The 56,084-nt window shown below is 60.0% G+C and carries 55 protein-coding genes (1 of these 55 running past the window's edge); 25 read left to right on the forward strand and 30 right to left on the reverse strand.

Annotation, left to right across the window (positions count from 1 at the left end):
• Positions 1-219: GntR family transcriptional regulator (locus ACIQ47_RS00795; RefSeq protein ID WP_396436429.1), on the reverse strand; the 219-nt coding region annotated here is incomplete at its 3' end.
• Between the two features lie 254 nt (positions 220-473).
• Between ACIQ47_RS00795 and ACIQ47_RS00800 the strand changes: the two genes are divergently transcribed.
• The 4 genes from ACIQ47_RS00800 (at position 474) to ACIQ47_RS00815 (ending at position 4,554) form a co-directional block, all read left to right on the forward strand.
• On the forward strand, positions 474-1,667 hold the full coding sequence (locus ACIQ47_RS00800) for an FAD-dependent oxidoreductase (RefSeq protein ID WP_396436365.1): 1,194 nt from the start codon (positions 474-476) through the stop codon (positions 1,665-1,667).
• Entirely contained in the window at positions 1,664-2,575 is a 912-nt protein-coding gene (locus ACIQ47_RS00805; RefSeq protein WP_396436366.1) for an oxaloacetate decarboxylase, read from the forward strand. Before ACIQ47_RS00800 ends, ACIQ47_RS00805 begins: the two co-directional genes overlap by 4 nt.
• A gap of 186 nt (positions 2,576-2,761) precedes the next feature.
• Positions 2,762-3,502, forward strand: coding sequence for a hypothetical protein (locus ACIQ47_RS00810; protein WP_396436367.1), 741 nt, complete (start codon positions 2,762-2,764; stop codon positions 3,500-3,502).
• Between the two features lie 74 nt (positions 3,503-3,576).
• Entirely contained in the window at positions 3,577-4,554 is a 978-nt protein-coding gene (locus ACIQ47_RS00815) for a Bug family tripartite tricarboxylate transporter substrate binding protein (RefSeq protein WP_396436368.1), read from the forward strand.
• 115 nt (positions 4,555-4,669) lie between these two features.
• Here the strand turns inward: ACIQ47_RS00815 and ACIQ47_RS00820 are convergent, their stop codons facing one another.
• The 9 genes from ACIQ47_RS00820 to ACIQ47_RS00860 all read right to left on the reverse strand — a co-directional run bounded on the left by ACIQ47_RS00820 (position 4,670) and on the right by ACIQ47_RS00860 (position 14,048).
• Positions 4,670-5,854 (reverse strand): CaiB/BaiF CoA transferase family protein, encoded by a 1,185-nt coding sequence (locus tag ACIQ47_RS00820; RefSeq protein ID WP_396436369.1) that lies wholly within the window; start codon positions 5,852-5,854, stop codon positions 4,670-4,672.
• A complete protein-coding gene (locus ACIQ47_RS00825) occupies positions 5,851-7,059 on the reverse strand; it encodes a CaiB/BaiF CoA transferase family protein (protein WP_396436370.1) in 1,209 nt (402 codons plus the stop codon). Before ACIQ47_RS00825 ends, ACIQ47_RS00820 begins: the two co-directional genes overlap by 4 nt.
• Positions 7,060-7,062: 3 nt before the next feature.
• Entirely contained in the window at positions 7,063-8,229 is a 1,167-nt protein-coding gene (locus ACIQ47_RS00830) for an acyl-CoA dehydrogenase family protein (protein ID WP_396436371.1), read from the reverse strand.
• Between the two features lie 30 nt (positions 8,230-8,259).
• Positions 8,260-8,778, reverse strand: a complete 519-nt coding sequence (locus ACIQ47_RS00835) for a MaoC family dehydratase (RefSeq protein WP_396436372.1) — start codon at positions 8,776-8,778, stop codon at positions 8,260-8,262.
• A gap of 25 nt (positions 8,779-8,803) precedes the next feature.
• Entirely contained in the window at positions 8,804-9,646 is an 843-nt protein-coding gene (locus ACIQ47_RS00840) for an HpcH/HpaI aldolase/citrate lyase family protein (protein ID WP_396436373.1), read from the reverse strand.
• Between the two features lie 579 nt (positions 9,647-10,225).
• A complete protein-coding gene (locus tag ACIQ47_RS00845) occupies positions 10,226-11,521 on the reverse strand; it encodes a TRAP transporter large permease (protein ID WP_396436374.1) in 1,296 nt (431 codons plus the stop codon).
• 4 nt (positions 11,522-11,525) lie between these two features.
• Positions 11,526-12,050, reverse strand: a complete 525-nt coding sequence (locus tag ACIQ47_RS00850) for a TRAP transporter small permease (protein ID WP_396436375.1) — start codon at positions 12,048-12,050, stop codon at positions 11,526-11,528.
• Positions 12,051-12,072: 22 nt separating this feature from the next.
• The gene (locus ACIQ47_RS00855; protein ID WP_396436376.1) at positions 12,073-13,026 is read right to left on the reverse strand and encodes a TRAP transporter substrate-binding protein; all 954 of its coding nucleotides are present in this window, start codon (positions 13,024-13,026) and stop codon (positions 12,073-12,075) included.
• A 293-nt stretch (positions 13,027-13,319) separates the two neighbouring features.
• Complete coding sequence (locus tag ACIQ47_RS00860) at positions 13,320-14,048, reverse strand: GntR family transcriptional regulator (RefSeq protein WP_396436377.1); 729 nt, start codon at positions 14,046-14,048, stop codon at positions 13,320-13,322.
• Positions 14,049-14,055: 7 nt separating this feature from the next.
• Between ACIQ47_RS00860 and ACIQ47_RS00865 the strand changes: the two genes are divergently transcribed.
• The 3 genes from ACIQ47_RS00865 to ACIQ47_RS00875 are packed head-to-tail and all read left to right on the forward strand — an operon-like array spanning position 14,056 to position 17,443.
• Positions 14,056-15,540, forward strand: a complete 1,485-nt coding sequence (locus tag ACIQ47_RS00865; RefSeq protein ID WP_396436378.1) for a phenylacetate--CoA ligase family protein — start codon at positions 14,056-14,058, stop codon at positions 15,538-15,540.
• A gap of 5 nt (positions 15,541-15,545) precedes the next feature.
• Entirely contained in the window at positions 15,546-16,853 is a 1,308-nt protein-coding gene (locus ACIQ47_RS00870; protein ID WP_396436379.1) for an amidase, read from the forward strand.
• 29 nt (positions 16,854-16,882) lie between these two features.
• Complete coding sequence (locus ACIQ47_RS00875; RefSeq protein ID WP_396436380.1) at positions 16,883-17,443, forward strand: carboxymuconolactone decarboxylase family protein; 561 nt, start codon at positions 16,883-16,885, stop codon at positions 17,441-17,443.
• Positions 17,444-17,574: 131 nt separating this feature from the next.
• Here ACIQ47_RS00875 and ACIQ47_RS00880 read toward each other — a convergent pair whose 3' ends face one another.
• Genes ACIQ47_RS00880 through ACIQ47_RS00890 form a run of 3 tightly spaced genes read right to left on the reverse strand, consistent with a single transcriptional unit; the run spans position 17,575 to position 20,605 of the window.
• Positions 17,575-18,411 carry an alpha/beta fold hydrolase gene (locus tag ACIQ47_RS00880; protein WP_396436381.1) on the reverse strand — a complete coding sequence of 279 codons (837 nt, stop codon included), beginning with the start codon at positions 18,409-18,411 and terminating at the stop codon, positions 17,575-17,577.
• Between the two features lie 36 nt (positions 18,412-18,447).
• The gene (locus ACIQ47_RS00885; protein ID WP_396436382.1) at positions 18,448-19,716 is read right to left on the reverse strand and encodes an acetyl-CoA hydrolase/transferase family protein; all 1,269 of its coding nucleotides are present in this window, start codon (positions 19,714-19,716) and stop codon (positions 18,448-18,450) included.
• 1 nt (position 19,717) lies between these two features.
• Positions 19,718-20,605 (reverse strand): polysaccharide deacetylase family protein, encoded by an 888-nt coding sequence (locus ACIQ47_RS00890; protein WP_396436383.1) that lies wholly within the window; start codon positions 20,603-20,605, stop codon positions 19,718-19,720.
• A gap of 148 nt (positions 20,606-20,753) precedes the next feature.
• Here ACIQ47_RS00890 and ACIQ47_RS00895 point away from each other — a divergent pair, with 148 nt between their 5' ends.
• A complete protein-coding gene (locus tag ACIQ47_RS00895; protein ID WP_396436384.1) occupies positions 20,754-21,551 on the forward strand; it encodes an enoyl-CoA hydratase/isomerase family protein in 798 nt (265 codons plus the stop codon).
• Positions 21,548-22,966 carry an MmgE/PrpD family protein gene (locus ACIQ47_RS00900; protein WP_396436385.1) on the forward strand — a complete coding sequence of 473 codons (1,419 nt, stop codon included), beginning with the start codon at positions 21,548-21,550 and terminating at the stop codon, positions 22,964-22,966. The genes ACIQ47_RS00895 and ACIQ47_RS00900 overlap by 4 nt, the downstream gene beginning before the upstream one ends.
• Positions 22,967-22,991: 25 nt before the next feature.
• Here the strand turns inward: ACIQ47_RS00900 and ACIQ47_RS00905 are convergent, their stop codons facing one another.
• The 6 genes from ACIQ47_RS00905 to ACIQ47_RS00930 are packed head-to-tail and all read right to left on the reverse strand — an operon-like array spanning position 22,992 to position 28,140.
• On the reverse strand, positions 22,992-23,906 hold the full coding sequence (locus ACIQ47_RS00905) for a DMT family transporter (protein WP_396436386.1): 915 nt from the start codon (positions 23,904-23,906) through the stop codon (positions 22,992-22,994).
• A complete protein-coding gene (locus ACIQ47_RS00910) occupies positions 23,907-24,962 on the reverse strand; it encodes a TRAP transporter substrate-binding protein (RefSeq protein ID WP_396436387.1) in 1,056 nt (351 codons plus the stop codon).
• Between the two features lie 33 nt (positions 24,963-24,995).
• Positions 24,996-26,291 (reverse strand): TRAP transporter large permease, encoded by a 1,296-nt coding sequence (locus tag ACIQ47_RS00915; RefSeq protein WP_396436388.1) that lies wholly within the window; start codon positions 26,289-26,291, stop codon positions 24,996-24,998.
• Positions 26,291-26,863: a TRAP transporter small permease subunit gene (locus ACIQ47_RS00920; protein WP_396436389.1), complete on the reverse strand. Its 573-nt coding sequence runs from the start codon at positions 26,861-26,863 to the stop codon at positions 26,291-26,293. The genes ACIQ47_RS00915 and ACIQ47_RS00920 overlap by 1 nt, the downstream gene beginning before the upstream one ends.
• 53 nt (positions 26,864-26,916) lie before the next feature.
• Positions 26,917-27,699, reverse strand: coding sequence for a hypothetical protein (locus ACIQ47_RS00925; protein ID WP_396436390.1), 783 nt, complete (start codon positions 27,697-27,699; stop codon positions 26,917-26,919).
• 48 nt (positions 27,700-27,747) lie between these two features.
• A complete protein-coding gene (locus ACIQ47_RS00930) occupies positions 27,748-28,140 on the reverse strand; it encodes a cupin domain-containing protein (RefSeq protein ID WP_396436391.1) in 393 nt (130 codons plus the stop codon).
• Positions 28,141-28,369: 229 nt separating this feature from the next.
• Here ACIQ47_RS00930 and ACIQ47_RS00935 point away from each other — a divergent pair, with 229 nt between their 5' ends.
• From ACIQ47_RS00935 to ACIQ47_RS00960, 6 genes are all read left to right on the forward strand, one after another.
• On the forward strand, positions 28,370-29,113 hold the full coding sequence (locus ACIQ47_RS00935) for a hypothetical protein (RefSeq protein ID WP_396436392.1): 744 nt from the start codon (positions 28,370-28,372) through the stop codon (positions 29,111-29,113).
• 21 nt (positions 29,114-29,134) lie between these two features.
• A complete protein-coding gene (locus ACIQ47_RS00940) occupies positions 29,135-29,788 on the forward strand; it encodes a GntR family transcriptional regulator (protein ID WP_396436393.1) in 654 nt (217 codons plus the stop codon).
• Positions 29,775-30,410 carry an isochorismatase family protein gene (locus ACIQ47_RS00945; RefSeq protein ID WP_396436394.1) on the forward strand — a complete coding sequence of 212 codons (636 nt, stop codon included), beginning with the start codon at positions 29,775-29,777 and terminating at the stop codon, positions 30,408-30,410. Before ACIQ47_RS00940 ends, ACIQ47_RS00945 begins: the two co-directional genes overlap by 14 nt.
• Positions 30,411-30,856: 446 nt before the next feature.
• Positions 30,857-32,014: a saccharopine dehydrogenase family protein gene (locus tag ACIQ47_RS00950; RefSeq protein ID WP_396436395.1), complete on the forward strand. Its 1,158-nt coding sequence runs from the start codon at positions 30,857-30,859 to the stop codon at positions 32,012-32,014.
• A gap of 9 nt (positions 32,015-32,023) precedes the next feature.
• Complete coding sequence (locus ACIQ47_RS00955) at positions 32,024-32,773, forward strand: SDR family oxidoreductase (RefSeq protein WP_396436396.1); 750 nt, start codon at positions 32,024-32,026, stop codon at positions 32,771-32,773.
• A 17-nt stretch (positions 32,774-32,790) separates the two neighbouring features.
• Positions 32,791-33,381 (forward strand): 2-hydroxychromene-2-carboxylate isomerase, encoded by a 591-nt coding sequence (locus ACIQ47_RS00960; RefSeq protein ID WP_396436397.1) that lies wholly within the window; start codon positions 32,791-32,793, stop codon positions 33,379-33,381.
• Between the two features lie 239 nt (positions 33,382-33,620).
• Here the strand turns inward: ACIQ47_RS00960 and ACIQ47_RS00965 are convergent, their stop codons facing one another.
• The 6 genes from ACIQ47_RS00965 to ACIQ47_RS00990 all read right to left on the reverse strand — a co-directional run bounded on the left by ACIQ47_RS00965 (position 33,621) and on the right by ACIQ47_RS00990 (position 41,012).
• Complete coding sequence (locus ACIQ47_RS00965) at positions 33,621-33,965, reverse strand: hypothetical protein (protein WP_396436398.1); 345 nt, start codon at positions 33,963-33,965, stop codon at positions 33,621-33,623.
• Positions 33,966-34,002: 37 nt separating this feature from the next.
• On the reverse strand, positions 34,003-35,262 hold the full coding sequence (locus ACIQ47_RS00970) for an ATP-binding protein (protein WP_396436399.1): 1,260 nt from the start codon (positions 35,260-35,262) through the stop codon (positions 34,003-34,005).
• Positions 35,263-35,504: 242 nt separating this feature from the next.
• Positions 35,505-38,096 (reverse strand): bifunctional aconitate hydratase 2/2-methylisocitrate dehydratase, encoded by a 2,592-nt coding sequence (gene acnB, locus ACIQ47_RS00975; protein ID WP_396436400.1) that lies wholly within the window; start codon positions 38,094-38,096, stop codon positions 35,505-35,507.
• A gap of 24 nt (positions 38,097-38,120) precedes the next feature.
• The gene (locus ACIQ47_RS00980) at positions 38,121-38,960 is read right to left on the reverse strand and encodes a hypothetical protein (RefSeq protein ID WP_396436401.1); all 840 of its coding nucleotides are present in this window, start codon (positions 38,958-38,960) and stop codon (positions 38,121-38,123) included.
• 26 nt (positions 38,961-38,986) lie between these two features.
• On the reverse strand, positions 38,987-39,916 hold the full coding sequence (locus ACIQ47_RS00985; protein WP_396436430.1) for an HpcH/HpaI aldolase/citrate lyase family protein: 930 nt from the start codon (positions 39,914-39,916) through the stop codon (positions 38,987-38,989).
• A gap of 109 nt (positions 39,917-40,025) precedes the next feature.
• Positions 40,026-41,012: a malate dehydrogenase gene (locus tag ACIQ47_RS00990; protein WP_396436402.1), complete on the reverse strand. Its 987-nt coding sequence runs from the start codon at positions 41,010-41,012 to the stop codon at positions 40,026-40,028.
• A gap of 239 nt (positions 41,013-41,251) precedes the next feature.
• Between ACIQ47_RS00990 and ACIQ47_RS00995 the strand changes: the two genes are divergently transcribed.
• The 7 genes from ACIQ47_RS00995 to ACIQ47_RS01025 all read left to right on the forward strand — a co-directional run bounded on the left by ACIQ47_RS00995 (position 41,252) and on the right by ACIQ47_RS01025 (position 47,279).
• Positions 41,252-42,034, forward strand: coding sequence for a GntR family transcriptional regulator (locus ACIQ47_RS00995; protein ID WP_396436403.1), 783 nt, complete (start codon positions 41,252-41,254; stop codon positions 42,032-42,034).
• A gap of 128 nt (positions 42,035-42,162) precedes the next feature.
• On the forward strand, positions 42,163-42,594 hold the full coding sequence (gene sdhC / locus ACIQ47_RS01000; protein ID WP_396436404.1) for a succinate dehydrogenase, cytochrome b556 subunit: 432 nt from the start codon (positions 42,163-42,165) through the stop codon (positions 42,592-42,594).
• Positions 42,595-42,634: 40 nt separating this feature from the next.
• Entirely contained in the window at positions 42,635-43,003 is a 369-nt protein-coding gene (sdhD, locus tag ACIQ47_RS01005) for a succinate dehydrogenase, hydrophobic membrane anchor protein (RefSeq protein WP_296291289.1), read from the forward strand.
• Positions 43,004-43,056: 53 nt separating this feature from the next.
• Positions 43,057-44,862 carry a succinate dehydrogenase flavoprotein subunit gene (sdhA, locus tag ACIQ47_RS01010; protein ID WP_396436405.1) on the forward strand — a complete coding sequence of 602 codons (1,806 nt, stop codon included), beginning with the start codon at positions 43,057-43,059 and terminating at the stop codon, positions 44,860-44,862.
• Positions 44,863-44,925: 63 nt separating this feature from the next.
• Positions 44,926-45,630: a succinate dehydrogenase iron-sulfur subunit gene (locus ACIQ47_RS01015; RefSeq protein ID WP_396428967.1), complete on the forward strand. Its 705-nt coding sequence runs from the start codon at positions 44,926-44,928 to the stop codon at positions 45,628-45,630.
• Positions 45,630-45,938: a succinate dehydrogenase assembly factor 2 gene (locus ACIQ47_RS01020; protein WP_396436406.1), complete on the forward strand. Its 309-nt coding sequence runs from the start codon at positions 45,630-45,632 to the stop codon at positions 45,936-45,938. Before ACIQ47_RS01015 ends, ACIQ47_RS01020 begins: the two co-directional genes overlap by 1 nt.
• A gap of 42 nt (positions 45,939-45,980) precedes the next feature.
• The gene (locus ACIQ47_RS01025) at positions 45,981-47,279 is read left to right on the forward strand and encodes a citrate synthase (RefSeq protein ID WP_396436407.1); all 1,299 of its coding nucleotides are present in this window, start codon (positions 45,981-45,983) and stop codon (positions 47,277-47,279) included.
• A 71-nt stretch (positions 47,280-47,350) separates the two neighbouring features.
• On the opposite strand, the gene ACIQ47_RS01030 is transcribed toward ACIQ47_RS01025, so the two are convergent.
• From ACIQ47_RS01030 to ACIQ47_RS01045, 4 genes are read right to left on the reverse strand one after another with little or no spacing between them, the layout of a single operon-like run.
• A complete protein-coding gene (locus ACIQ47_RS01030) occupies positions 47,351-48,451 on the reverse strand; it encodes a VWA domain-containing protein (RefSeq protein ID WP_396436408.1) in 1,101 nt (366 codons plus the stop codon).
• A complete protein-coding gene (locus ACIQ47_RS01035; protein ID WP_396436409.1) occupies positions 48,444-49,517 on the reverse strand; it encodes a DUF58 domain-containing protein in 1,074 nt (357 codons plus the stop codon). Before ACIQ47_RS01035 ends, ACIQ47_RS01030 begins: the two co-directional genes overlap by 8 nt.
• Positions 49,486-50,535 carry an AAA family ATPase gene (locus tag ACIQ47_RS01040; protein ID WP_396436410.1) on the reverse strand — a complete coding sequence of 350 codons (1,050 nt, stop codon included), beginning with the start codon at positions 50,533-50,535 and terminating at the stop codon, positions 49,486-49,488. The genes ACIQ47_RS01035 and ACIQ47_RS01040 overlap by 32 nt, the downstream gene beginning before the upstream one ends.
• Positions 50,536-50,572: 37 nt before the next feature.
• On the reverse strand, positions 50,573-51,496 hold the full coding sequence (locus tag ACIQ47_RS01045) for a S1C family serine protease (protein WP_396436411.1): 924 nt from the start codon (positions 51,494-51,496) through the stop codon (positions 50,573-50,575).
• Positions 51,497-51,551: 55 nt separating this feature from the next.
• Here ACIQ47_RS01045 and ACIQ47_RS01050 point away from each other — a divergent pair, with 55 nt between their 5' ends.
• The 3 genes from ACIQ47_RS01050 to ACIQ47_RS01060 all read left to right on the forward strand — a co-directional run bounded on the left by ACIQ47_RS01050 (position 51,552) and on the right by ACIQ47_RS01060 (position 54,508).
• Positions 51,552-52,625 (forward strand): VWA domain-containing protein, encoded by a 1,074-nt coding sequence (locus ACIQ47_RS01050; RefSeq protein ID WP_396436412.1) that lies wholly within the window; start codon positions 51,552-51,554, stop codon positions 52,623-52,625.
• Between the two features lie 138 nt (positions 52,626-52,763).
• On the forward strand, positions 52,764-53,651 hold the full coding sequence (locus ACIQ47_RS01055; protein ID WP_396436413.1) for an HpcH/HpaI aldolase/citrate lyase family protein: 888 nt from the start codon (positions 52,764-52,766) through the stop codon (positions 53,649-53,651).
• 47 nt (positions 53,652-53,698) lie between these two features.
• Positions 53,699-54,508, forward strand: a complete 810-nt coding sequence (locus ACIQ47_RS01060) for an SDR family NAD(P)-dependent oxidoreductase (RefSeq protein ID WP_396436414.1) — start codon at positions 53,699-53,701, stop codon at positions 54,506-54,508.
• A gap of 334 nt (positions 54,509-54,842) precedes the next feature.
• Here the strand turns inward: ACIQ47_RS01060 and ACIQ47_RS01065 are convergent, their stop codons facing one another.
• Positions 54,843-56,084, reverse strand: the 3' portion of a protein-coding gene (locus tag ACIQ47_RS01065; RefSeq protein WP_396436416.1) for a spermidine synthase. Its footprint extends 948 nt past the window's final position; only the last 1,242 of its 2,190 coding nucleotides appear in the window; its start codon lies off the right edge, out of view — the gene reads right to left on this strand; its stop codon occupies positions 54,843-54,845.

Here is a 56,084-nt window from a genome sequence, read left to right on the forward strand (position 1 = left end):
AGGACTGTGCACGCTTTGCACCGGTGTAAGGCAACAGCCATGCAAAAGCCTCCAGAAAGTTATTGGCGACCGCCACCCATAAAAGGGGTGTGAATGCATCAACGCATGCGGCTTGATCGAGCGTCGCAACGAGTCACGAATCGATGTGCGAGATACACCAATGCGTTGCGCCAGTTCCTCCTCAAGCAAGCGATCCTCAGGCAGAAAACTCCCATTCATGATGAGATCACGACTATTGTTATGGGCAAGGCTTGCTGGCACGCGTCATGGCATCAATTGAATAGGCTTCATGGAATTTGTATACATTGATAAGTTGCAAACAAGTTGAAAGCAGTTTTATCCAGAAATTTCATGGCATTACCCGCAAATTACGCGTTTTTTATAAGTGGTTTCCCTTGTTCTTCCCATTTCCCCCACCTGCGGCTCAATTGATTGTGTACATTGAACAGAAGTTGTTCTCATCAAGGAAGTCAATGAGTGCCCATGTTTTGATTGCTGGTGCTGGTCCTGTGGGTTTGATCAGTGCTTTGGTTTTGGGCCAAGCGGGTGTTTCAGTGACTGTGGTGGAGGCGGCTGATGACCTCAATAGGGATATGCGAGCTTCTACATTTCATCCACCCACGTTGGACATGCTGGCCCGGTTTGGGTTGACACCCAAACTGGTTGAACAAGGTCTTGTGGCCCGCTACACACAGCAACGTGATCGCCAAGATGGTGTGATTGCCGAATTTGATTTATCTCTCCTCAAGGGACACACCGATCACCCTTTCCGCCTCCAATGTGAACAATGGAAATTGGCGGATCTGCTGAAGCAGGAGTTGGACCGCCTGCCCCACGTCAAACTGCTTTTCTCAACCCGAATGGAGTCGGTGACACAAAACTCTGGCAAGGTGACTGCCACAGTTTTGACCGAGGGCCAAAGCCACCCATTAAAGGCCGACTACATGATTGGCGCTGACGGCGCTTGGAGCGCTACCCGCCGGGCGCTCGGGATTGATTTTGAAGGCTTGACGTACCCGGAACGTTTTTTGGTCATCTCCACTGACTTTGAATACGCCGATCACATGACTCGTCTTTGCTATGTCAATTACTGTTCCGACCCCCAAGAGTGGTGTGTTTTGTTGCGCGTTCCCAGCCTTTGGCGGGTGCTTTTCCCAACCAAAGCAAGCGAATCCGATGAGGAGGTCATAACGGATCAGGCCGTCCAAGCCAGGTTGCAAAAATTGCTGCCCCAGCCACAGGTTTACAACACTGTGCACCGCACGCTGTACAAAGTTCACCAGCGCGTGGCCAAATCGTTTTTACAGGGGCGCATTTTTTTGGCGGGTGACGCAGCCCACATCAACAACCCACTGGGGGGAATGGGCATGAATGGGGGTGTTCACGATGCCATGAACCTGACCCAAAAACTGTTGCAGGTCATTCAGCATGGTGCATCTTTGGACTTGATGGACCGCTACGAGCGCCAGCGCCGCACCATCGCCATCGATTACATCAATGCCAGCACCGCACGCAACAAACGGGAAATTGAAGAGCGCGACCCGGTGGTTCGAAAACAAGTGCAAGCCGAGTTGCACGCCACGTGTGTGGACCCCATCAAAGCCTTAGATTATTTGCGCAAGTCATCCATGATCGAAGCTCTTGAACGTGCCCAGGCCATCGCATGATGCACAACGGTCTGTCTCAAATCAGTCAAGCATCGCGCCGCAGCCTGTTGGCAGCACGCTTGCGTCAAGGTGAGCTTGTAATTGCGCCGGGCGTATTCGAAATGATTTCCGCCAAGATGGCCGATCGCATGGGCTTTGATGCCCTATACATGACCGGTTACGGTACTGTCGCGTCTTATCTGGGTTTGCCTGACGCAGGTTTGGCCAGCTATACCGACATGCTCAACCGCGTGCAGCAGTTTGCGGCCATCACCACCACGCCAATGATTTGTGACGGCGACACGGGTTATGGGGGGCTGCTCAATGTCATGCACACCGTGCGAGGGTATGAACGCGCTGGAGCTTGCGCTATCCAATTAGAAGATCAGGAGTTCCCCAAAAAATGCGGACACGTGCTGGGACGCCGGGTTGTTCCTGCACAGCAAATGGTCGAAAAAATTCGCGTGGCAGTCGAAGCTCGAAGTGATCCCGATTTTCTGATCATCGCCCGAACCGATGCCCGCACCACGCTGGGTTTGGATGAGGCTTTGCGCCGGGCTGAAATGTACGCCAGAGCTGGGGCGGATTTGCTGTTTGTGGAGAGTCCAGAATCATTAGAGGAAATGCATATCATATGTCGAACTTTCGATTTACCCATGGTGGCCAATATGGTTGAAGGCGGTCGCACGCCTGTCCTGAGTCGGGCGCAATTGGAAGAGGTGGGGTTTGGCCTGGCCATATTTCCTGCGACCGCTTTTTTGGCAGCAGGCGCAGCTTTTGAGTCGGTTTATCAAAACCTCAAGCAAACCGGTTCTTCTAAAAGCGGCGCAACACCCTTGCACGAATTCGTTGCGTTTTCCAAGCTGATGGGTTTTGATTGGGTGCAGGCTTTCGACCAGCGCCATGCAGAAAAAGATGAAAAAGATTGAGCCACCGATTGACAAAAATGCCATCGTCCGACCCCAAGGCTTGGGTGGCATCTGTGGCATTGGGGCCAAGTGCGCCTAGATCTTATTTGCTGAATGTTTTTGATAATCAACAAAAAACACGCCGACGTGATGACGCGCGATGAGTTCACCACACAACACCAGGCCATCATGGCTTGCATCTGATTCATGGACCACCTCGGATATCGCAAAAAATTAGGCACCTTGGGCCCATCGACCAACACCATTGTCCAACCCGACTTTGATGATCTGCGGCCCGTTGGGGTGACCAACCATTACAGCCGCATCGCCATTCCAAACGATCCGGTGACCGACGATGCCGGCTTTCTGAAATTGGTCAACAGCATCAATGAAGCCACGCTGGATGCCGTTGATGTGCTTCGCTCCTGTGAGATGGACTACTTGGTCATGGGCATGTCGGCGGCGACTTTCTGGAATGGACGAAAGGGTGCCAACGATTACCTCAATATGATGCAAGACAGGTCACAGGTTGGCGTGTCTTGTGGCTCCTTTGCGACGGAGGCGGCACTGAATGTTTATCAAGCCAAGCGCATCGCCTTCATGTCACCTTACTTCGAAGTGGCCAATGCTCAAGTCAGGCGGTTTTATGAGGACTGTGGCTTTACCGTGGTGCGCGACCTGTGTTTGCGTCGCCCCAGTCCGGTTCAGATCGCCCACTCCAAAGACGACATATGTCGTCAAGCCATCTTGCAGCTTGACGGTGACGATGTGGATGCGATTGTCCAGGTGGGCACCAATTTGTCCATGATCCGAATGGCTGCGGCCGCTGAACTTTTTCTGGGCAAACCGGTCATCGCCATCAATACCGCCACTTATTGGCATGCATTGAGGGCCCTGGGCTTGCAGGACAAAAAAGCGGGATTTGGCACTTTGATGGAATTCCATTGACTGGCTAATGCACCGCTTTTGTCAATCCTTTTGTTCGTTGATTTTGTTCGTTGAATTAGAAAATGAGGTCACTTATGCGCCGTCGCGAAATTCTTGCCTCTGCCGCTGGCCTTGGACTTGCGTGTTCTGGTTTGCCTGCCTTGGCACAAAGCCCCGCTTATCCATCCAAAACGGTGCGCATCGTTGTGCCCGCCTTGGTGGGCAGTGCGGATGTTTTTGCCCGCGCCATGGCCCAGCGACTGACCCCGGTGTTGGGCCAGACCGTCATGGTGGAGCAAAAGCCCGGCGCGGGCACCAACATTGGCAATGACTTTGTCGCCAAAGCAGCGCCCGATGGCCACACCCTGCTGATCAATGGTTTGCCGCTGGTGACCAACCAGGCGCTGTACGCCTCATTGCCCTACAACACCATGCGCGACTTGGTGCCCGTGATTGAGGTGGCAGAAGTCGCCAACGTAGTCACGGTGCATCCCGGATTGGGCATCAACTCTTTGAGTGAATTGGTACAACAAGCCAAGAGTGACCCGAATAAATTCAACCACGGCACACCCGGCGCGGGCAGTTCCGGTCACTTGGCGGCAGAGTTGCTGGCCGTCAAGACCGGTGCCAAATTCACACACGTACCTTACCAAGGCAACGCCCAAGCCACCAATGACCACTTGGGCGGCATTTTGCAGATGGGTTTTGTGAATTTACCGGTCGCCCTGCAGTTCATCAAGACAGGGCGCTTGAAAGCCTTGGCGGTCACCAGCGCGCGACGTTCCGCCTTGTTGCCCGATGTGCCCACCGTGAACGAGGTTCTTGGCTTGAGCGACTACGAGTTGGTCGGTTGGTTTGGTATTTTGGCACCGGCCAAAACCCCGCAAGAAGTCATCCTTCGATTGAACACAGAGATCAACAAATTGATGCGCGACCCGAGTTTTGTGGAAGTGATTCGGGCTGCCGGTGGTGACCCCCTGGGCGGCACCCCTGCCCAATTTGAATCGCGCATGCGCCGTGATGAAGCAAGGTTGAGCGAAGTGATTCGAATTTCGGGAGCCAAAGCGAATTGATCTCAACGGCGCACACTGTGCGCCGTTCACACACTGGCCGGTTATCTTGGCTGGTGTGGAGGGTCACTGGGTCTTGGTTTTCGCCCATCGTTGCCCGTTATGCCAACATGGCGCATCACGGCACCGCCTTGGGCGCAAGACCACTGGCCTGCACCACCTCTTCTGTCGACAGGCCCAGTGCGCCCAGCACTTCGTGGGTGTGTTCACCCAGTTGGGGAATTTCTGGATCAACCTGCCCCGGCTCAAGCTTGAACTGTATGGGAATACCCAGCTCGGTCACCATTCCACCACCAAAACCAGACTGCTCGACCTCGATGCGCATGTTGCGAGCGCGTACCTGGTCCCGTTGCAAAGCCTCGTGCAGGCCGCGTACCGGTGCCCAGCAGACGTCGATGGGGGAAAGAAACACTTCCCAGTGCGCCAGCGGCTGCAATAAAAATGTCTGGCGCAGGAAATCTCTTACAGGCACCTGCCCAGGGCCGGGCGGCAGGCGGCACAAGGCAATCAGATCAGTACGATCCAGCGCGGTCAGCAAATTGATGGCGAACTTGATCTCGCTGCCACCCAGGGTGAGGAACTGGCCGTCAGCGCATTCGTAGATGTTGTAAAAGGCGTTGCCGCCAAAACCTCGCTCGTTGGCCAGCACCAGGTCGCGGTCTTCGGCAAACACCGGCCCGACCACGTTGACCAGCCAGCTCTGCAGGCAATCTTGCATCGAGATGTCCAGATAATCTCCAAGACCTGTGCTTGCCCGGCGCAGCAGCGCCATCAGCACGCCGTTCATCGCCATCAACGATCCGGCCATATCGGCCGCTGGGATATTGGGCAAGGCTGGACGCCCGTCGCTGCCACGGTTCAAACTGACAAGGCCACTTTCCGCTTGAATGCTGAGGTCGTGCGCCGGGCGCAGAGCCATCGGCCCGGTCTGGCCGTAGGCCGCAATCGATGCATACACGATGCCCGGGTGCAGCGCGCTGACCTGGCTGTAACCAATGCCTAGCCGCTCGACCACCCCGGGGCGGAAAGACTCGACGATGACGTCGGCCGATGCCGCCAAGCGAAGGAAGGCGGCCACGCCCTCCTTGCGCTTGAGATCGAGCACGACGCTTTTCTTGCCCCGATGGGTGTTGCGAAACCACACGCTGGCATTGCCCTGGCGCGCGCCGATCTCCCGCGTGGGCTCTCCTGCGGATGATTCGACACGGATCACCTCGGCACCATGGTCGGCCATCATCATGGTGAAGTGGGGACCCGGCAAGAACTGCGAAAGGTCAACCACGCGTATGCCTTCTAGCTTCATACCACGCCCTGCCCACGGAGTTGATCGATCTCGACATCGGAATAACCCACTGCAGCGAGCAATGCCCGACTGTCAGCGCCCAGCATCGAGCACACGCGCCCAGGCAGCCGCTGGCCGTCCACACGCACAGGATTGGCCAGCACGCGCTGGTTCGGTGCCTGCGGGTGCGGCAAGTCTTGCACCATGCCCACCCGCTGGGCAAAAGGATTGTCCAGCGCCTGCGGTACGTCCAGCACCGGTGCAAGCGGCAACCGACCCGCCAGCTGCGCCATCCAGTGCGCGCTGGTCTGGCCACCCATGGCTGCGTCGAGCAAGGCACTGAGCGCCTCGCGGTGCTCACGGCGGGTGACCGCAGTGGCAAAGCGCGGATCGGTCAACCACTCGGGGCAGCCCACGCCATGCGCCAGCGCCTCCCAAAATTTTGGGGTCATACACATCACGAACAACCAGCCGTCAGCGCTACGCACCAGCTGGCACGGCACGGCTGATGGATGGGCCGAACGCGGCATGCGCTGCACCACATGGCCGGTATTCAGGTACCAGGTAGCGGGGTATGTGAGCTGCGCCAGCGCGACGTCAAAAAGGCTGATATCCAAGTCGCAGCCTCGACCGCTACGCGAAGCGCCCACCACACCTGCCAGCAGAGCCATGGCCGTGGTCAGGCCGGTCATGTAATCGACCATGCTCAACCCCATGCGAGCGGGCGGGCCGTCAGGCTCGCCGGTCAGGTGCAGAAAACCCGCCTCGGCCTGCATCAAATAATCATAACCAGGCCAGCCCGAGCGCTCGTTGTCGCGTCCATAGGCCGAAAGATGGACACACACCAGTTCCGGTCTGTGCTTGCCAAGCGCAGCATAGGTCAATCCTAGTTTGTCGGGCTGGTCGCCGCGCAAATTGTTCATCACCGCATCGCAGGTCGGCACCAGGCGGTGCAGCACGGCCTGGCCTGCGGCACTCTTGAGGTCCAGTGTGAGGCTTTTTTTGTTGCGGTTAAAGCTCTGGAAGAACTGGCTGTCTGGTGAGGCCGGGTCGGTGCCAAGCAGGAAAGGGCCAGTCAGGCGCGAGACATCTCCGCCATCGTGGGGGTTCTCGATCTTGATGACCTCGGCACCGAGGTCGGCCAGCATCATGGAACCGTAGGGACCGGCACCATATTGTTCGGCACTCAGTATGCGCAGACCTTGCAGGGGGAGGCGGGGGTCCATGGCTCAGATGCGGTGACGCTCAATGAGCTGCTTGGCGATCACAGTGCGCAGTATCTCGTTGCTGCCCTCTCCGATGCACATCAGCATGCTGTCGCGGTAGTAACGCTCAATTTCGTACTCGACCGAATAACTGTAGCCGCCGAAAATGCGCATCGCCTCCTGGGCGCAAAAGACACCTGCCTCGGAGCCCGCCAGCTTGGCCACGGCCGCCTCAAGATCGCAGCGCTCGCCGGCATCGTATTTCCGCGCAGCCTTTTCAATCAGGTGCTTGGCACCCTCAACTTGGGTCACCATGTCGGCCAGCTTGAGTTGCACCGCTTGGTGGTTCCAAATCGGCTTGCCAAACGCACTGCGCTCTTGGGCGTAACGCAGCGCATGCTTGAGCGCCCCTTCGGCAATCCCGGCGCCGCGTGCGGCCACGTTGATGCGGCCCAGCTCCAAGCCGCCAGCGGTGTGGACAAAGCCCTTGCCCTCAACGCCGCCGAGCAGGCGGTCAGCGGGCACTTGGTAGTCTTGAAATGACAACTCGCAGCTGTCGATAGAGCGGTAACCCATTTTCTTGAGCTTGCCGGTGACCACGAAGCCTGGGCCCTTTTCGGCGATCAACAGGCTCATGCCCTTGTGCCGGGGCTCGGCCTGCGTGTCGGTCTTGACCAGCAACAAGGTGCCGTGGCCGTGCAGGCTGTTGGTGATCCAGGTCTTGCTGCCGTTGACCACGAAGTGGTCGCCATCGCGCCGAGCCACGGTACGTATGGCCTGCAGGTCGGAGCCAGCATTGGGCTCGGTTAGTCCCAGGCTGCCTCGGAACGCACCGGATGCCATGCGCGGCAGGTAGGCGCTTTTTTGCGCCTCGGTGCCGTTGCGCTCGATGGCCGCGGCCATGATCAGGTGCGAATTGAAGATGCCGCAGGGGGCCATCCATATCGAGGACACCTTGGTCACAATCTGGGCATAAGTCCAGGCCGACAGTCCCAGCCCTCCGTAAGCCTCACTGATGGTGGCACCAAAAAGGCCCAGTTCCTTCATCTGCTCGACGATGTCTTCGGGGTACTCGTCGGCCAAGTCGAACTTGCGCGCCACGGGGCGCAATTCTTTTTCTGCCCAGACTTCGATGGCGTCAATCAGGGCCTGGTCGTCATCGCTGATTGTTGGGGTATTGTTAGTGGTCATGTCGGTTACTCGTTGGGTGGGTAGCTGGGTTCAATAACCCGCTTTGTCTTCAACACTGTGGCCCTGTTTGGCCACCAGGATGGTGCGCTCGAAAGTACACACCACCTCACCCCGTTGGTTGCTGCCGGCGGTGCGCACAGTGACCAGCCCAGCCGTGGGACGGGAGCTGGATTCGCGCTTGGACAACACCTCGGTCTCGGCATAAAGCGTGTCTCCGGCAAACACGGGGTGGGTCATCTTGATGTCGGTCCAGCCCAAGTTGGCGATCGCCTTCTGACTGACATCGCTGACACTCATGCCCACCAGCACGGCGAGGGTGAATGGGCTGGCCACAATGCACTGACCAAACTCGCTGTGTTTGGCGTATTCCTCGTCGAAGTGCATGGGATGCTTGTTCATGGTCAGCAGCGTGAACCAGATGTTCTCGGTCTGCGTCAGGGTCCGCCCTGGCCGGTGTTCATAAACATCTCCGACCATGAAGTCTTCGTAGTAGCGACCGAAGGATTCACGGTAGCGGTTTTCGGCGATCTGCTTGGACAGTTGGACCATGGACGTCTCCTAATAAGGGTGCGCGTCAATTTGCGCGTTGAAGAATGCGCTCAGCGCGCCTGAGCAGGGGTGTATCCACCATCCTGCCCTCGTATAAAAATGCACCGTGACCACCTACTGCAGCGGCGCACACGCCTTTTGCCCACAAGATCTCGACTTGCGAGGGCTGAAAAACGCCATGCATGGGTGCAATCTGGTTTGGGTGTATGGCCGCCTTACAGTCGAAGCCCATATCGAGCACACGGCGCGTCTCCTGCACCAAGCCAGGCTCATCGGCAATGGCAATAAACGGCACATCCCAAGCCTGCAGGCCCCACGCCCGCGCCGCATTCACCAAGCGGCCACGCGCGCTGAGCAGGCCATCCCAGTCAAAGCGTGCACCCAACTCCATGGACAGGTCGGCACCGCCCAACATCAACGCCGACAGGCGGGGGGCGGCATGCCGGGCGGCGGCTGCGATCTCGGTGGCGCGCTCAACGCCCAACGGCGTCTCCACCAATGCCACCAACTCGGTAAACGCCTGTGGCAACCACGCATGCATGGCCTCTAACTCATGCGACGATTCGGCCTTGGGAACCAGCAACACATCCATGTGAACACCGGCCTCAGCAATGGCCATCACATCGCGCAGACCGACCAGGGTCTTGCTGGTGTTGATGCGCAGGCCCAAGCGCGACCCGCCGCCATTCCCCTTGGCGCGCCCAAGCAGGTAGGCCATGGCAGCGTTGCGCGCCGCGTCCTTGCGGTCGGGATGGACCGCATCTTCTAAGTCGATACAAACTACATCAGCGCCACTGGCCATGGCCTTGTCGAAACGTTCCGGCCGTTCGGCCGATACAAAAAGCAGTGTGCGAGGAAGTGTTGGCATTGAAGTGCACTGTATCTGAAATATGTCCGGACAAGTATAGGATCTCTAGACGCGTGCCGTCAAGCTAGGGGCTTTGTCTTGAGGGGCTTTTTCATCACGCGCTTTGTCTTTGCTTTTTTGTCTGATGTTGACATGATGGTGACACCAACAGCGGCGAAGAATGAAAAAAATGTCCGAACAAACAACTTCGCATGTCCGCATGCTTGCTGGGCCCAGGCCTGTCGTTTAGCGGGCGTCTGTTGACCCTCAACCAGCATCCGGACTACCCACACCTGCAATCGTGCCGCATTGCATTGGCTCGAGTGGATGGACTATGTGGCGTACGGCTCACGCGTACCGGCAGCACCCACGAAGCGCGGGCAGCCGACTCATTAGGCGACGTCGGGAGACCGATGGACAAATTGCAGATGCAGCAAAAAGCTCGTCAGCTGAAGGGTGGTAGCAGTGCGGTGCTTGGACGCATCACAGCCTTGCTGGACGTCTCCCTTGGCCTGCAGGCATAGGAAAATGAGGATGAATGCACGCCCATCCCACGAGCCCTGTTCACTCCGATTAACCCACTTCGCCACACAAATACGACTATTTGCCCATCATGTACTGGGGCAGCCAGGTGGCGATCTGGGGGAATACCACCACCAAGACGGTGGCTACGAGCATGATCAGGAAAAACGGGATGGCAGCACGGGCAATGGTCAAGATGCTCTGTCCGCTCATGCCCTGCAACACAAACAAATTGAAACCCACTGGAGGACTGATCTGGGCCAACTCGATCATGATCACGATGTATATGCCAAACCAGATCGGATCGAAACCCGCGGCCTGCACCATGGGCAGCACCACGGCCGTGGTCAGCACGATCATCGACACGCCATCGAGCGCGCAGCCCATTAACAGATAGACCACGGTCAGAGCTGCAATCAGCGCGTAAGGCGTCAGGTTCAGCGCCACCACCCATTCGGACAAGGCTTTGGGTATTCCGGTGAAACCCATCGCCACGGTCAGGAAACTCGATGCACCGAGAATGAACATGATCATGCAGCTCATGCGCAAAGAGCCCGACAGACTTTCGACGAAGGACTTTCGGTTAAGTGTGCCTCCGAAAGCTGCAATGCACAGCGCGCCCAGCACACCAAATGCAGAGGCTTCGTTCGCCGTGGCCACACCGGAGACCATGGACAGAAACACAAAGATGACCAGCAGCAACACCGGGATCAACTGACCCGAGGCCTTGATGCGCTGGCCCAATGTCATTTGCACCGATGCCTTGGGTGTCTTAGTTGGATTGAGCAAGGCCCATACGATGATGTAACCCGAGAACATGCACAACAGCATGATGCCGGGAACGATGCCCGCAAGAAACATCCGGATGATGGACACGTCGGCTGCCACCGCGTACACGATCATTGCGATCGACGGAGGGATTAGGATGCCCAAGGTGCCCGCGCCACATAAAGAGCCCAACATCATTTGCCGGTCATAACCACGGCGTTCTAACTCGGGCAGGGCGATCTTGGCAATGGTGGCGCAGGTGGCCGCAGACGACCCAGACACTGCACCGAAAATGCCACAGCCCAGCACGTTGACGTGCAGCAGGCGGCCTGGCAGTTTGTCTAACCATGGCGCAAGGCCAGCGAACATCTGCTCGGCCAGACGGGTACGAAACAAGATCTCACCCATCCAGATGAACATGGGCAGCGAAGCGAGTGACAACGACGAATAGGTGTTCCAGTAGGAGGTCACCAGGTTGATGTCGGGCCGCGTATTCGAAAAGAAGGCGACCCCGGCCCACGCCACAATGCCCAAGGTGATTGAGATCCAGATGCCGCCTGCCAACAACAGAAGCAAAAGGGCGATAAGCAAAGTAGAGGTGGCCATGGATTCAGTGCTTGGAAGCATCCTCAAGCGTGAGCGGGCGTTCTGCGTGCAGGCTTTCAGCCGGGGCCCCCAGCGTGGTCACCAACTCGTCGACGATGGCGACCCAAAGCAGGGTCACGCCCAACAAGAAACTGGACTGCGGTATCCAGACTGCGATTTCAATCATGCCTTGCGAGGTCTCCTCGGAACGCCAACCAGACCACAGGTAACCCGTTACCGAGTACACCATGTAACTCACGAACACCAGTGCCACCAGCAGGCAGCCAATCAGGACCGGCTTGCGAACCAAAGCAGGCATGCGGTCCACGATGAAACCGACCCGCACCATGTCGCCGCGCTTGAACGTGGCAGGAAGCGCGAGGAAGCCGGCCGCCGCACAAAACCAACCCACAAGTTCGTTGGCGCCGGTGATGTAACTCCCCAGCTTGCGGAAGGCCGATTCACCGATCATCAGCAGGAAAATACCGATGATGAAAAAGGCCGCCAGCACCAGGCTAGCGTTGTAAATGTGGTTGAGCAGTCGGCGCATGGCTTGGGTGGGTCATTGCGGCTTATTTGCCGATTTCCTTCCGGTAAGCTGCCAAGGCGGCAACGGCTTCGTCACCCATAGGCTTGGCGTAGACCTCCCACAGCGGGTTGGTGCGCTTGACCATTTCGTCGACCATAACCTTGGGTGCTGTGGCAATGTTCATGCCGTTGGCCTTGAGTTCTGCCACCTTCTTCTCATGGTCTTGCTTGCTGTTTTCCCAGAATGTGGGCTCCAGCTCTTTGGCCACTCGCTCCAGGATTGCCTGTTGCGCCGGCGTGAGCTTCTTCCATGTATCCAAATTGATGGACATGACGTTGGAGGCCCAAATGTGGTTGGTCATGTAGCCAAACTTCATGAAGTCCCAGTATTTTTGCGCCACTGCCGTGCCTGCCGAGGTGGGAATGCCATCGAGCATGCCCGAGCCCAGTGCTTGCAAAATCTCCAGATTGTTCATTTGCACCGGCGTCATGCCCAGTCGGTTGATCCAGTCAGTGGTAAGTCTGTCCAGGCTGCGCATCTTCATGCCCTTGAGGTCGTCCACGGTGTTCACCGGCTTCTTGACAAAGAAAAACTGATTGGGCCAAGGCACGATGTACAGCGCTTTTTGGTTGTTCTTGGCCAAGATGCCTTCCCAAACCGGGCGGAAGTACTTGTGCATGGCCTTGAGCTGGTCGTAGTCACCCACCAAGAAGGGCAGGGTCTCGACGGCCATCACGGCACCCCTACTGGCATTTTGAAACAAGGCAAAGTCGCCCATGGGCACCACGCCCTCACCGATCGAACGCAGCGACTCATTGGCCTTAACGCCCAGCGAGCCTCCCGGATGGGTGGTCATGACGACTTCGCCCTTGGTCTCTTGCTTCACGCGCTCGGCAAACCGAGCCGCGTTGAGCGAGTGGAACTCATTGGGGCCCCAAGGCACCGAAATGTCCAACTTGAGCTGGGCGCTGGCACTCAAAGAGGCCAGAGCTAACATGCCCGTGGCCAAAACAGGACGGAGCCACCGCCCGAAGGAAAAAAGTTGACGCATGTAAACCCCCACAACACGATCGTTAAACCCACGGGGTTGGAATACGCAGCAACGCACCCACCCCACCCTTTTAGGTGTACAGGCGGGAGCCGAAACAGACCCGCACTGGACCCAAACTACTCTGTATCGAAACGCAACTTCATGTTAACAATATGTCCGTACAACTGTAAATGGATATTTGTAAGTACTTACCCGATTTAGATCAAAAACCATAACCCGGCAGGGCCAGCCAAGTCAGCTCAGCCGTGACGCCTCAGGGTAGATGCGTAGGTAAACAACTGGCCCTGATAGAGAGAATGCGCCACCACGACCAACCGGCCACTGAGGTCGAAATAGTTACGGGTGGTTTGGAAGGCTGCATCAGCGCTCGCGACATGCAGCAGTTTGGCCGAGTGTTCGTCCAGGTTGATGGCATTAAAGGCCTGCTCGATGCGGTCCAGACGTGAGGGATCGACCGTGGCCACAATTTCCTGCGCAGCACTGTCCGGGCCCAGCAGTCTGCGCGCCTGCGCCTTGGTACGCACCGCCACGTAAACATCCACCAGCGCCAGTGGACGCACATCGTTGCGCAGGTAACGTATAGACCGCACCCGGATACATGGCAATTTAGCCATCAGGGTGATCTGACTGGCGAACTGGTTGGCGTTGGCCGCCATTTCCTCCCCGCCCAGCACCTGCAGCCGACTGGCGCTGCCCTGCTGCATCAGGTCGTCAATGCTCTGAATGCTCTGCTCGTAGTGCACCGGTGGCGTGCGGGCAACAACCGTCGAGCCCGAACCTTGGCGGCGTTTGATCAGCCCACGCTGCTCGAGCTGGCGCAGCGCCTCGCGTGCCGTGTGGCGACTGACGCCAAAGCTCTCGCACAATTCGCGCTCAGTGGGCAAGCTGGTGCCCACGGCATAACGCGCATCCTTGATTTTTTCGGCAAGCGCGTGGTACATCTGACGGTAAAAAGGTTCACTGGTCATGGTGTCGGTGAGTGGTGTCAAGGATGAAAAAAGGGACAACGGCCAGCTTGATTTTTGCACAAGCTGGGATCACAATATGTACGGACAAGCAACTTTATCCTCTATGCACCACGCCACATACCACGAAGTCGTCGACACGAAAGCGCTGATGCAGGCATTTCCGGTCGGCGACGCCTTTATGGCCAAATTCAAGGGCATGGGTGTCGACGAACTGCGCGCGCACCAAAATAACCTTTTCACGCGCCAGCTTCAGCGCGCCTGGCAACTCCCCTTTTATCAGCGTCTATGGGGTCGGGCCGGCTTACAGCAAGGCGACATCGTCAGCGTCGATGACATTGCTCAACTACCCAGCTTTGGCAAAGACGAGGTGATGGAGGCCATTGAGCGCCACCCGCCGCTGGGCGACCACCACGGGCGAGACATCCCCATTGACGGCAAGATCCACCCCATGATCCTGCACGCCACCAGCGGCACCACCGGACGACCGCAGCCGCTACTGTTCAGCCCGCGCACCCGGGAAGTGCATGCCTTGATGCTGGCACGCGCCTACCAAATGCAGGGTTTGCGGCCCACCGACATGGTGCACTCCGTCTACGGACACGGGCCCGTCAATGGCGGGCACTATGTGCGCGAGGCGGTCATCCACCATACCGCAGCCATGTTCTTTGCAGCAGGGACCGGTGTTGAGACGCCCTCAATCAAGCAGGTCGAATTTATGCGCGACCTGGGCGCCACCGTTATCGTGGGTTTTGCCGACTACATCAAGCGCCTGGCCGATGTGGCGCGCGAACAGGGCTTGGAGCCTGGCCGCGACATTCCTGTGCGCATGATCTCCGGCCATCTGGCCAAGGATGCGCGCCAGGCCCTGTCTGAGGCATGGGGTGGGGCCGAACTGTTTGATTGGTATGGGGTGGGTGACACGGGGCTGATCGCCGCCGAGGGAACCGACCACGACGGCATGCATGTGATGGAAGACGCGCACTGGATCGAAATATGCGACATCGAGACGGGATCCGCGATGCCGCACGGCGAGGTCGGTGACCTGGTGGTCACTTGCCTGTTCACAGAAGACATTTTTCCCATCATCCGCTTCAACACCCACGACCTGACCCGCCTTTTGCCTGGCGCATCGCAGCTGGGACTACCTTTTCGACGCATGGAGGGATTCTTGGGGCGCAGCGACAGCATGGTGAAGCTGCGCGGCATCAATGTGTTTCCGCAGGCCCTGTCTTCCATACTGGCCGACATGCCGGGATTTCGTGGCGAATACCTGTGCGAACTTTCGCGCGATGCCAATGGACGCGAGGACCTCATGGTCAAGATCGAATGCTCGTTGCCGGCAACTGAGGCCCTGTCGCAGCAGTACCACGAACGGTTGAAGCACCGACTCGGGGTCGACGTGCAGGTGCAGTTGTGCCCGCTCCAGTCGCTGTCGGAGCTGACAGGCGTTGAGACGCGGCAAAAACCGGTGCGCTTGCGCAAGCTCGTTTGAGCCCAGTGGCGACACACCCCCTGCTGCTCGCCAGTGCCAGTGAGCAGGCACGCGCGGTGTTGTCAGGCCACATCAGCGCCGAAGACCTGCTGCAGTTGCAGCTGCAAGCGATTGACCACTGGCAACCAGCTCTCAACAGCTACATCGCCCGCACACCGGCAACTACCCCGGAGAAGGGATTTTCCCTGCTGGCGGGCAGCAGCTTCGCGGCCAAGGACAACTTCGATGTTGCTGGCCTGCCCAGCGCCTCGGGCCTGCGGGCCTTGTCGCGCATGCCAACGCGCGATGCCACGGTGGTGGCGCGCCTGCGTGCGGCGGGCCTTTCGTGCTTGGGGAAACTCAACATGCACCCTATGGCCCTGGGTGCCAGCAACCACAATCCCGACTTCGGCAACTGCTTCAATCCGGTGGGCGCAAGCTTGACGCCCGGCGGCTCCAGCGGCGGTTCGGGTGCGGCCGTGGCTGCGGGTCTGTGTGGCATTGCACTGGGCAGCGACACCATGGGTTCGGTGCGCATTCCTGCCGCTTACTGCGGTGTGGTCGGCTTCAAACCCAGTCACGAAACCCTGGGCCTAGACGGCATCGACACCTTGTGCCGTTGGTTGGACCATGTCGGCCTGCTGGCCCGCAGCGTGGAAGACATCACAGCCGCGATGCTCATCACCGCGCCGCAGCTGCCACCGGCGCATTCGCCCGTGGCAAGACGCTGGCGTGTCGGCGTGGTGCAGGACCTGCCCGCACTCGGTGCCAGCGAGGCAGTCTGTTTGGCTTTTGGTACCGCCATCGGGCAACTGCAACAGAGCTTACCGATGGACGTGGTGCCGCTGCACTTGGCTGCCAGCCAGCTTGGCGCCAGCCGCCGCGCCGGCCTGCTGCTGTGCGAGGCCGAACTGCACCACCGCCTGGTCCCGCTGCTGCGCGATCGCCCCGATGCACTGCCCACCGACCTGCTGAACATGATGCACTACATCGAACGCAAGTCGGCGCTGGACTTGGGTCAGGCCCTGGCGCAAGTGGCGCGCACCGGTGAACAGCTGGACACCCTCTTACGAGGGCTTGACGCAGTGCTGATGCCCACCGCACCGCAGGTGGCCTTCGCGATGGACATGCCCCCGCCGCCAAACCAGGCCGACTTCACCGCCATGGCCAATATGAATGGTGCGCCCGCCATCAGCCTGCCCTTGCCCGTAGCCCCAGGGGCCTTGCCGGTCGGTCTGCAGGCCGTGGGTCAGCGTGGCCACGATTTGGCGCTGTTGCAACTGGCCGTCTTGCTTGAACACGCTCTGAAACCCACTCCGACGCGCAGCCCCTGAGCGCACCCCACACCCGCAGAAAGAACTTCATGCCCCATCCTGTATTGCGCCGTGTGCCCCGTGCCGAAATGACGCCCCGCCTGCAAAGCGAATACGACGCCGCCATCACGCTGCGCGACGACGCCACCATGCAGGAAGTGGGTGCCAATGCGCCCGAGTTAATGGCTTGGTACCGGGACGAGTTTTACGGCAAACTTTTCTACAGTGGCCGGGTCGACATCCGCAGCAAGGAGTTGCTGCGCTACCGCTTGTCCATGATGCATGGCTGCGCTTTTTGCAACAAGGGCAACCGGGTGGCTGCCAACCAGGCCGAGGTGAGTGCGGAGCAGTTGGCACACATCTTGGACGAGAACCACGCATGCTTTTCCCCCCGCGACCGCGCCGTGCTGCGGGTGGCGGACCAGATCGTCATGACCAACATGCATGGCCAACTCGACGCTGCGCTGCACGCTGAACTCAAGCCCTTCTTCGACGACGCCCAAATATTCGAACTTGGCATGGTCGCCGGCATCCTGACCGGCATGGCTAAATTTATCTTCGTCTACGACTTGGTCGAGAAAGAAGCCAACTGCCCGATCGTGCCGCTGTAAAACAACGGCTTGGCCCTCAAGCCGCCTGCGTGGCCTATGCCAAGGGCTGTGGTGTCACGCTGCAGACGCTCAGGATGGGCAAACGCTGATTGGCAACACGCCAGCGCTTTGCCCATGCAAACCAGACGCCATCAGAGCGACGCTATGAAGCCATCGATCAGCGCCGCCAGCGCGCGAGGGTTGTCCTGGCTCACGCGGTGGTCGGCATCAACCTCGGCATACTGCGAGCCGGGGATCAGTGCGCACAGGCGCGCCATTTTGTCCGTCGCAAACACCGCAGAATGCGAACCCCGCAACACCAAGGTGGGGCAGCGCACATGGATGCGGTCCCAGATCGGCTCCTCCAACAGGTGCTCGGTCTCGACGACACCGGGCGGGTAATAGCGCCACTCGACCACGCCGTCAACCGAGGCACGAAACGAATGCTGGCTGTAATGCGCCTTCATGGCATCGCTCCAGCGGTCTGAAAAGGGCATGCGGTCGCGGGCTTCAGCCAGCGAGGCAAAGCGGAACTCGCGCAGCATCTGGGCGCGCACATTGGCACTGATCTGCGGGTCCAGCGACAGGCCGGGGTCAACCACGGTCAGGCTGGCCACGCGCTGCGGGTTTTCGGAGGCCAGCAGCAAAGCCAGATTGCCGCCGGTGGCCGCACCCACCACATGCACGCGGGGCACCTGCAGCGCATCGAGCAAAGCACACAGGTCGTCCAGATAATCTTTGTAGCCGTAGCCGTTCGCCGGATAGTCCGACAAGCCATGGCCACGCGCATCTGGCGCGATAAATCGGTTGGGCAGTGTGGTGTGCTCGACCACGAAATCCCACACCCGGGCATTGGTGCGGTTAGGGTGCAGAAGCAGTACCGGCACCCCCGAACCCGACCAATCGAGGCAGTGCAGCGATAACTGGGCCAGCGGCACTTGGCGTGACAAAGCGGGGCGCTGAAAAGGGACGAAAAGTTCGGATGGCATGGATGGTTTCCTCAAGGGCAGTCCGCAAGCTTGGTCTTACACCAGACCCAGACCGTGCGCAGCCTTAGCCAGCGCATTGCGGTCTTGCGGATGGGCGATGGCCAGCATGCCTCGCACACGCTGGTCAAGACTGGCGTGGCGCAGGCGGGCCACGCCGTACTCAGTGCAGATCATGTCGGCGTCGCTGGCCGCCACGGTGCAGGGGCCGCTCAGACGCGCCACGATGCGCGGCTGCTGGGCCGCCGAGCGCGACGGCAAGGCCATCACGGACTGCCCGCGATTGGCGCACTGGGCCGCACGAACGAAATCAGGCAGGCCGCCGACGCCCCCCACGTGGCGCCACCGACCATCCTGTCCAAGCACGGCCTCGGCATTGACATTGCCCAAGAGATCGACCTCGATAGCGCTGTTGAGGCTGAAGAAATCGTCGATGCCGGCAATGACTGCCGCATCGTGGGTGACGTCCGGGCTGCGCAGGCAGATACCGGGATGCTGGTTCACGCTGCGGTACAGCGAAGGGCTGCCCAGCACGCAACCCACCACCGCCACACCAGGATCGCGGGTTTTGCGGGAATGGTCCACCGCGCCAGCGTCGACCAGTGCCTGCAGGTCGTCGGTGTACATGCCGCTGTGCACGCCCAAGTGCCGGTGCGACGACAGGGCGGCCAACATCACCGAAGGCAAGGCCCCGATGCCCACCTGCAGGCAGGCGCCATCGGGCACCAGCGCTGCCACATGGCCTGCAATGGCTTGCTCAACCTCGCTGGGTGCTGACTTGCTCAGCGGCGCGGGTGCGTGGTCGACCTCCAATACAGCGGCCAGCTCAATGTCGTCGGGCCAACGCGCACCAACAACACAGGGCGCCTGCGCGTTGACTTCGGCGATGACATGGCGGGCCCTGCGCGCGGCAGCCAGTGCCGGCCCGTGCGAGGCCCCCAGATACAGGTCGCCGTCGGCGTTTCGCGCCAGACTCACAAGCGCCACATCGACTGGCCACAAGCCCTGCTGGTAGACATGCGCACAAAGGCCGTATCGCAAGGGGCTCAGGTGCACAGGCCGCGCCTGCGCAAGACGAGCGGCGCTGCCCATGCCGCCATAGACGGTGATTTCACAGCTCGAAGGCAGGGCTTGAGCGGCATCCGAAAAAGGCACACCCAGCATCAAGTGCAGGGGCAAGGGCCGTGCCGATGACGCCAGCGATTCGGTCAGCGATTGGGCCAGCGATTGCAGCAAAGCCACCGGCTCGCTGGACATGTGCGAGCAGACCAAGTGGTCACCCGCCCGCAGCCAACGCGCCCAGTCCATCTCAGGCCTGCCAAGGCACTTGCTGTGCAAAGTGCCTTGCGATCTCCTCGCGGGTGGCGATCCACACCCCGCCAGGCCGCGCGGCCCGCTCGGCAGCATAGGACAGGAATTGCTCCAAAGCCCAGATGCGGCCGGGCCGCCCGATGATGCGCAGGTGCAGCCCGATGGACATCATATTGATCTCGTGTTCCCCCTCGGCCAGCGCCCAGTCAAGGTTATCCTTCGCATACTTGAGCCATTGGTCAGGGGTGTAAGAACCCTCGGACCACATTTTCATGTCGTTGTTGTCCAGCTGGTAGGGCAGCACCACGATGGGCTTTCCCGCGTGCGAGTCCCAAAACGGCGCATCATCGGAAAAATCGTCCATGTGGTACAGAAAACCCTCCTCGATCAGCAGACGGCGCGTGTTGTCGGTGGTGAGGTAGCGAGACAACCATCCCTGTGGACGTCGACCAGTGCTCTGGGTGATTGAGTCCACGGCCTTGCGGATGTAGGCCCTCTCTTCGTCTTCGCTCATTGAGAACTGATGCGCCCAGCGGTAGCCGTGCGAGGTGACTTCGTGTCCTTGACGCACGATCTCGCGCGTCAGCTCTGGTGCTCGCTCCAGCGCCAACGCGCAGCCAGTGATGGTGGTGCGTATGCCGTACTTGGCCAGCAGGCGCATGACGCGGGGCGCGCCACGGTTGATGCCATAGCGGTAGTTGGACTCGTTGCCATGGTTGCGCATAGTCCTCTTGAGGGCGATCCCCATTTCGTCCACCGGCTCAGGGTACTTGTCGCCATCCAGGATGTTGGCCTCGGCCCCCTCCTCGACGTTGACGACCACCGACAGGGCCAACCGGGCACCGCCGGGCCAGGCATAGGATTTGGGACCGATCTGGTAACGCATGAAAAACCTCTCCACAGACGAACGAGCTGCATGCGGACTGCAGTCGCAGCAACAACCACATGCAGGACTTGCAAAGTTGTACGGACATATTATCATTGCTTGCAAACACAACGCAACCGCTGCCCACCCGCAGACACCGGCAAAAAACATGGAACTGCTTCAGCTGCACCAAAGCGGCCCGATCGCCCGCATCGTGATCAACCACCCCGCGCGCAAGAACGCGTTTTCGCGGGCCATGTGGCGCACCCTGCCCAGTCTGGTGGCCGCTGCTACAAGTGAGCCGCAGACCCGGCTGCTTACCCTTGTGGGGGTGCAACCAGGCCTGTTCGCGGCCGGTGCAGACATCAGCGAGTTCGAGCACACCTACATCACCCCCGGCGAAGGCGCCGTGGCATCCCGCGAGATTCAAGTTGCGGTCGACGCGCTGGAGAACTGCCCTTTGCCTGTGGTGGCGCTGATCGACGGCCCCTGCGTCGGCGGCGGCGTCGCGCTGGCCGTGGCCTGCGACCTGCGCATCGCCAGCGCGCAGGCGCGCTTTGCAGTCACACCGACACGACTAGGCCTGTCATACCACCCCGATGACCTGCGCCGCCTTGTGCGCGCCTGCGGCCTGGCCGCGGCCAGCGAGCTGCTCATGGGTGGGCAGTTGTGGCCAGCCGAGCGCGCCCTGCGCTGCGGGCTGGTCAACCAGGTTTGGCCATCGGCAGTGTTTGCCGAGCAGTCCCAGGCCTTGCTGCATGCCATCGCAGCCAACTCGCTGGATGGCACACGCGCCATCAAGCAGGGCCTTCGCGCCGTGATGGCCAACGACTCAATCGGCCTAACCCAGGCCGCCCATACCTTTCTCGACCTGTTCCAGGGTCGGGACTTCACCGAAGGCCGTGACGCCTTTTTGCAAAAGCGTCCGGCTAACTTTCCATCCCACCACAAGGGCGCCGCAATATGACCGACAGCCAATATCACGATCCGATTGAACGCATACTCGACCTGATCGAACAGACCCGCTTTGACGACTTACCCAGCGATGCGGTGAGCGCGGCAAAGGTGTTTTTTCTGGACACCGTGGGCGTTGCCTGCTCCGGAAAACTCGCCCCAAAAATGGACGCGCTCATGGCCGCATCGGCACGCTGGGGTACACCGAGCGAGGCCTCTGCATCGGTCTGGAACACCGGTCTGCAAGCACCAGGCCCGGTGGCCGCTTTGATCAATGGTTACCAGTGCCATGCGCTCGAATACGACTGCGTCTTTGAACCCGGCGTGATCTTGCCGACACCGCCGATCTTCGCCGCCCTGATGGCCAAGGTGGACGAGTTGACAGCCCAAGGCCGCCCACCCAGTGGCCGCGACCTGCTGCGCGCCTTCACTGTTGGGCTAGAAGTCTCCTGCACACTGGCTGGTGCAACCCGCAACGCAATGTTCTTTTTCCGCCCTGCAACCACGGGGGTGTTCTCGGCGCTGGCCGCCCTGGCCTGCCTGGACCCACTGCCGCGCGAGCAGCTGCGCTATGCCTTTGGCATTGGCTACTCCCAGATGTGCGGCCCTATGCAGGCACACGAGGAAGGCTCGATGATGCTGGCCATGCAAATGGGGTTTGCGGCGCGCAACGCACTGCAAGCGCACGACATGGCACGTATGGGCATCACCGCGCCGGTCGAACTGCTGAGTGGACGCTTTGGTTTTTTCAACAACTTTGAGCACGAGCACGAACTGTCTGCAGCGCTGGACGCAATGGGCGCACCCTGGAAGGTGACGCAGCTTTCGCACAAGCCCTTTCCCAGCGGACGCGTCACACATGGCGCGATCCATGCGATGCGTGGGCTGCGGCAAGAGCTGGGCCTGACGGCGACCAACGCCCTCGAGCGCATCCACGGCATTCACGTGACGCTGCCCCCGTTGGGCATGCGTCTGGTAGGTCGGCCGATGGTGCACCAGCCGCCGCCTAACTATGCGCGCCTGTGCATACCTTTCGTTTCTGCGGCCGAAGTCGTGTTTGGCGGTGTCGACCCCACCACCTTCGTGCCCGAATGCTTAGGCAACCCAGTGGTGGAAGCACTGGCGATGCGCGTGACCACCGAAGAAAAACCGCATCCCAATGCAAACGCTTTCTACCCACAGACGTTGACGCTGACGCTCACCAACGGCGATCGGATCACGCGCGAGATTCCATATGCCTGGGGCCACCCGCTGCTGCCATTGAGCGCGCAGGAGCGGGAGGACAAATTCCGCCTGTGTTGGCACCTGACACGCGAGGGCAATGCCGCGCAGAACCAGCAGATGGAAGCCATGATCGCATGGCTAAATCGCTTGCCCGAGGCCCTCGACGCCGCCCCTCTGGTGGCGCTGCTGGCCGCTGCCACCTGAAGACCAAGGTCCCGAGCGCCGCAGCCTACAAAGGCGCGATGCGCGGTGCCGTGCCCAGCCTTGTGCCGGCAATCACCAGCACCAAGCCGACCAGGTGCCACCAACCCAGTGGTTCGCCCAGCATCAGTGCCGAGGACAGCACGCCGAAGATCGGCAGCAAGTAGAGAAAGGGGCTGGCCCGGCTCTGCCCGATGCGGCCGATCGCAAAGTACCAGGCCAGATTGGCCAGCGCCGTACCCACCACACCCGAATACATCAAATACCCCCACACCATGGGTGTATCGAGGGCGGCTCGTGCCTGCACCCAGCCACCATCGAGCATGGCGTGTGCGAGCAGCATCAGCGACCCCATGCCATAGGTCGACCAGCCAACCACAAGCACATCAATGTCTTGCGCCACGCGCTGTATCAGCAAACCTCCGCCGACGAAGGCCAACAAGCCCAGCACAAGCAACACCTCCCCCAGTCCGGTGATGCCTAACTGTGCGCCTGGCGCCATGACCACAACCAGCGTCACACCTGCAAAACCCAGCGCAATACCGAGCATGGCCCGCTGGTGCACCCGCTCTCGCATCAACAAGGCACCCGCCGCCACAGACAGCGGAGGAATCAAGGCCATGACCAGTGACGCACTGGTGGCTGTGGTCAGGCCCATACCATGGGTGAACATCACCTGGTTGAGATAAATAATCAGAAAGGAAGTGCCCCCCAAATAGCCCCACTTGGCCAGTGACAGGCGAGGCAAGCGACGATCGCGCAACCACAGACCCAACGTGAGCACCAGCGTGGCCACCAGCATACGCAGCGCAGCAAGCCACATCACGTCCAAGACCCCGGTCAGGGCCTTGATGGCCGGGATGTTGGCACCCCAAGCCACCATGACCAAGATCAGCAACACGGGCATGCCGCGGTTGGTGCCAGTGTCGCTGAAAATGGCCAATCAGTTGGCCTTAGCCGTCAGGTTGACCACCTTGCCAGCTGTGGCGTTCCAGTTATTGACGCACTCTGCGCCGCAGCGGGCAGCCCATCGCGGCAGCACCTGCTCAATCAGCGCCTTGCGGCGCAATTCGACATCGCCGGCTGCAGGATTGACCAAGACCATCTTGCCAGCAGGGCCTTCAGAGCAGGCCCCACCGGTGTTGCAGGCCAGGCCAACGTCGTTTTCACGCACGTTCTGGTCGAAGATGGCCTTTTCCAAGCGCGCGTATTCGCTCGTGATGGTCTTCTGGGTGGCCGCGTCGAGCTTTCGCCAGCTGTTGAGGTTGAAAGCCGCCATGCCGGAGCCCCAGTTGATGGGCAGCGCATACAGGTACTTGGCGCCGTCGTACCACTTTGCTTTGTAGCCTCCCAAGGTGCCGGTGATGGCACAGTCGATGACACCGTTTTGCAGCGACTGCTGCACCTCGCCAAAAGCCATGTTCACGCCAGAGCCACCGAAATAGCTGATGAAGTCGGCCTGCGAGGCGCCCGAGGTACGCACTTTGCGGCCCTTGAGGTCGGCCAGACTCTTGATCTCTGCGCGGCAAAAGAGCACCTGCGCCTGGAAGGAATACATGGCCATGACCTTGACCTTCAGCTGCTGCTCATAGTAACGCTCGAGTTGCGGACGGAAAGCATTGGTCACTTCCCTGAAAGTCTGTATGGTGGGCGAGACGCCTGCCAGGTCGGTGGCATCATTGATCGCGTTGTCACCCGCAACAAAGCCCAGCTGTGTGGTGCCGACGTCGAACACACCTTGACTCAGCAGCTTGAAGACCTCGGGGCCTTTGAGGCCCATCTCATTCCAGGGCTTGATGCTGGCCGTGACTGCGCCACCCGTGGCTGCCGGAATGTCCTTGATCCAGAACGGTGCCTCCAGGTCCTTGTATTGGGTGGTGATGCCCAAGTTGCCCACCACCTGCAGGCTGACTTTGGGGGACGACTGCGCTTGCACCGCACTGGCGAGGCACAGACCGAGCGCCGCAGCGCTCCAGACAAAACGACGTACAAGTTTCATTGACTTCTCCTCAGGTTGAAATAACAGGCCGTGTCACCCACGGCTTGCAGCGAAAACGGATGGCAGCCAGAGCGCGAGCTCAGGGAAGGCAATCAGGCCGATGATCAGCAGGAGCATCAGCACCACATAGGGCAGCGACCCCATCACCACGTCGCGGAACGCCCCCCCCTTGCGCACCGACTGCACCACAAAAAGGTTCATGCCAATGGGTGGGGTGATCAGCGCGGTCTCGATCAGAATCACAAACACTACGCCAAACCAGACGGGGCTATAACCCAGTTGAGTGATGATTGGCACCACGATGGGAGTGGTGGCGATCATCAGTGTGAGCGACTCGACAAAGCAGCCCAGAAAGATGTAGAGCACGATGATGGACAGCATCACCGCCAGTGGTGTCCATCCCAACTCAGCAACCCACTTGACGGCGGCATCGGTCAGGCCCAGCGTGGACAACACGAAGTTGAGAAAATAGGCTGCGATCACGATGGCCATCACCATGGCGGTGGTGCGTACCGTGCCCTCAAATGAGCGCAGCAGCAACGCCAGCGTCAACCGCCGGCGTGTGACCACCAGCGCCAGCGCCCCCATCACGCCCAGCGCCGAGGCCTCGGTGGCCGTGGCCAGGCCGGCATAGATGGAGCCCACCACCAGCAGGAACAGCATGACAGGCGGCAGCAGGTGCACCAAGGCCTGAAAGCGCAGGCCCCAGCTGGAAACCTTGCCGCGCGGCGCCAGCGAGGGGTTGATGATGCAGCGCACATAGACGTAGACCGAGAAGATACTCGCCAACATCAGTCCGGGTATGAGCGCTGCGAGGTAGAGATCTCCGACGGCCGTATCGGACATGGCGCCGTACAGCACCATGTTGATGCTCGGCGGGATCAGTATGCCCAGCGTGCCACCCGCGGCGATCGTGCCAAGGAACATGCCACGGTCGTAGCCGTAGCGGTCCATGTTGGGGATCGAGACGGTGCCGATGGTGGCCGCCGTGGCGATGCTGGAGCCCGAGGTGGCTGCGAACACCGCCGACGCTGCGATGTTGGTGTGCATCAGCCCACCGGGGATGTGGCCCACCCAGCGGTCCAGCGCCTCGTACATGGCATCGGTCACCCCCGAACGCAGCAGCAATTCACCCATGAGGATGAACATCGGAACTGCAACCAAAATGAAGTCGGCGCTGGAACTCCAGGCGACTTCACCCAGACCGCGTATCAGCGGGAATGGCGAAAAGAACGTACCCAGCGAATAACCGAGCACCCCCAGCACTGCCGCCACAAACAGGCTGCTGCCGGCCAGAACCAGCAACAGGATCAAAGTCAAACTTAACATCAGCGTTGCTCCTGGCCGGTGCCGGCCTCAATTTCTTCCTGCAGCGACGCCATGCCGAGCATCCGGTTGGTGTCGCTCGTGCGCCCGCGAAGGCTGCTGGCGAGTCCGTACACCGCGTACAAGGTGGACAACACCGCCAGCCAGGCCAGGCCCAGCAGCCAGATGCCTTGCGGCCAGACCAGCGGGATGGACAGCGACGAGTTGGAGCGTGCACCGCTTTGAAAGTTGCTCAACACGGTCTGCGCGCACCAGTAAACCAGCACCACGCTCACCACCGAAAGCCCGGCATAGGACCACACGTCCAGCCAGGCGCGCCATTTTTCGGGCAGCGTAACGTACAGCAGTTCGATGCGTATATGGGCTCTGGTGACCAGCGCGTAGGACATTCCCATGGCCGTGGCGATCGCAAAAGCGTAGGTCGAGAACTCGAAGCTCTCGAAGTAGGTCACCTTCCACAAGGCCCGAAACACCACGTCGAGCGAGATCAGGCCGGCACTCAGCAGCAAAGCGGCTCCGCCCAGCCACGCCAGCCAGCGCGAAACACCTGAACACCATTGAAGTAAGTTCGTCATGGTCATTTCCATAGAAAAAACGGGATGGATCGCCAGGCTCACGGACATACCGCCTAAGCCCATAACACCAGGCTGCCGTCGGGCTTACGCCCGGCGAAGGAGCCAATCGAGACGCGACTGCCTGAGGGACTGGCATTACCCGGCGCAACCTCGTGGGGGTTGCGCGTGTTGAAAATCACCAGGTCGCCAACGGTTGCTTGGTAGGTGAACGACGGCACGCCCTCGGTCAGGCTGCGCGGCAGACCATAGCTCTGGGGAATCTCCCCTGGCTGCAGCACGGGGTACCAAGGGTTGTTGTAAACGGTGGTGTGGCCGCCCGAGAGGAGTTCCTCGGCGAAGAAATTCCAGCCCACCTGACCATCGATGGCCGCAATGCTGTACCCGGGCGCGTTTACCGGCGCCCAATCCACATGCAAGTCAATCCTCTCACTGGTCGAGCGGATGATGCCGGCGAAATAGTGCCGAGCGTCCTCACGCGCCACATCCACGGGCGCGTCCCAATTCGCCCGCAAGAGGGACATCACGCGCTGCACAGGGTTAAAGCCAGCGGCATGGAACACCGCCTCCACGTCTTCCTGCGCCTGGGGCACATCGGCCAAGAACTCTTCCCGGGTCTTGTTCCACCGGTACTGGTATTGGGCCAGGCCAATGTAGCCAATGCGCTCGGCCACGTTGTAGTACTGCACGCGCCCGGCCTTGCAGGCGGCCGAAAAGGCACTGCACTCATCGGGAGAGGCGAAGCCCGCTACGCGAATGGCCGGGATTTTGTTGTCAAGAAGCAGTGCCAAGCTCTCGCAAGTCAAAGCGTGCTCGGCACCGTCGATCCAGGTCACCATGCCACTTGCCCCTGATTCAATGGAGTAGATACCGGCATAGCATGCGGTTTACTCAGTGGTCCAAGTTTTGCGGGGCGGTGACTTGATCTCAAGTTGCTCGCAATTTTCGAGCGCTTCGCTGAAGTGCTCGACTCCGCGCGGGTGCCGCCACGAGGTACCGGCTTCGGCGATAAATTCCTCCCCGCCGATGACCAAACGCAAACGGCCCTTGATGAGGTAGGCCACGGTTTCATGGTCGTCGTGCTTGTGCACCGGATCGATCAGGCCTTTTTCTCGCAGCACATGCAGCATCAAGATCTCATTGCCCACCATGACGCGGCGCACCACGACCTTGCCCTGGGGCCGAACGCCCTCGACTGACGCCAGGCGTTCGGGCTCGATGGCGTCCCGGACAGTAAAAAAGCCCACAGTGGGCTCCAACGATCTTGGATCAGAATTCATCTGGCGTCCTTTGAATGGGGCTGCGTGCGCATCAGGCCAAGGCCCGCACACGCAACACTTATTCTTGCTGTAATACCTGATCGAAGTGTGGCAGCTTTGCCAGACATTGTCGACAATCAAACGAAAATAATTTTCCAGGCGCTCTAAATTTCATTTAACCTAGCGGACAAACGGGTTTCAATGTACACAATCTTGCCGTGCTGCCTGAAACCCCATTTTGGAGGTTCCCATGCCAGATTCACTTGGATGGCGGCAAAAGTTCGCCGTGCTGATCCCCTCGACCAACACCAGCGTTCAGCCCGAATTTGACGACATGCGCCCGCCCGGCGTGACCAACCACATCAGTCGGATACGCATTCCCAACATACCGCTGCACAATGACGCGGACTTCGAACGGCTGATCGCACTGATCGCCGCCACACAAGACGAAGCGGTTGACTCGGCCATGTCCTGCGAGCCAGACCGCTTGGTGCTGGGCATCTCGGCTGAGACCTTCTGGGATGGCCTGAATGCAAGCCGCAAGCTCAAGGCGCAGTTGCATGAACACACCGGCCTGCCGGTGTCCATGGGTTCTGAAGCTTGCGAGGCGGCCTTTCTGGCCTTGCGCATGAAGAAGATTGCCGTGATCACCCCCTACCAGCCAGTGGGTGACCGCAACGTGACGCGTTTTTTCGAGGAGGCAGGATTTGAGGTCAAGCGCATCAAGGGCCTGTGCTGTGAAAGCCCGGTGAAAATCGCCCATGTTTCCGAGACGCAATTGCGCGATGCGCTGCTCGAACTCGACGGCGACGACATCGACGGCCTGGTCCAAGTGGGCACCAACCTGGCCATGGCTCGCCTGGCCGGTCAGGCCGAAATCTGGCTCAAAAAACCGGTGGTGGCCATCAACACCGCCATCTACTGGCACGCCCTGCGAGGGGCGGGCATCACCGACCGCATGAGCGGCTTTGGCAGCCTGATGGAACAACACTGAGCGACCACTCACACAGACAAAATGGAAACCGTCGCCTCCCGCATTTATGCTGCGATCAAGCTGCAGATCATCGACGGGCGTTACGCGAGCGGCGACCGCATCACCGAAAAAAATGTTGCGCAGGAATTCAACACCTCGCGCACCCCGGTGCGCGAGGCCATGCGACAGTTGGTGGCCGACGGCTTTGCCCTGTTCAAGCCCAACAGCGGCACCGTGGTGCGCAGCTGGACGCCCGAACAGGTGCGCGAGGTCTTTGATTTGCGGGTTCTGCTCGAGAGCGAGATCGCTGGCCTTGCAGCCGCTCGCATGACCCCGTCCGAGATCGCCACCCTGGCGCGTTTGCAAGATGCGATCGAGGCCGAGGGCACCAACATTGAGGCGTCCAATACAGCGCGCATCGGCCCCCTCAACCGCGAGTTCCATGGCGTGATTGCACAGGCCAGCCAGAACGAACGCTTGGTCGCCATGCTGTCCAACGCCATAGAAGTGCCTATCGTGCAGCAGACCTTCCGCCGCTACAGCACATCGCAACTCGCACGCAGCTTTGGCCACCATCGCGAACTGATCGATGCCTTCACACTGCACGACATCGCCTGGGCCAGGTGCGTGATGGGCAGCCATATCCACTCCGCCAAACAAACCCTGTTGGGAAACACCCCCCATGTCCAAGCCTGACAACACCTCACTGCACGCCAACTACAGCAACGGCGCTTTTGGCCAACAACTGGGCTTTGGCACCAAACAGGCCCTGGTGATGGTCGATTTCGCAAAGGCCTATTTCATGGCCGATTCGCCCCTGTATGCCAACACGCCCGAGGTCATCCCCCGCGCCCAGGCCCTGCTTGAATGGGCCCGCGCACGCGGCATGTTGGTTTGCCACACGCGGGTGGAGTACCGCGCCGATGGCCTTGATGGCGGCGTTTTTTTTCGCAAGGTGCCTGCTCTCAAAGTCTTCTGCAGCGGCAACCCTTTTGGCGAGGTGGTTCCAGAACTGGCACCTACCGCCGATGAACCAGTGATCACCAAGCATTACGCCAGCGCCTTCTTCGGTACGTCACTGGCCAGCACCCTGCGCGCGCAAGGCATTGACTGCGTGCTGCTGGCGGGGATGAGCACCAGCGGTTGCGTGCGCGCCAGCGGCGTTGACGCACTGCAACACGGCTTTATACCGGTGGTGATCGCAGACGCTTGTGGCGACCGCCACCCCCAACCCCACGAATCCAACCTGTTTGACCTGAACGCCAAGTACTCCGACGTCATGACACTAGCCCAGGCGCAAGCCGCCCTCGCCGGATGATGGCCGCGCCTGCACAGCACATCGGCGCGGCCACGCCACCTGAACACCTCACTGTCCTTGACCTCCCCTCATGAAGTTCTGCGGCCAGACAACCATTACCTTGGTCGACTTGGAGGCACAACACCAAGCGCAAGTGGATCCCTTAGCGTTGAGGGCAAACGCCAACTGCGGGGAAAAGCCCTTTCCCCAAAAAATGCGCAGCACCATGCACGCCACGATTAACAAACCCAGTGATCTTTGTAGCAAAATCACCCAAAGACCGCGTCCGCAAAGGTTGTGGACAAGGTCATGCACAAAGATACCGCATGTTTTTTTGCACGATCTTCTGACCAACAAAGGCTTGAAAGACTTGGGTGGCCGCTTTGTCAGTCGTACTGGCCTGTGTGGGTCACCCGAGTTGGAATTGTCAGAAGAACTATGGATGGCATAATCTGCCTTATGAATGAATGAAAGAATTTGACATCGTGGTGCATGGTGCCACAGGTTTCACCGGCCGCTTGGTGATCGAATATTTACTCAAGCAATCAACCGGTATGCGCTGGGCCATGGGCGGGCGCAGTGCCAGCAAACTGGCTGCCGTGCGTGACGAAGTGGGCGCACCCGCTGACACGCCTTTGGTGGTGATCGACAGCGAAGACCCGGCCAGCCTGCAGGCCCTGATGACCCGCACCCGCTTGGTCTTGACCACGGTGGGGCCTTATCAGTTGTACGGCAGCGGCTTGGTCAAAGCCTGCGCGCAGGCCGGTGTGGATTACGTGGACCTGTGTGGTGAGCCGGCCTGGATGCGCCAGATGATTGACGCGCACCATGCCGCAGCGCAAGCCAGTGGGGCGCGAATTGTGTTCTCGTGTGGTTTTGATTCCATTCCCTTTGATCTAGGGGTGTTGATGCTGCAAGGCGAGATGCAACAGCGTTTTGGCACGCCCGCTTCGCGCGTGCGGGGTCGTGTGCGCAAGATGAAGGGGACTTTTTCAGGGGGCACGGCGGCCAGCTTCAAGGCCACCATGGCGGCCGCTGCCAGCCAGCCCGGTGTGCTGGACTTGCTGAAAAACCCATTCTCTTTGACCCCTGGATTTACCGGCCCCAAGCAGCCGACCGCGCACAAACCCATGGTCGATGAGGTGCTGGATGTGTGGGTGGCCCCCTTTGTGATGGCGACCATCAACACCCGCAATGTGCACCGCTCCAACTTTTTGCTCAATCAGGCCTGGGGGGCAGACTTTGTCTATGACGAAATGGTCATCACCGGCCCGGGCGACAAAGGCCAGGCTGTGGCCGAGGCGATTGCTGCGGATAAAAGCATGAGCGGTGCGGATGTCTTGCAAACGGGCGAAGGCCCTTCGCGTGCGGAGCGCGATGCCGGCTCCTACGACGTGTTGTTCATCGGCCACAACCCTGCGGGTCAGACCTGCCGCGTGAGCGTGCAAGGCGACCGCGACCCCGGCTACGGCAGCACCTCCAAAATGATCAGCGAAGCGGCCATCTGTCTGCTCCAAGATGTCCCCCACACACCCGGCGGCATCTGGACGCCTGCCTCCAGCATGGGGCAAAAACTGATTGATCGCTTGCAGGCCCATGCAGGCTTGACGTTTCGCGTGGAATAAGGCGTTCCCATGTCCAAAGTCTGTCTGGTCATTGGTGCAGGCGATGCCACGGGGGGTGCGGTGGCCAGGCGTTTTGCGCGCGAGGGTTACACCGTCTGCGCCACGCGCCGCACTCTGGACAAATTACAGCCCTTGTTGGCGCAGATCCGACAAGACGGGGGTGTGGCCCATGGCTTCGGGTCCGATGCGCGCCATGAAGACGATGTGATCGCACTGGTCGAGCACATCGAAGCCAGCATCGGACCGATCGAGGTGATGGTGTTCAACATCGGCGCCAACTCGCCCAACAGCATCCTGACGGAGACCGTACGGCGCTACACCAAAATGTGGGAGATGGCCTGTTTGGCGGGCTTTATCACCGGTCGTGAAGTGGCCAAGCGCATGGTGAGCCGAGAAGAGGTGGCTGTGAGCGGCAAGGCCCACAAAGGCACGATCATTTTCACGGGCGCATCCGCATCGCTGCGCGGCAGCGCGCATTTTGCAGGCTTTTCTGGCGGCAAAATGGCTTTGCGCTCCCTGGCGCAAAGCATGGCCCGCGAACTGGGGCCCATGGGCATTCATGTGGCCCACACCATCATCGACGGCGCGATCGACACCGAGTTCATCCGCACACAATTTCCACAGCGCTACGCGCTCAAGGGCGTGGGCGGCATTTTGAATCCCGACCACATCGCCGACGCCTACTGGATGCTCCACCAACAACCACGCGACGCCTGGACGCATGAACTCGATTTGCGCCCCTACATGGAAAAGTTTTGACAACACAGGAGACACACATGAAAACTTTTGATTTTTACTTTGACTTTGGCAGTTTGGCCTCGTACTTGGCCCATACCCAGTTGCCCAAGATGTGCACCGAAACCGGGGCCTCGGCCAACTTGCTGCCCATGCTGCTGGGTGGTGTGTTTCAGGCCACGGGCAATGCCTCGCCCATGACCGTGCCCGCCAAGGGGCGGTATGTCTTTGTGGACTTCAAGCGCTTTGCCGACGGGTATGGCGTGCCCTTGAACACGAATCCCCACTTCCCGATCATCACGACCACGCTGATGCGGATGGTGACCGCATTGCAAATGCACAACGACCCACGCATACAAACTTTCATGGATGCGGTGTTCCAAGCGATTTGGGTGGACTCACTCAATTTGAACGACCCGGTCATCGTCGGGCAGATGTTGACCGCCGCCGGATTTGACGCAACGGCCTTGCTGGCCATGGCCAATGACCAGGCCACCAAAGACCAACTCAAGGCCGTGACGATGAAGGCCGTGGAGCGCGGCGTGTTTGGCGCCCCTAGCTTTTTTGTAGGCGAAGAAATGTTCTGGGGTCAAGACCGCATCGAGCAAGTCAAGGCTGCACTGAAGGCTTGAGTTGTTTAGGCTAGACAAGGCGGTCATGCGGCCGCTGTTCAGTTGAGAAGGCGTTGAATCGGCTCATTGATCCGGCACTGTGAAGTCTTGAACAACACTCAAGGGATGGGTTTTTGTAGGAGCCCACCCCTGTGGGCGATGGCTTGCCTTAGCGGTTTGGATGCAATCGCCCACGGGGGAAGGCTCCTGCAAAGACAAAATATCTGCATGGTCGATCTTTTTTCGAGTTTTTTCGAGATTTATCGGTCTGACTCGTTATGGCTGAGGCCAGTCACAGTCATGCCCCGCAGCGTTGACAAAACCGCTGTTGCCATCCCTGACCAACTGATGCGCTGATCGGCCTCAAAGTCCAGCACCCGTTGGGACGCCTCGTCCCAATCTGGCTCAAGCTCGACACCATTGCCCATCGGCACATCGCACCCGTCCCACAGCAGCGGCCCAAGTACGTGCGTGATGCGCGGTGACTCGGGCTCGCCCCCGTTGTGGTCCAGTATTTGGCGGATGTCGGCGCTGTAGGTGATGAAGGCGATGATGCGCATCTGACCGCCACACAGGGCGGCACAACAGTGCGGGGGGGTGAACATGCGCACTTCTCCTGCAGGGCTGTGTCTCAGTGCGAAGTCACAACGCCGCCAGCGGCACCGCCCACAGGCCAGGCCCAAACGACAGGGCTTGATGGCCGTCGTACAACACCAGTCCTGTGGTGAACGCATCGCCTGCAAGGGACTTGAGTTTTTTCAGACCTTTGAAATCGCTGGCGTTCACCGTGGCCGAGGCTTTGACTTCGATGCCGATCAACTGGCGCAGCGGGGATTCGAGCACAAAGTCCACCTCCACCTGGTCCTTGTCGCGAAAGTGCGAGAGGAACCAGTCGTCGGTACTCAGGCTCAGGGCTTTGCGCAGTTCGGCATACACCCAGGTCTCGAGCGTGGCCCCCCAGCGCTCTCGCTGGGTAAACACCAGCTCGGGGCCCAAACGGGTGAGGCTGGCTTGCAGGCCCGCATCCAAAAAGTGCAGCTTGGGGGTTTTGATGAGGCGGCTGAGTTCGTTACGGCTCCAGGCGGGCAGGCGTTGCAAGAGAAACAGTTTTTCCAAGATGCCCAGGTATTTGTCCACCGTCTTGCCGTTCAGGCCGAGTTGGCCACCCGTTTGCGCGGTGTTGAGCAGTTGCCCGCAGTGCGCAGCGGCCACCGCCAGCAGCTGGGGCAATTTTTGCCACTGGTCGATCTGTGCCACGTCGCGCACATCGCGTTCAATCAGGGTCTGGATGTAGGCCTTGGCCCATGCTTGCCGTCGTGCCGCAGTGGGGCGTTGGCGCATTTCGGGGTAGCCGCCAGAAAGCGCATGCGTCACGGTGTCCCCAGAGGGGTTGACCCAGGCCGGATGGGTGAGCGGCCAGTCTTGCGCTTGCGCACGCTGCAAAAAGTCGTTCGGGCGGCATTGCAATTCAGCCTGCGACAAAGGCAGCAGGGTGTGTACAGCCATGCGCCCTGCCAAGCTGTCGGCGATTTGAGGCAGCGCCATGAGGTTGGCAGAGCCCGTGAGCAAAAAGCGGCCCGGGCGGCGGTCTTGGTCAATGACCAGCTTGAGCGCCAGCAACAGTTGAGGCGCGCGTTGCACTTCATCGATGATGGCCCGATCCAATTGGCGAGCAAAACCCAAAGGGTCTTGCTGCACGGCGGCCAGCAGGTTGGGGTCGTCGAGAGTGAAATAGGGCAGATCACCCGCAAACTGCTGCACCAATGTGGTCTTGCCGCACTGACGGGGACCGTTAACCAGCACAGCAGGGGTGTCTTGCAGCGACTCGGACAACAAAGGTGTCAAGTGGCGTGCGATCAGGCTGCTGATTGTTGCAGATGGGTGAGTTTGCGGGGTGTTCATGGTGTCGCCGTCCGTGGAATGTACAGTCGTCTTAAGTGTGTTTTGATTTCGTCCAATATGGATTATTAAAGCGTCTATTATGTATTGAAAGCAAGAATCGGCCGAGCCCATTGGCGCGCTGTTATCCCCACACCAACTGATGCGCGGATCAGCCTCAAAGGCTGGTGCCGCTTGTGCACCCCAAACAAAACGGCCCCGGAATCGCACCCGGGGCCGTTTTTTTTAACTCAGCGAATCAACGATCAGGCGGTCACGCCCTTCGCGTTCTCCACGTACTCGTCAATCTGGTTGAAGTTCAGGTACTTGTAGATCGCTGCATTGTCCTTGTTCACGATGCCCATGGCTTCGTGGTACTCGGCAACTGTCGGGATGTGGCCCAGCTTGGACGCGATCGCAGCCAACTCGGCCGAGGCCAAAAACACGTTGGTGTTCTTGCCCAAGCGGTTGGGGAAGTTGCGGGTGCTGGTGGACACCACCGTGGCGCCTTCGCGCACTTGGGCTTGGTTGCCCATGCACAGCGAGCAGCCGGGCATCTCGGTGCGGGCACCGGCGGCACCAAAGTTGGCGTAGTGGCCTTCCTTGATCAGCTCGCTCTCGTCCATCTTGGTCGGTGGTGCCACCCACAGCTTGACCGGGATGTCGCGGCTGCCGCCGAGCAGCTTGGCCGCTGCGCGGAAGTGGCCGATGTTGGTCATGCACGAACCGATGAAGGCTTCGTCGATCTTGGTGCCCGCCACCTCGGACAAGAACTTGGCGTCGTCCGGGTCGTTGGGGCAGCACAGGATGGGTTCCTTGATCTCGTTCATGTCGATCTCAATCACGTGTGCGTATTCGGCGTCTTTGTCGGCCTCGAGCAGGTTGGGCGCGTCGAGCCAGGCCTGGACCTTCTCAATGCGGCGCTGCAGCGTGCGCTTGTCTTCGTAGCCGTTGGCGATCATGTTTTGCATGAGCACCACGTTGGACTTCAGGTATTCCTCGACCGGCTCTTTGTTCAGCTTGATCGTGCAACCCGCAGCCGAGCGCTCGGCGGACGCGTCGGACAATTCAAACGCTTGCTCGACCTTGAGGTTGGGCAGGCCTTCGATTTCCAGGATGCGGCCCGAGAACTCGTTGATCTTGCCGGACTTGGCCACGGTGAGCAGGCCTTGCTTGATGCCGTACAGCGGAATGGCATGCACCAAGTCGCGCAGGGTCACGCCGGGTTGCATTTCGCCTTTGAAGCGGACCAATACGGACTCGGGCATGTCCAAGGGCATCACGCCCGTGGCTGCACCAAACGCCACCAAGCCAGAGCCTGCGGGGAAAGAAATGCCGATGGGGAAACGGGTGTGCGAGTCGCCGCCGGTGCCCACGGTGTCGGGCAAGAGCAAGCGGTTGAGCCAGCTGTGGATCACACCGTCACCGGGGCGCAGGGACACGCCGCCGCGGTTGCTGATGAAGGCGGGCAGTTCGCGGTGGGTTTTGACGTCCACCGACTTGGGGTAAGCGGCGGTGTGGCAGAAGGACTGCATGACCATGTCGGCCGAGAAGCCCAAGCAAGCCAAGTCTTTCAACTCGTCGCGGGTCATGGGGCCTGTGGTGTCTTGTGAACCCACGGTGGTCATCTTGGGTTCGCAGTAGGTGCCGGGGCGCACGCCTTGGCCTTCTGGCAAACCGACGGCGCGGCCGACCATTTTCTGGGCCAGCGTGAAGCCCGCTTTGGTCGATGCGGGCACGGTGGGCAAACGGAACACGGTGGACGCGGGCAGGCCCAGGAACTCACGCGCCTTGGCAGTCAGCGAGCGGCCAATGATCAGGTTGATGCGGCCGCCTGCGCGCACTTCGTCAAACAGCACATCGCTCTTGAGTTGGAAGGTGGTGACGGTTTCACCGTTCTTGACGATCCTGCCTTCGTAGGGCAACACGTCGACCACGTCGCCCATGTTCAAGCCCGACACGTCGGCTTCGATGGGCAATGCACCGGAGTCCTCCTGGGTGTTGAAGAAGATGGGGGCGATCTTGCCGCCCAAGGTCACGCCGCCGAAACGCTTGTTGGGCACAAACGGGATGTCTTCGCCAAAGCCCCAGATGATGCTGTTGGTGGCGGACTTGCGCGAAGAACCCGTGCCGACCACGTCGCCGACGTAGGACAACAAATGGCCTTTTTTCTTCAACTCTTCGATCATGGCCATGGGGCCGCGCTTGCCGTCTTCTTCGGGCTTAAAAGGTGCGCCTTCGCGGGTGTTCTTCAACATCGCCAGGTAGTGCAAGGGGATGTCAGGGCGGCTCCAGGCGTCGGGCGCGGGCGACAGGTCGTCGGTGTTGGTTTCACCGGGCACCTTGAAGACGGTGATGGTGATTTTCTTCTCGACTTCGGGGCGGCTGGTGAACCACTCAGCCTCGGCCCAGCTTTGCATGACTTCCTTGGCCTTGGCGTTGCCGGCCTTGGCTTTTTCGGCGACGTCATTGAAGAAGTCGAACATCAGCAAGGTTTTCTTCAGGGCTTCAGCAGCCACGCCAGCCACTTCAGCGTTGTCGAGCAATTCGATCAGCGGATGCACGTTGTAGCCGCCCACCATGGTGCCGAGCAACTCGGTGGCCTTGGCTTTGGAGACCAAACCCACGCTGATTTCGCCGTGCGCCACAGCCGCCAGGAAAGAGGCCTTGACCTTGGCCGCATCGTCCACGCCCGGTGGCACGCGGTGCGTCAACAGGTCCATCAAGAAAGCATCTTCGCCTGCGGGTGGGTTCTTGATCAACTCAATCAGTTCGGCCACTTGTTTGGCATCCAGCGGCAGAGGTGGGATGCCCAAGGCGGCGCGTTCTGCGGCGTGTTCACGGTAGGTTTTCAACATGGTTTTTTCTCCGGTCAGTCAAAGTCAATCGTTGGATCTGCCCATGCCGGTTTTGTCAAACAGGCTGGGCGGCGGGTTGGTTTTCATGTCCTGGCCATAGGCCACTTGTTCGGGGTGCGCACAGTCGTCGGCCATACGTCGGCCTTTTTTCTGGTCCATCAACATGGACTTGTTGGCCAGTTGCAGCCACACGGCACCCGCTTTTTTGTCCTCCAGACGCAGTGCGCCTGTGCTGGTGCGCACAGGGTACATGCGGTAACGGAAGCCTTTGCCCTGAACATGGAAGTAACCCGGCGCCGCCGCATCGGCTTCGACGCGCACGCTGGCCCCCATCTCACAGGGCATGAGGCCTAGGTGAATTTGCTGGGCGATGGCCAATTCTTGCGACACTGGATCTGGCGCGTTTTGGCCCATGGGGGTAGCCACAGCCAAACCAACCGCCACAGGCGACAGGGGCGGCACCGCTGCCAGTGCCGGGGCGGTGGTCGAAGTCGGTGCAGCAGGCGAATCGCTGCGCTTGGGCGGCAGCTCAGTCCAAGCGGGCAAAGCCTGCATGGGCGCAACAGCCTGAGCCTGTGTGGGCTGAGGGGACGAAACGTATGCGGGCACAGCATTCGCTGGAGCAGCATCCGCAGGCAGCTGCACGCCCGGTGGCGTTGAGGCCTTGGCCAAAGCGGCCGCCTGGGCCGCAGCCTCGGCAATGGCTCGGGCCTGCAGGCGCGCCGTGAGATCCGCTTCAGGGCGAGCTTTGACCTGCGCAGACGACCGGTGCGCCTGCGCCTTGGTGCCGGACTGGCCCTGGCTTTGTGCCCAGGCTGGCAGCAGCAGAACCGCGCAGACCAGAACAACAAGGCTCTTGAGCATGGGCATCCCTTTGAAGAATTGAGCCATCATGACAGGCTGCGCTGCGGGCTCCGTGGAGCCACATCCCACAAAGCCTGCACTGGGGCGGGCAAATGGCGGCCGGTCTGGTGCGCGCGCTCAATCAGGTGCCAGAAAAAACGGTAACTGGCCCGGTCGTGCAATTGACCTGCGTGGCTGATGGGCGCCCAGTCGGCCGCTTGCGCAGCCAAAATGATCTGGCTGGCCTGATCGATCTGCGCCTCACTGGGGGCCATGGCCTCCAGGATGGGGCGAATCTGATCGGGGTGAATGCTCCACATGCGGGTATAACCCAGCTCACGGTTGGCTTTTTGGGCGGCCATGCGAATGGCATCGGTGTTCTTGAATTCGGTGACCACGCAGTGCGAGGGCACTTTGCCGTGCGCATGGCAGGCGCTGGCGATCTCAAGCTTGGCGCGCAGCACCAGCGGGTGGGTGAACTGCCCCTGGATGCCCATGCCCTCGGCGGGAATCGCACCGCCGTGCGCCGATACAAAATCCATCAGGCCAAAACTGATCGACTGCACACGCGGGTGGGCAGCAATGTCAAAGACGCAGTGCACGGCTGCGGGCGACTCGATCAGCACATGCACCGGCAAATGGCCGGCTCCCGCCGTGATCAAGGCTTCTTGAACGCGGTCCACATCGGCCACGCTCTCGACTTTGGGCACCATGATGTGCGTCAAAACGCGACCGGCCCAGCCCGCGATGTGGCTCATGTCGGCTTCAAAACTGGGGTGGTCCACCGGGTGGACCCGCACCGCAATGCGCGCATCGGCGCGGGCGGCTTTCGCGGCCAGTGCCAATTCGGTCACCAGTGCTGCATGCTCGGCTTCGCCCCCCACTGGCGCACCGTCTTCGCAATCCAGGGTCACATCAAAAACGCAAGCGCCGAACTCTTGCATCATGTCCGCCTGCAATTGCAAGCTTTTGCGCATCCTCGCCTCCACTCCGCTGTAATGGTCACACACCGGCAGCTGCACGCTGGCGGCTTGTGCTCCCAACAGAACGTCGCGAGGATGGCTCACTTGGACTTCTCGGCCTGAATCAGATCAGGTGCGCCACGCCAGCTTGCTCGTCGGTCAATTCTTTCAGCGTCTTGTCGATGCAAGCCTGGCTGAAGGCGTCGATGTCCAGACCCTCAACCACTTTGTACTCGCCGTTATCGCAAGTGACGGGGAAGCCGAACATGACATCTTTGGGGATGTCGTACCAGCCTTGCGACGCAATGCCCATGGTGACCCACTTGCCGTGGGTGCCCAGCGCCCAGTCGCGCATGTGGTCGATGGCCGCGTTGGCAGCCGAGGCAGCCGAGGACAGGCCCCGCGCTTCGATGATGGCCGCGCCGCGCTTGCCCACGGTGGGCAAGAACACGTTGGCGTTCCATTCCTGGTCGTTGATCATGGCCTTGACCGACTCGCCTTTGATGGTGGCAAAGCGGTAGTCGGCGTACATGGTGGGCGAATGGTTGCCCCAGACGCACAGTTTTTCGATATCGGCCACGGCTTTGCCAGTCTTGGCAGCAATTTGCGACAGGGCACGGTTGTGGTCCAAACGCAGCATGGCGGTGAAGTTGCCGGGCTTCAAATCAGGCGCGGCCTTCATGGCGATGTAGGCATTGGTGTTGGCAGGGTTGCCCACGACCAGCACTTTGACGTTGCGCGAAGCGACAGCGTTGAGGGCCTTGCCCTGCGTGGTGAAGATGGCACCGTTGATGGCCAGCAACTCGGCACGCTCCATGCCGGGGCCGCGTGGACGAGAGCCCACCAGCAATGCATAGTCCACATCTTTGAAAGCGGTCATCGGGTCGCCGTGGGCTTGCATGCCGACCAACAAGGGGAACGCGCAATCTTCGAGTTCCATCATCACACCCTTGAGGGCCTTTTGCGGGCCTTCGACGGGCACTTCGAGCAACTGCAGGATAACGGGCTGGTCTTTGCCCAGCATTTCGCCCGAGGCGATGCGGAACAACAATGCGTAACCGATTTGACCTGCTGCGCCGGTGACGGCAACGCGGACGGGCTTTTTGCTCATGGTGAAAAACTCCGAAGTGTTGAAAACAAGGGTCACGGTCCCATGCCGACACCGATGTCGGCAAGGCCGTCCGGCGTACCGGACCCACGCACCCAGCCTCATGGCGAAAGCCGAAAGCGCAAGCAAACAGCCCGTGAGTGTACCCGCGAAAACCCTGAATCGTCAATTTGTCTTATGTCTTATATAAGATAAGATCTGGCACCTGACTGCCAACTGACCAGCTGGTCAAGCTCTCGCCCATGAACACCACTTTGCCACCCACCGAAGCCCCTGCGATTGCCGAATTCCTGGCCGCTACTGCTGCGTTCAGCCCGCTGTACCAGCAGATCAAGGGCTTGATCCTGCAAAGCCTGCAGGCCGGTGAATGGAAACCCGGCGAATCGATTCCCAGCGAAATGGAGTTGGCCGTGCGTTACAGGGTCAGCCAGGGCACCGTGCGCAAAGCCATCGATGAGCTGGCCAGCGGGCACCTGCTGATCCGCAAGCAAGGCAAAGGCACCTTTGTCGCTACCCACGCCGAGCACCAGGTGCAGTACCGGTTTTTGAAACTGGTGCCCGATCAGGGTGACCTGAACACCGAAGGCCCCGCACAGCGAGAGATCGTCGACTGCAAACGCTTGCGCGCCTCGGCCGAAATCGCGCGCGCACTGGCGTTGCGCTCTGGCGACAGCGTGCTGCAAGTGCGCAGAGTTCTTTCGTTTGCCAACGTGCCCACCATCTTGGAAGACTTGTGGTTGCCGGCCACCCCTTTTAAGGGCTTGACGGCCGAGCGCTTGGCCGATTACCACGGCCCCATGTACGCCTTGTTTGAAACCGAGTTCGGTGTTCGCATGGTGCGTGCCGAAGAAAAAATCCGGGCCGTGTTACCCGACAAGGCCCAAAGGGAATTGCTGCAACTGCCCCCCAACACGCCCTTGCTCAGTGTGGAGCGCATTGCCTACACCTACAAAGACACCCCGATGGAGCTGCGGCGCGGCCTCTACCGCACCGACAAACACCATTACCACAACGATTTGAACTGACAGAAAGCCGCCTTCAACGTCTTGCAGAAGACTGTCGCTGAAATGCTCACGTCAGTTTGCTGCATTGCAATAGAATCCAACGGCTTGTTATCTACAACACGAACGCGTTACACCCAGAAAGTACCCACATGACCGAACTCGTCCGCAAGCGGCCTGAATTCCGCAACATCAACGCCCTGAAAGACCTGCCCTCGTACCGCCTGCCTGCCGCTGGCATCGTCTCTATCCTGCACCGCATCAGCGGTTTCTTGATGTTCTTGCTGATGCCCCTGTTCATCTGGTTGTTTGACAACTCCATCACGTCCGAAATCTCCTATGCCAAGCTCTCAGCCGCTTTTGGCATCGGCATCGGCTTTGTGCCCGGCTGGTTCTTCAAGTTGTTGGCCCTGGCGCTGATCTGGGCTTATTTGCACCACTTCATCGCTGGCGTGCGCCACATCTACATGGACGCTTTCCACGCCGTGACCAAAGAATTCGGCAAGTCCTCTGCCGTGGCCACCTTGGTGCTGAGCTTGGGCTTGACTGCCGTGCTGGCCGCCAAGCTGTTTGGCCTGTACTGATTTCCCCGCCCATCACTCAAAACAACAAGGAAACTGACCTATGTCGTCCGTGAATTACGGCTCCAAACGCATCGTGACCGGTGCTGGCTATGGCTTTCGCGACTGGCTGGCCCAACGTGTGACCGCCGTCCTGATGGCTCTCTTCACTGTGGTCCTGCTGGCCCAAGTGATCTTCACCTCCGGCCCCATTGGCTACGAAGAGTGGGCGGGCATTTTTGCATCGCAGTGGATGAAGGTCCTGACCTTCACCGTCATCATCGCCTTGCTCTACCACGTCTGGGTCGGCATGCGTGACATCTGGATGGACTACATCAAGCCCCTGGCCTTGCGGCTGGCCTTGCACGTCTTCACCCTCGTCTGGCTGGTCGGCTGTGCCGGCTGGGCTGTTCAGGCCCTGTGGCGTCTGTAACCCGGCAGCCCTCGCCTGTCATTGCGCTGAAATCACACCAACCAAGTTAAACCATGAGCTATACCCAAGACAAAATCACCACCCGCAAGTTTGATGTCGTGATCGTCGGCGCCGGTGGTTCGGGCATGCGTGCCTCGCTTCAATTGGCTCGTGCGGGCTTGAATGTCGCCGTACTGTCCAAAGTATTCCCCACCCGCTCACACACCGTGGCGGCCCAAGGCGGTATCGGTGCCTCGCTGGGCAACATGTCCGACGACAACTGGCATTACCACTTCTACGACACCATCAAGGGCTCCGACTGGCTCGGCGACCAAGATGCGATCGAATTCATGTGCCGCGAAGCGCCCAAGGTCGTTTATGACCTGGAGCACATGGGCATGCCGTTTGACCGCAACCCGGACGGCACGATTTACCAGCGCCCGTTTGGCGGACACACCGCCAACTACGGTGAAAAGCCAGTACAACGCGCTTGCGCTGCGGCTGACCGCACCGGTCACGCCATGCTGCACACCCTGTACCAGCAAAACGTCGCCGCCAAAACCAGCTTCTTTGTGGAGTGGATGGCCCTTGACCTGATCCGCGACGCCGAAGGCGACGTGGTGGGCGTGACGGCTCTGGAGATGGAAACCGGCGACCTGCACGTCTTGCACGCCAAGACTGTGCTGATGGCCACCGGTGGCGCAGGCCGCATTTACGCGGCCTCCACCAACGCCTTCATCAACACCGGTGACGGCCTGGGCATCGCCGCGCGTGCTGGCATTCCTTTGGAAGACATGGAGTTCTGGCAATTCCACCCCACCGGCGTGGCTGGTGCTGGCGTGCTCTTGACCGAAGGCTGCCGCGGCGAAGGCGCGATCTTGCTCAACAGCAACGGCGAGCGCTTCATGGAGCGCTATGCGCCCACCCTGAAAGACCTGGCCCCGCGTGACTTCGTGTCCCGCTGCATGGACCAGGAGATCAAGGAAGGCCGTGGCTGCGGCCCGAACAAAGACTATGTCATGCTCAAGCTCGACCACTTGGGTGCGGAAACCATCCACAAACGTCTGCCGTCGGTGTACGAAATCGGTATCAACTTCGCCAACGTCGACATCACCAAAGAGCCGATCCCGGTGGTGCCCACCATCCACTACCAGATGGGCGGCATCCCCACCAACATCAACGGCCAAGTCGTGGTGCAAAACGGCACCGACCACAACGCGGTGGTCAACGGTTTGTATGCCGTGGGCGAATGTTCTTGTGTGTCGGTCCATGGCGCTAACCGCTTGGGCACCAACTCGCTGCTTGACTTGCTGGTTTTTGGCCGCGCTGCGGGCAACCATATTGTCGACTTCGCCTCCAAAACCAAGTCGCACAAAGACCTGCCCGCCGACGCCACAGACCGCACGCTCGAGCGCTTGAACAAGCTCGAAGGCCGTGGCGGTGAATACGCCCAGGACGTGGCCAACGACATGCGGGCTGCGATGCAGCAACACGCTGGCGTGTTCCGCACCCAAGCCTCCATGGACGAAGGCGTGCAAAAAATTGCGGCCATCCGAGAGCGTGTCAATGCCATTGGCCTGAAGGACACGTCCAAAGTGTTCAACACCGCCCGCATTGAAGCCCTGGAAGTGGAAAACTTGATCGAAGCCGCTCAGTCCACCATGGTGTCTGCCGCTGCCCGCCGCGAATGCCGCGGTGCCCACACCGTGAGCGACTACGAACGTCCAGTGGACGACGCCGTGGCCCCATTGGGTCGCGACGACGCCAACTGGATGAAACACAGCCTGTGGCACAGCGCTTCCAACAGCCTGACCTACAAGCCCGTCAAGCTCAAGCCCCTGACAGTGGACTCTGTGCCACCCAAGGTTCGCACGTTCTAAAGATTGTCTGGACCGCTCACCCTCTGTGGCGGTCCATCACCCGAATACACCAGGAGTTCTTTCATGACCCTACGCACTTTTCAGATCTACCGCTACGACCCCGACAAGGACGCCAAGCCATACATGCAAACCCTCCAGGTGGAGCTGGACGGCAACGAGCGCATGCTGCTCGACGCCTTGATGAAACTCAAAGCCGTGGACCCCACCATTTCGTTCCGTCGCTCTTGCCGCGAAGGCGTGTGCGGTTCGGACGCGATGAACATCAACGGCAAAAACGGCTTGGCATGTCTCACCAACATGAACACCCTGCCCGGCACCATCGTTTTGAAGCCCCTGCCCGGCCTGCCCGTGATCCGAGACGTGATCGTGGACATGACCCAGTTCTTCAAGCAGTACCACTCGATCAAGCCCTATTTGATCAACAGCACCATTCCGCCTGAGACCGAGCGTCTGCAAAGCCCGCAAGAGCGTGACGAGCTGAACGGTTTGTACGAGTGCATCTTGTGCGCCAGCTGCTCAACCGCCTGCCCCAGCTTCTGGTGGAACCCAGACAAGTTCGTGGGCCCGGCCGGTTTGCTGCAAGCCTACCGCTTCATTGCCGACAGCCGCGACGAAGCCACCGCCGAGCGCCTGGACAACCTGGAAGACCCCTACCGTCTGTTTCGCTGCCACACCATCATGAACTGCGTCGATGTCTGTCCCAAGGGTCTGAACCCCACCCAGGCCATCGGAAAAATCAAAGAAATGATGTTGCGCCGCGCTGCCTGATGACCGTCTCCCCTGTTCTTGAAGACGCGTCACTGGTTGGCGCTGACCGCCAAGCGCCTTTGAGCGAGCGGTCACTCAGCAAGCTGCGCTGGCGCAGCCGGCGAGGTCTGCTCGAAAATGATTTGTTCATCGAGCGCTTTTTCAATCAACACGCTTCAAGTTTGTCGATTGGCCAAGCCCGGGGCATGTATATCCTGATGGACCTGTCAGACAACGATCTCATGGACCTGCTGCTGCGCCGCAAGGAACTTCAGCCCGAGATCAGCACCGAAGAGGTGTGTGAAGTCCTGGACATGTTGAGAGCGTGAACCCAACAGGTTCATCCCCCTGTTTTTTTGAGGAAACCCACCATGAAACTCGCCGATAACAAAGCCACTCTGTCGTTCTCCAACGGAAGCCCCAGCATCGAGATGCCTGTTTACTCCGGCAACATCGGTCCAGACGTCATTGACATCCGTAAGCTGTATGGCCAAAGCGGCATGTTCACTTACGACCCGGGTTTCCTCTCGACGGCCTCATGCCAATCCGCCATCACCTACATCGATGGCGACAAAGGCGAACTCTTGTACCGTGGTTACCCCATCGAGCAGTTGGCCAACAAGGTGGACTATCTGGACACCTGCTACTTGCTCTTGAACGGTGAATTGCCCGTCGGCCAGCAAAGCAAAGACTTTCATAAGTTGGTGAACCAACACACCATGGTCAACGAGCAGATGCAGTTCTTTCTGCGCGGTTTCCGTCGTGACGCCCACCCGATGGCCGTCTTGACCGGTCTGATTGGTGCTTTGTCGGCCTTCTACCACGACAGCACCGACATCAACAACCCAGAGCACCGACACATCGCAGCGATCCGCCTGATCGCCAAGATGCCTACCCTGGTGTCCATGGCCTACAAATACGGTGTAGGCCAACCCTTCATGTACCCACAGAACAACCTGAGCTATTCGGGCAATTTCTTGCGCATGATGTTCGGCGTGCCCTGCGAAGATTACGTGGTCAACCCCGTGCTCGAGCGCGCCATAGACCGCATCTTCACACTGCACGCAGACCACGAGCAAAACGCGTCAACATCCACTGTGCGCCTGTGTGGCTCGTCCGGCACCAACCCGTTTGCGGCCATTGCTGCGGGTGTAGCCTGCCTGTGGGGCCCTGCCCACGGTGGTGCCAACGAAGCTTGCCTGAACATGCTGGAAGACATCCAGAAAATGGGGGGCATCTCCAAAGTCGGCGAATTCATGGAAAAGGTCAAAGACAAAAATTCTGGCGTCAAGCTCATGGGTTTTGGTCACCGCGTTTACAAAAATTACGACCCCCGCGCCAAATTGATGCAAGAAACTTGCGACGAAGTTCTGAAAGAACTCGGCCTGGAAAATGACCCGCTGTTCAGACTGGCCAAAGCCTTGGAAAAGATTGCGCTAGAAGACGACTACTTCGTCAGCCGCAAGCTTTACCCCAACGTGGATTTTTACTCCGGCATCGTGCAACGCGCCATCGGCATTCCCGTGAACCTGTTCACCGGTGTTTTTGCCTTGGCCCGCACGGTCGGCTGGATCGCCCAACTCAACGAAATGATCGGCGATCCCGAATACAAAATCGGCCGCCCACGTCAACTGTTCACCGGTTCTGTGCGCCGCGACGTCCAGCGTTGATGGGGGGGTTTGGTCACCCTGATCTGAAAGCCCGCCCTGTGCGGGTTTTTTTCGACTGAAAATCTGCAGACTCAAACGATCCGGCCGTGTCGCCACCACGCCCAGCCGCAGCCCCAGGTCAGCAGCAGCATGCCCAGCAAAGCGCACAAGGCAGAGACCTCGGTGCGGCGGTGCTTTTTGAGCACGATCTTGCTGCTGAGCGATTGGTAAATCTGCAGCAGGTCCTGGCGGTTGTCGGCGCTGAAGTATTCAGCCTTGGTGATCTCAGCGATTTTTTTCAAACTGGTCTCGTCCAGCTTGACCCGCATTTGCATGCCCTGGGCTTTGAGCACTGTGCCTTGCGCCGTGCCCACCCCCACGGTGTAAACACGCACCCCCAGGTCAGCGGCCACCTGGGCCATCTTGACGGCATCAGGCCCCACATTGCTTTGGCCATCGCTGAGCAGCACGATGGCCGCTGCCGTGTTGGAGCCGGGTGGCACCTTGGGCAGGCTGACCGGGTTACGGGGGGCTGCACCCGATGGACTTACGGTTTCTGCTGGTGGGGGTGTGGCACCGCCGAGGGGCGCACCGGTTGCGGGCTGGGGGCTGGTCTCGCCCTCGATCAGTCCGCGCACGTCCAGGCCCGAGCCAGGCAGCATGGCATGCAGCGCGATCACAATGCCACTGCCCAATGCCGAGCCCGGCTGCAGGCTCAGCTGCTCGATGGCCTGGATGACCAGATCGCGCTGATCGGTGGGTGCTTGCACCAGCGCAGCCGCCCCAGCCACGCTGACCACGCCCAATTTGACCTGGCCAGGTTGTCCCAGTACAAAGCTTTTGGCGGCGGCCTGCGCCGCTTCGATGCGGCTGGGCTGCACATCGGTGGCGCGCATGCTGCCCGAGCTGTCGATGGCCAGCATCACGGTGTCGATGCGGCTGGGCAAGAGCAAGATGGCCTGTGGCCTGGCGATCGCCACCAGCATCCCGGCCAGGCCCAGCAGCACCAGCAGCGCCGGGGCATGTCGCGTGAATCGCATGGTGCTCACACCGGTGTTCATGCTCGCCGAAGGCCATGCCCGCTGCACGCCACGGCGTTGCCATGCGACGTACAAGCCCAGCCACAGCGGCAAGCTGGCCAGCAACCACAGCAGGCGTGGCCAGACAAACTGGATCGAGTGCCATTCAGGCATGAACACCTCCAGCTTGAACGGGCCGCTGATGGCCCAAAGGGGCTGCAGGACCACCGGTGCTCAACTGACTGGCACGTTTGCGCAGCTGTGCAAAACGCAGCAGGGCCTGGTCCATGGCTTCGTCGGTGTTCAGCTCCAGGCAGTCCACACCGGCTTGGCTCAATCTGCTCAGCAAAGCGGCTTCACGGTCCTGGGCCTGCTGAGCAAAACGCTGGCGGAACGCTGCATCGTTGCCGTCGACCAACAGTTGCTCGCCCGACTCGGCGTCTTGCACCAGCAGCATGCCGGTGTTGTCAGGCCAGGCCATTTCCAGCGGGTCGCGCAGGCGCACCGCCACCACTTCATGACGCCGGGCCAGTTGGGCCAGAGGTTTTTCCCAACCAGTGGGGCTGATGTAATCGGACACCACAAACACCGCCGAGCGCCGCTTGAGCACCGATTGGACCTGCACCAGCCACGGCCCCAGCGCGCTGATCTGCACGGCGCTGGCATGCGCTGGGGCTTGGCCCGCCTGCAGCATCTGGTGCACGATGTGCAGCAAATGCCGCCTGCCCGAACGGGCGGGCACCACGCTGTGGGCGCGGTCTTGTCCGGTGAACAGCATCAGGCCCACGCGGTTGCCGTGTTGTGACAGCATCTTGGACAACACCGTCACAACGCTGCAGGCCAACTGGCGTTTGCTGGTGGGACCCGAGCCAAAAGCCACCGAGGCGGACAGGTCCACCACAAACCAGGCGGCGATTTCGCGGTCTTCCTGGTGTTCGCGCACATACGGGGTCTGCATGCGGGCGGTCACGTTCCAGTCGATGTGGCGCACGTCGTCGTGCGCTTGGTATTCGCGCAAATCGGCCAACACCAAGCCGCTGCCGCGAAACAGGCTGCGGTAGTCGCCTTGCAGTTGGCCATCCAGCCGTTTGAGCACGGTCCAATCCAGCCTTTGCAACCATTGCGCTGCGTTGGGCCATGGCGTGTCTGCGCCGGGCGCACCCAGCACCGGGGCCTGAGGTTGGCCACCGCCTGCGGCAGCCGTGACCTCAGTTCGCTTCTTGCGCAGCCAGCTGAACATGGCGGTCCAGGGGTTTACTCGGTGCGGGCACGGCCTGCAGGATTTTCAGGATCAGCGCATCGGCCGTCATGCCTTCGGACAAGGCCTCGTAAGACAGCACCAGGCGATGGCGCAGCACATCGGGCACCAGATCGATCAGGTCTTGCGGCAGGGCGTAGGGCCGCCCGCGCAAGAAGGCCAGCGCCCGTGCGCCTTCGATCAGGGCGATGGTGGCGCGGGGGCTGGCACCAAAGGTCAAATAGGGTGCCAGTTCGGGCAGGCCACAGCGCACCGGATTGCGCGTGGCGGCCACCAGTTTCACGGCGTACTGCACCAGGGCCGGGTCGACATAGCTCTGGCGGCACTGCGCCTGCAAGGCCAGCAGCTGCGCGGTGTCGGCCACAGCCGCTGCGGTAGCGGGCATGCCGGTCACGCGCTGCACGATCACGAACTCTTCTTCCTCGGTAGGGTAGCCCACCAGCACCTTCATCATGAAGCGGTCCACTTGCGCCTCGGGCAAGGGGTAGGTGCCCTCGGTCTCGATCGGGTTTTGCGTGGCCATCACCAAAAAAGGCCGGGGCACCGGATGTGTTTCGCCTGCGATCGTGACTTGCCGCTCTTGCATGACTTCGAGCAAGGCGCTTTGCACTTTGGCGGGCGCCCGGTTGATTTCGTCGGCCAGCAGCAAATTGGCAAACACCGGGCCCAGCAAGGTGCTGAACTCGCTGCTTTTGGGGTTGAAGATGCGGGTGCCCACCAGGTCGGCAGGCAGCAAGTCGGGGGTGAACTGGATGCGCTTGAAGCTGCCACTCACGGTTTTTGCCAGCGTGTTGACCGTGAGGGTTTTGGCCAGCCCCGGCACGCCTTCAATCAGCAAGTGTCCTTGCGCCAGGATGGCCACCAAGATGCGTTCGAGGAAAGCGTCTTGCCCCACCACCACGCGTTTGACTTCGTACAGCACGCGTTCCATCAGCGCGGCGTTGACGGCGGCGCTTTGGGGCGACTGGCCCTGGTTCCATGCCAAATCAGAGGGGTTCATGCACAAAGCCTTTCAAGATTGCTGGGGTCATCAAAAATCAAAACGGCGACATGCCCATGCCACCGCCCGCGCTTTCAATGGTGGCGGCAAACACGATGCCAATGAAGGTGCGGGCCGAGGTGGGGTTGAGGATGGCGGTCACAATGCCCACCACTTCGCCCGCCATGTTGATGAGCGGCCCGCCCGAGTTGCCGGGGTTGGCGGCGGCATCGGCCTGGATCAGGCCACGCATCATGGTTTTGCCCTCCGAGCCGAAGGACCGGTTCAGGCCCGAGACCACACCGGCCGAGACCGAGGGTCCGATGCCAAACGGAAAGCCCACGGCCACCACCTCGTCACCCGGTTGCAGGTTTTGGCTGCTGCCCAGCGTGGCGGGCTGCAGGTCATCGGGCAGGCGCTTGGCCTTGATCACGGCCAGATCGTTTTCGGGTTGCACGCCAATCACCAGCGCTTCCGATTCCGTGCCATCGGCAAACGTCACCATGATGCGTTTGGCACCTTGCACCACATGCAAATTGGTCAGGATGACGCCTTCTTCCGAGATCACCACGCCGGAGCCCACGCCGGTGTTTTGCATGTCGCCTTGGGGGTTTTTCTTGTCTTCGTCCTGGGTGTGCACACGCACCACCGAGGGCGCGATCAGCTGCGCGGCACGCGCGGCACGCGAAGGCAGTTCCTGGGTGTTCAGGGTGTGCAGCACCGCCGCGTTGATGTCGTCTTGGGTCAGCCGCTGGGGTGCGCCAACCTGCCGGGTCACGGCCCAAGTGAGCGTGACGCTGAGCAAGGCGCACAGCAGCAAAGCGGCCCAAAGCGGCAGGCTTTGCAAGCGCCGGGTGATGTGGCTGGGGCTATGGGAAGCCGTGTGCGCTGGATGGGTATCGTCCGCTTTTGCCGGTGCAGGAAGCATTCTGTCAGCCACTTGTGCAGTGGGCTTTCGGCTGTAGAGTGCGGCGCGCTTCATCGTCGTTGGGGCCTTCGGTGATACAGTGGCCAGACTTCATTGCACGCCACACAACATGCACTTTATCTGGCCTGAGCTGCTTTGGCTATTGTTGTTGATCCCCCTGTTGGTGGTGGGGTACATCCGGGCTTTGCGCCGCAAACGCACTGCGGTGGTGCGTTACTCCAGCTTGGACCTTATCCGGCCCGCTCTCGGACCAGGGCACCGGATTCGCAGGCACATTCCCCCCGCTTTGCTGTTGTTCGCCCTGACTTTGGTGTTGCTCGGCACCGCCCGGCCCAGTGCCCGGGTCTCGTTGCCCGCCGACTACCTGACCCTGGTGCTGGCCATGGACGTCTCGCGCAGCATGCTGGCCGAAGATGTGCCGCCCAGCCGCATCGTTGCGGCCCAGCAGGCGGCCAAATCCTTTTTGCAAGAACTGCCTCGCCATGTGCGCGTGGCCGTGGTGTCTTTTGCGGGCAATGCCCAACTGGTGCAAGGCGTGACGGACCAGAAAGACGAATTGCTGGCGGCCATCGACAGCTTTCAATTGCAGCGCGGCACGGCCACCGGCAGCGGCTTGTTGGTGGCGCTGAACACTTTGTTACCCGAATCGGCCATTGACCTGGAGTCGGTGTTGTACGGGGCCGAGTTCAAGTCGGGCAGCCTGGCCGCTCAAGGGGGTGGTTTCGCGGGGCGTTCGCTGGACCAGCGTGCTGCCCCGGGGACCGCAGAGCCAGCCAAGCCCGTGCCTGTGGGCTCTTACACGGCCGGTGCGGTGATCTTGCTGTCCGATGGGCGTCGCACCACCGGACCCGATCCGGTCGAAGTGGCCAAGTGGGCAGCTTCCAAGGGAGTGCGCGTCTACACCGTGGCCTTTGGCACGCCGAATGGTTTCATTCCGGGCTTTGAAGGTTTTTCTTTTTACGCCAAGGTCGATGAAGCAGCCTTGCAAAAAGTGGCCGAGACCACGGGCGCTGAGTTTTTCAGGGCCACCAACGCCAGCGACCTGGCCACGATTTACCAACACCTGTCATCCAAGTTCACGCTGGAGCGGCGCGACACCGAAATCACCGCTTTGCTGGCGGCACTGGCAGGCGCTTTGGCGCTCTTGGCCATGGGCTTGTCGATGCGCTGGTTTCGACGCTGACATGCCATGCTGAAACCCGATTCACCCTGAGCCCCATCACTGAAAACGCGAGCCGGGAAATCAACTCACCACTTGCCTGAAAAACAGCGCAACTTGCCTGCAGACAATCCCAACTTCACCCCAGTCACTATGCACCTCATGGATCCTGAACTTCGACGCACTTGGCTGTTTGGTCCAGGGGCAGACCCTGCAACACACGAGGCCATGTTGGCCAGTCCCGCAGACGCGTTGATCGCTGATCTTGAAGACTTCACCCCGCCGCAGCGCCGCCCTCAAGCGCGCGAGAACATCTCTGCCCTGCTGGCCCGCTGGCGCACGGCGGGCAAGGTGACGGTGGTTCGCATCAACGACTTGGCCACGGATGGGCTTGTCGATCTGAATGCCGCCATGCCAGGCCGACCCCACGTCGTCGCCTACCCCATGGCCACAAGCTCAGAACAGATGAGGGCATTGGACGAGGCCATCACCGGCATGGAGAGAACCCTTGGCATCGCGCTGGGCACCACAGAGATACTGCCGGTTTGCGAAACGGCACTGGGCGTGGTGGACGTTCGCACCATCGTCGCCGGGAGCACCAGAATCCGCTGCGCATTGCTGGGCGCGGAAGACCTCGCGTCCGACTTGTGCGCCGAGCGTCAACCCGATGCCAATGAACTGGACTACGCCAGGCGGCGCTTCATACTCGAGTGCCGTGCGGCCAGAGTCGAGCCCATCGATGCCCCCTATACCTTTACCGATGCAGAAGGCGCCGTCAAAGAGGCGCACTACAGCCGCCGTCTTGGCTACCGCAGCAAGTCCTTGGTGCGCCCAGACCACGCCAAGTCCATCAATGCCGCGTTGACACCCAGCGACGAGGATGTCCACCGCGCCAGCGCCATGGTCACTGCTTTTGAGGCTGCACGCGCACGGGGTGAGGATCGGACACTCGTAGAGGGGCTCTGGGTGGAAGTCCCCACCTACCGCAATGCGTTGCGAACACTGGAGCGGGCAAAGCGGCTCGCTTCTGGACACGAAACCCACCATTGAGATCGACTTGTTCTTAACCCCTCATAGCCAAAAAACTTCCATCAACCATGAAAACACCTCTAAATTCCAATCCCGTTGCGGTCGTTACCGGAGGTGCTCGCGGCATTGGTTTGGAGATTTGCAACACCTTCCTCAAGCGGGGTTACCGAGTAGCAGCTCTGGATATGGACAAGGAAACGCTGGCCAAAACACAAGCCCATTTCAACACCTCGGATTTTTTGGCGATTCACTGTGATGTGTCCAAGCCCGCTCAGGTGTCACGCTCTGTCACACGGATCGAGAAAAAGTTCGGCCGCATCGATTCACTCGTCAACAACGCGGGGGTCGCCATTTTCAAACCGATACTGGAAGTGACTTGGCAAGATTGGCGTTACATCATGGACACCAATTTGGATGGTGCCTTTTGGTGCACGCAGGCGTGCGCCAAAGTCATGCTCAAAAACGGGGGTGGCAGTGTCGTCAACATCGCCTCGATCTCGGGCCTGCGAGCCAGCACCCTGCGGGTGGCCTACGGCACCAGCAAAGCGGCCATCATCCACCTGACCAAGCAGCAAGCAGCAGAATTGGGAGATGCAGGCATCCGTGTGAACTGTGTCGCGCCTGGGCCTGTGGCCACAGAAATGGCCAAGTTGGTTCACAGCAAGGCCATCATCAAAGACTATCACGACACCATCCCCATGAACCGCTACGGCAGCACAGAAGAAATAGCCAACGCAGTGGCCTTTCTGTGCAGCACTGAGGCCAGTTACATCAACGGCCAAACCATTGCGGTCGACGGTGGGTTTGATGCCTCGGGTGTCGGCCTGCCCACTTTGCGCAAAAGTCGGCAGCGCGTGTTGCCCCCCAAGCAGAAGTAATTCCCCGCAGGAGCCAACCCTGACGTGCCACCCACATGGCACCCTACGCGCATTCTTCCTCTGTGCCCTTATCCATGGGTCGTACGTTTCAAGACAGGAGGTAGCGAGGCGACTTCCAGTTTTGCGTGCGAGCCCGGTCGCTGAGGTTCTGCGTTAAGCCGTCGATCCGGATGCTATGAACTCCACGGAAACCGAAGGAGCCGCTATTCGCTGGGGTGAGCGTGCACCATGGAAAACTGGCGTTCTCGCAAATAGGGTGAAAAAAGGATGGATTGATTCAACATGGCCCCATCTGAAAAAGTCTGGAACCTTCTCAAAAACCGGGGCGATTCAGTCACCGCCCAATTGGCGCAATGCTGCTGAACTGGTCCGTCCACAATCTCAACCCCGGTTGGTCATACGGCTCATTTCCGAGCAAACGGCCCTGCTCGTCCCGCAATTCACGGTTCACCGATGGGTATGCCTTCAGGTAGGCCTGGTCCTTCGTCATGATGAAGTGCAAATTCCTTCTCACATTGCGCACCTCATCCACAGCCTGGTATTTGTGCCGATAGGCCATGCCCAAAACCTCGGCCTGGGCTTTCACTATGGGGTAAAGGTTCAAATAGGCATTGGTGATGTTGATCGCGATGTGACCATCGGGCTTGAGGTGGTTGCGATAAATCTGAAACGCCTCATGGGTCAACAAATGGATGGGCACCGACCCGCCCGTGAAAGCGTCCAGCACAATCACGTCATACAACTTGTCTTTGGGCAACTGCTCCATGCGCAAACGGGCATCCCCCAATAAAATGTTTTGCTCACCCGCTTTGCAGCTCGACAAGTTGTCAAACCACTTTTTCGCAAACTGCACCGCCGCAGGGTTGATTTCATAAAAGTCATAGGCATCGGCTTGGCGTGCATAGTTGGCCAAGGTGCCCGCACCCAAACCAATCAAGGCCACCGACAGCGCCGGTTTTTGGTCCATGGCCCACTTCAAGGTCTCACCGATACCGCTGTCGCGCGCATAGTAAGTGGTCGGCACATGCCTGAGCGCGTCAGATAGAAACTGCTGACCATGGGTCACATTGCCACTGAAAAACACCCGGTCATCACGCTCGGGCTCCGAGACATACCGCCGCTCTTTCACAGACACGGTGCCATAAAAATTCCGGACTTGGTCGAGCACAACTTCGGTACGGTCCTCCTTGCGGACCTCGCGCCAGGACCACGGGTTTTGCATGGCATACAACAAAGCCACCATGACCACTGCCGTCAAGGCACCCACGGCATGACGTACACGACCACGGGATTGCCCATCAACGCGAAACAAGACATGGCAAGCCAACAAGGCCACCAGAACCAAGGCCATCAACCACTCGAGGTAATCGTCAAAAAATTGGGTGGCTACCAAGGTCACAAACAAGCCCCCGAACGCCCCCCCAATCGACATGCACAGGTAAAACTCAGTCAAACGTCGCGTATCCACAGGCCTGCGGCGGTACAGCTCGCCATGGCAGAGCATGCACACCACAAACAGCAAAGCGTAATGCGACCACCGCACTTCATTGACGCCATAGTCCCAATCGATACCGAG

It is taken from the genome of Limnohabitans sp., from assembly GCF_044373035.1.
Taxonomy (GTDB): Bacteria; Pseudomonadota; Gammaproteobacteria; order Burkholderiales; family Burkholderiaceae_C; genus Limnohabitans_A.

What these genes read in the sequence shown, in the direction of transcription:
- ACIQ47_RS00800 (WP_396436365.1), top strand. Translation starts at nt 474, where the DNA reads ATGAGTGCCCATGTTTTGATTGCTGGTGCTGGTCCTGTGGGTTTGATC.
- ACIQ47_RS00805 (WP_396436366.1), top strand. Translation starts at nt 1,664, where the DNA reads ATGATGCACAACGGTCTGTCTCAAATCAGTCAAGCATCGCGCCGCAGC.
- ACIQ47_RS00810 (WP_396436367.1), top strand. Translation starts at nt 2,762, where the DNA reads ATGGACCACCTCGGATATCGCAAAAAATTAGGCACCTTGGGCCCATCG.
- ACIQ47_RS00815 (WP_396436368.1), top strand. Translation starts at nt 3,577, where the DNA reads ATGCGCCGTCGCGAAATTCTTGCCTCTGCCGCTGGCCTTGGACTTGCG.
- ACIQ47_RS00820 (WP_396436369.1), bottom strand. Translation starts at nt 5,854, where the DNA reads ATGAAGCTAGAAGGCATACGCGTGGTTGACCTTTCGCAGTTCTTGCCG.
- ACIQ47_RS00825 (WP_396436370.1), bottom strand. Translation starts at nt 7,059, where the DNA reads ATGGACCCCCGCCTCCCCCTGCAAGGTCTGCGCATACTGAGTGCCGAA.
- ACIQ47_RS00830 (WP_396436371.1), bottom strand. Translation starts at nt 8,229, where the DNA reads ATGACCACTAACAATACCCCAACAATCAGCGATGACGACCAGGCCCTG.
- ACIQ47_RS00835 (WP_396436372.1), bottom strand. Translation starts at nt 8,778, where the DNA reads ATGGTCCAACTGTCCAAGCAGATCGCCGAAAACCGCTACCGTGAATCC.
- ACIQ47_RS00840 (WP_396436373.1), bottom strand. Translation starts at nt 9,646, where the DNA reads ATGCCAACACTTCCTCGCACACTGCTTTTTGTATCGGCCGAACGGCCG.
- ACIQ47_RS00845 (WP_396436374.1), bottom strand. Translation starts at nt 11,521, where the DNA reads ATGGCCACCTCTACTTTGCTTATCGCCCTTTTGCTTCTGTTGTTGGCA.
- ACIQ47_RS00850 (WP_396436375.1), bottom strand. Translation starts at nt 12,050, where the DNA reads ATGCGCCGACTGCTCAACCACATTTACAACGCTAGCCTGGTGCTGGCG.
- ACIQ47_RS00855 (WP_396436376.1), bottom strand. Translation starts at nt 13,026, where the DNA reads ATGTTAGCTCTGGCCTCTTTGAGTGCCAGCGCCCAGCTCAAGTTGGAC.
- ACIQ47_RS00860 (WP_396436377.1), bottom strand. Translation starts at nt 14,048, where the DNA reads ATGACCAGTGAACCTTTTTACCGTCAGATGTACCACGCGCTTGCCGAA.
- ACIQ47_RS00875 (WP_396436380.1), top strand. Translation starts at nt 16,883, where the DNA reads ATGCCCCATCCTGTATTGCGCCGTGTGCCCCGTGCCGAAATGACGCCC.
- ACIQ47_RS00880 (WP_396436381.1), bottom strand. Translation starts at nt 18,411, where the DNA reads ATGCCATCCGAACTTTTCGTCCCTTTTCAGCGCCCCGCTTTGTCACGC.
- ACIQ47_RS00885 (WP_396436382.1), bottom strand. Translation starts at nt 19,716, where the DNA reads ATGGACTGGGCGCGTTGGCTGCGGGCGGGTGACCACTTGGTCTGCTCG.
- ACIQ47_RS00890 (WP_396436383.1), bottom strand. Translation starts at nt 20,605, where the DNA reads ATGCGTTACCAGATCGGTCCCAAATCCTATGCCTGGCCCGGCGGTGCC.
- ACIQ47_RS00895 (WP_396436384.1), top strand. Translation starts at nt 20,754, where the DNA reads ATGGAACTGCTTCAGCTGCACCAAAGCGGCCCGATCGCCCGCATCGTG.
- ACIQ47_RS00900 (WP_396436385.1), top strand. Translation starts at nt 21,548, where the DNA reads ATGACCGACAGCCAATATCACGATCCGATTGAACGCATACTCGACCTG.
- ACIQ47_RS00910 (WP_396436387.1), bottom strand. Translation starts at nt 24,962, where the DNA reads ATGAAACTTGTACGTCGTTTTGTCTGGAGCGCTGCGGCGCTCGGTCTG.
- ACIQ47_RS00915 (WP_396436388.1), bottom strand. Translation starts at nt 26,291, where the DNA reads ATGTTAAGTTTGACTTTGATCCTGTTGCTGGTTCTGGCCGGCAGCAGC.
- ACIQ47_RS00920 (WP_396436389.1), bottom strand. Translation starts at nt 26,863, where the DNA reads ATGACGAACTTACTTCAATGGTGTTCAGGTGTTTCGCGCTGGCTGGCG.
- ACIQ47_RS00925 (WP_396436390.1), bottom strand. Translation starts at nt 27,699, where the DNA reads ATGGTGACCTGGATCGACGGTGCCGAGCACGCTTTGACTTGCGAGAGC.
- ACIQ47_RS00930 (WP_396436391.1), bottom strand. Translation starts at nt 28,140, where the DNA reads ATGAATTCTGATCCAAGATCGTTGGAGCCCACTGTGGGCTTTTTTACT.
- ACIQ47_RS00935 (WP_396436392.1), top strand. Translation starts at nt 28,370, where the DNA reads ATGCCAGATTCACTTGGATGGCGGCAAAAGTTCGCCGTGCTGATCCCC.
- ACIQ47_RS00940 (WP_396436393.1), top strand. Translation starts at nt 29,135, where the DNA reads ATGGAAACCGTCGCCTCCCGCATTTATGCTGCGATCAAGCTGCAGATC.
- ACIQ47_RS00945 (WP_396436394.1), top strand. Translation starts at nt 29,775, where the DNA reads ATGTCCAAGCCTGACAACACCTCACTGCACGCCAACTACAGCAACGGC.
- ACIQ47_RS00950 (WP_396436395.1), top strand. Translation starts at nt 30,857, where the DNA reads ATGAAAGAATTTGACATCGTGGTGCATGGTGCCACAGGTTTCACCGGC.
- ACIQ47_RS00955 (WP_396436396.1), top strand. Translation starts at nt 32,024, where the DNA reads ATGTCCAAAGTCTGTCTGGTCATTGGTGCAGGCGATGCCACGGGGGGT.
- ACIQ47_RS00960 (WP_396436397.1), top strand. Translation starts at nt 32,791, where the DNA reads ATGAAAACTTTTGATTTTTACTTTGACTTTGGCAGTTTGGCCTCGTAC.
- ACIQ47_RS00965 (WP_396436398.1), bottom strand. Translation starts at nt 33,965, where the DNA reads ATGTTCACCCCCCCGCACTGTTGTGCCGCCCTGTGTGGCGGTCAGATG.
- ACIQ47_RS00970 (WP_396436399.1), bottom strand. Translation starts at nt 35,262, where the DNA reads ATGAACACCCCGCAAACTCACCCATCTGCAACAATCAGCAGCCTGATC.
- acnB (WP_396436400.1), bottom strand. Translation starts at nt 38,096, where the DNA reads ATGTTGAAAACCTACCGTGAACACGCCGCAGAACGCGCCGCCTTGGGC.
- ACIQ47_RS00980 (WP_396436401.1), bottom strand. Translation starts at nt 38,960, where the DNA reads ATGCTCAAGAGCCTTGTTGTTCTGGTCTGCGCGGTTCTGCTGCTGCCA.
- ACIQ47_RS00985 (WP_396436430.1), bottom strand. Translation starts at nt 39,916, where the DNA reads ATGCGCAAAAGCTTGCAATTGCAGGCGGACATGATGCAAGAGTTCGGC.
- ACIQ47_RS00990 (WP_396436402.1), bottom strand. Translation starts at nt 41,012, where the DNA reads ATGAGCAAAAAGCCCGTCCGCGTTGCCGTCACCGGCGCAGCAGGTCAA.
- ACIQ47_RS00995 (WP_396436403.1), top strand. Translation starts at nt 41,252, where the DNA reads ATGAACACCACTTTGCCACCCACCGAAGCCCCTGCGATTGCCGAATTC.
- sdhC (WP_396436404.1), top strand. Translation starts at nt 42,163, where the DNA reads ATGACCGAACTCGTCCGCAAGCGGCCTGAATTCCGCAACATCAACGCC.
- sdhD (WP_296291289.1), top strand. Translation starts at nt 42,635, where the DNA reads ATGTCGTCCGTGAATTACGGCTCCAAACGCATCGTGACCGGTGCTGGC.
- sdhA (WP_396436405.1), top strand. Translation starts at nt 43,057, where the DNA reads ATGAGCTATACCCAAGACAAAATCACCACCCGCAAGTTTGATGTCGTG.
- ACIQ47_RS01015 (WP_396428967.1), top strand. Translation starts at nt 44,926, where the DNA reads ATGACCCTACGCACTTTTCAGATCTACCGCTACGACCCCGACAAGGAC.
- ACIQ47_RS01020 (WP_396436406.1), top strand. Translation starts at nt 45,630, where the DNA reads ATGACCGTCTCCCCTGTTCTTGAAGACGCGTCACTGGTTGGCGCTGAC.
- ACIQ47_RS01025 (WP_396436407.1), top strand. Translation starts at nt 45,981, where the DNA reads ATGAAACTCGCCGATAACAAAGCCACTCTGTCGTTCTCCAACGGAAGC.
- ACIQ47_RS01030 (WP_396436408.1), bottom strand. Translation starts at nt 48,451, where the DNA reads ATGCCTGAATGGCACTCGATCCAGTTTGTCTGGCCACGCCTGCTGTGG.
- ACIQ47_RS01035 (WP_396436409.1), bottom strand. Translation starts at nt 49,517, where the DNA reads ATGTTCAGCTGGCTGCGCAAGAAGCGAACTGAGGTCACGGCTGCCGCA.
- ACIQ47_RS01040 (WP_396436410.1), bottom strand. Translation starts at nt 50,535, where the DNA reads ATGAACCCCTCTGATTTGGCATGGAACCAGGGCCAGTCGCCCCAAAGC.
- ACIQ47_RS01045 (WP_396436411.1), bottom strand. Translation starts at nt 51,496, where the DNA reads ATGAAGCGCGCCGCACTCTACAGCCGAAAGCCCACTGCACAAGTGGCT.
- ACIQ47_RS01050 (WP_396436412.1), top strand. Translation starts at nt 51,552, where the DNA reads ATGCACTTTATCTGGCCTGAGCTGCTTTGGCTATTGTTGTTGATCCCC.
- ACIQ47_RS01055 (WP_396436413.1), top strand. Translation starts at nt 52,764, where the DNA reads ATGGATCCTGAACTTCGACGCACTTGGCTGTTTGGTCCAGGGGCAGAC.
- ACIQ47_RS01060 (WP_396436414.1), top strand. Translation starts at nt 53,699, where the DNA reads ATGAAAACACCTCTAAATTCCAATCCCGTTGCGGTCGTTACCGGAGGT.